We start from the raw sequence: 57,671 nt of genomic DNA, 5'->3' as shown, positions 1-57,671 counted from the left end.
ATGGTCTGGTCAATGTCGTCGGCGGCTGCTGCGGTTCCACGCCGGACCATATCCGCGCCATTGCCGAGGCCGTTGCAAAGCATCCGCCGCGCAAGCCCGCCAAGGTTGCGCCGCTGATGCGCCTGTCGGGCCTCGAACCCTTTACGCTGACTGAGGATATTCCCTTCGTCAATGTCGGCGAACGCACCAACGTGACCGGCTCCGCCCGCTTCCGCAAACTCATCAAGGCGGGCGATTTCGCGGCTGCGCTCGATGTCGCGCGCGATCAGGTTGCCAATGGCGCCCAGATCATCGACATCAATATGGATGAAGGCCTGATCGATTCCGAAAAGGCGATGGTCGAGTTTCTCAATCTGATCGCCGCCGAGCCGGATATTGCCCGCGTGCCGATCATGATCGACAGTTCCAAATGGGACGTCATCGAGGCTGGCCTGAAATGCGTTCAGGGCAAAGCGGTGGTCAACTCCATTTCGATGAAGGAAGGCGAGGAAGCCTTCATTCATCATGCAAAGCTCGTCCGCGCCTATGGGGCAGCGGTCGTGGTCATGGCGTTCGATGAAACCGGACAGGCCGATACCGAGGCGCGCAAGATCGAAATCTGTACCCGCGCCTACAATATCCTGACCGAGCAGGTCGGTTTCCCGCCGGAAGACATCATCTTCGATCCGAATATTTTCGCGGTGGCGACAGGTATCGAGGAACACAATAATTACGGGGTCGACTTCATCGAAGCGACCCGGCAGATCATCGCCACCCTGCCGCATGTCCATGTGTCGGGCGGCGTGTCGAACCTATCCTTCTCCTTCCGCGGCAATGAGCCTGTGCGCGAGGCGATGCATGCCGTGTTCCTCTACCACGCCATTCAGGCGGGCATGGATATGGGCATCGTCAATGCCGGTCAGCTGGCGGTTTACGATGCCATCGATCCGGAACTGCGCGAGGCCTGTGAGGACGTGGTGTTGAACCGCCGCTCCGACGCGACCGAGCGCCTGCTGGAAATCGCCGAGCGCTTCCGCGATTCCGGTTCCAGGGAAGCCAAAGCGCAGGATTTGACCTGGCGCGAATGGCCGGTGGAAAAGCGCCTCGAACATGCACTGGTCAACGGCATTACCGAATATATCGAAGCCGACACGGAAGAGGCGCGCCAGGCAGCCGAACGTCCGCTGCATGTTATCGAAGGTCCGCTGATGGCCGGCATGAATGTGGTGGGCGACCTGTTCGGCGCGGGCAAGATGTTCCTGCCGCAGGTGGTCAAATCCGCCCGCGTTATGAAGCAGGCGGTGGCGGTTCTCCTGCCATACATGGAAGAGGAAAAGCGCCGCAATGCGGAAAACGGCGTCGATGGCGGTGAACGCCAGAGCGCCGGCAAGGTGCTGATGGCGACCGTGAAGGGCGATGTGCACGATATCGGCAAGAATATCGTCGGCGTCGTGCTGGCCTGCAACAATTACGAAATCATCGATCTTGGCGTGATGGTGCCGTCGCAGAAAATCCTGCAGGTGGCGCGCGACGAAAAGGTGGATATCATCGGCCTTTCCGGCCTCATCACGCCCTCGCTCGACGAAATGGCGCATGTGGCGGCGGAAATGGAGCGCGAAGGTTTTGACATTCCGCTTCTGATCGGCGGTGCGACGACCAGCCGTGTCCATACGGCGGTGAAGATTCATCCGCGCTATGAACGTGGGCAGGCGGTCTATGTCATCGACGCCAGCCGTGCCGTCGGCGTGGTTTCCAACCTGCTGTCGCCGGAAGGCAAGCAGAGCTATATTGATGGGCTGCGCGGCGAATATGCCAAGGTTGCAGCCGCTCATGCGCGCAACGAAGCCGAAAAGCAGCGCCTGCCGATCGCGCGCGCCCGCGCCAATGCGCATAAGCTCGACTGGGACAACTTTGTTCCGGCAAAACCGACCTTCACCGGCACCAAGACCTTCGATGATTATGATCTGGCCGAAATCGCGCGCTATATCGACTGGACGCCATTCTTCCAGACCTGGGAGTTGAAGGGCCGTTATCCTGCCATCCTTGAAGACGAGAAGCAGGGCGAGGCAGCCCGGCAGCTTTGGGACGACGCGCAGGCGATGCTGAAAAAGATCATCGACGAAAAATGGTTCGCGCCGAAAGCAGTCGTCGGCTTCTGGCCGGCCAATGCGATCGGCGACGATATTCGTCTTTTCACCGATGAAAGCCGGAACGAGGAACTCGCCACTTTCTTCACACTGCGCCAGCAATTGAGCAAGCGCGATGGCCGCCCGAATGTAGCCATGTCCGATTTCGTAGCACCTGTCGAAAGCGGAAAGCAGGATTATGTCGGCGGTTTTGTCGTGACGGCGGGTATTGGTGAAGTGGCGATAGCCGAACGTTTCGAGCGCGCCAATGACGATTATTCGGCCATTCTTGTGAAGGCGCTCGCCGACCGTTTTGCGGAAGCTTTCGCAGAACTGATGCATGAGCGTGTCCGCAAGGAATTCTGGGCTTATGCGTCCAACGAAGCCTATACGCCTGAAGAATTGATCGGGGAGCCTTATAAGGGCATTCGTCCGGCGCCGGGCTATCCGGCTCAGCCCGACCATACCGAAAAGTCTACACTTTTCCGCCTTCTGGATGCGACCTCGAAGACGGGCGTGGAATTGACTGAAAGCTATGCGATGTGGCCCGGTTCTTCTGTATCGGGTCTCTATATCGGCCATCCGGAAAGCTATTATTTCGGCGTGGCCAAGGTTGAACGTGATCAGGTCGAGGATTACGCGAACCGCAAGGGAATGAGTGTCGAGGATGTGGAACGCTGGCTTACACCGATCCTCAACTACACGCCGGGTGCGGCTGCCGAAGAGGCTGCGGAATAATCAATGTCGTCGCTTGATTAACTGAATCTCAGACACTCGTATTTCTGACAGATGCGCCAGACGCGTTCGACTGGTTTGTAGTTGTTTATCAATTGCAAGCCGGCGGACGTGGCTGCGTCCTGCCGGCACTCCAAGTTTGGAAGGCTGATTGATTTGCCGTCAAGATTGGTGATGCCAATACAATAAGTAATTAATTATGAAAGTAGTTTATAATTTAGATATATGTATTTCTTATACAAAACAGATATTTATATCATCAAAAGGTGTATAGCGAAATTTAGATAAGCGTGTTAGTGATTTGTTGGCGTTTTATTTAAGTTCGCCGAATTTCAATAATCATCAATAGTTGTATTTTTGTTGGGAAGTCTGCAATGAAATGGGAACAAATTTATGAATCCATGCAATCTGCTGACAATGCCGGACAGCTCCTTGAATATATAGATACCTATGCCAGAAAGTGCGGTTTTGCACATACGGCATATGTCATGCGCGTTCCTTTGCTAAACGGCACTGTCAGGTGGCTTAGTTTCGGATCGTTGCCGCAGGAGTGGATAGATCACTATGCGGCCAGAAAATATGCGGATGTCGACCCATTGGTTCGCAAAGCATTGAATAGTATCGAGCCCTTGGTATGGTCGGCCAAGCTTTTTGCAGATGCGCCGCAGATATGGGCGGATGCCCAGCGCTTCAACCTCAAGGTAGGAATTTCCCAGCCGTGCTGGGCGGCGCAGGGCGTGTTCGGAATGCTGTCTTTCCTGAGAAATGGTCCGGCATTGTCTTCCGGTGAGATTTCAATGTTGCGGCGTCAGATGCAGATCGCTGCCAATCTGCTACATTTATCTATGTATGAACATCTCGATGTTCCGACGATGAATTGTGTCTCTGAAGTGAACCTGACGGCACGCGAGCGGGAAATCCTGCGCTGGACGAGTGAAGGAAAGACTGCCGAGATCATCGGCACGATCCTCAATATCTCGACACGTACGGTGAATTTCCACATCAGCAACGTGCTGACCAAGCTCATTGCGGTCAATAAAGTTCAGGCGGTCGCCAAAGCCCGTACCTTCGGACTTCTATAAATATCTTCCAGGTCCCTCGGCGGTTTGATCCGAAGGGCATTTTCAGCGGCTTTCCGGTTTGCGCTTTTTCTGAAACGGGCTACAAATTCATTATCTTTCCCGGAGGATCAATGAATGACTGCTCAGCCAAACTCTCTTGAAGCCCGCGATATCCGTTATCACCTCCATTCCTACACCGATGCTGTCCGCCTCGAAGCGGAAGGTCCGCTCGTCATCGAGCGTGGCGATGGGATCTACGTCGAGGACGTAACTGGCAAGCGCTACATTGAAGCGATGTCAGGTCTTTGGAGTGTCGGCGTGGGCTTTTCGGAGCCGCGTCTGGCCGAAGCAGCTGCACGGCAGATGAAGAAGCTGCCTTTCTATCATACATTTTCCTACCGCTCGCATGGCCCGGTCATCGATCTGGCCGAAAAGCTTGTCTCGATGGCCCCTGTGCCGATGAGCAAGGCTTACTTCACCAATTCGGGTTCCGAAGCCAACGATACGGTCATCAAGCTGATCTGGTATCGCTCCAATGCGCTGGGCGAACCGGAGCGCAAGAAAATCATCTCGCGCAAGCGCGGTTATCATGGCGTAACGATTGCCTCTGCGAGCCTGACGGGCCTGCCCAACAATCACCGTTCCTTCGACCTGCCGATCGACCGTATTCTCCATACGGGTTGCCCTCACCATTATCGCGATGCGCTGCCAGGCGAGAGCGAGGAACAATTCGCAACACGGCTGGCGGATGAGCTGGAGCAATTGATCCTCGCCGAAGGGCCTCACACCATTGCCGCTTTCATCGGAGAGCCGGTGATGGGCGCAGGCGGGGTGGTCGTGCCGCCGAAAACCTATTGGGAAAAGGTGCAGGCGGTCCTTAATCGCTACAATATTCTACTGGTCGCCGACGAAGTCATTTGCGGCTTCGGTCGTACCGGTAACCTGTTCGGCAGCCAGACTTTCGATATGAAGCCGGATATTCTGGTCATGTCGAAGCAGCTTTCGTCATCCTATCTGCCGATTTCGGCCTTCCTTATCAATGAGCGCGTTTACGCACCGATTGCAGAAGAAAGCCACAAGATCGGCACGCTTGGGACGGGCTTTACGGCATCCGGCCATCCGGTGGCGGCAGCGGTAGCGCTGGAAAACCTCGCGATCATCGAAGAACGCGATCTGGTCGCCAATGCACGCGACCGCGGCGCCTATATGCAGAAGCGCCTGCGCGAGCTGCAGGATCACCCGCTGGTTGGCGAAGTGCGCGGCGTCGGTCTCATTGCCGGTGTCGAGCTTGTCACCGATAAACAGGCCAAGACAGGCCTTGAGCAGGCGGGCGCTCTAGGTGCCCAGGCAAATGCTGTTCTTCAGGAGCGGAGCGTCATTTCCCGTGCGATGGGCGATACACTTGCCTTCTGTCCGCCGCTCATCATCAATGACGAGCAGATCGATACGATGGTATCGGCGCTGGAGGCGACGCTGAACGATGTTCAGGCGAGCCTCGCCCAAGTAATACTCGCCAAGTAATAATTTGCTCTGGAGCTGTCCGAATGACGGGCAGCTCCAAAGCGGAAATTTGTTTAATATCACAAAAATTGTATGATTTTCCGTGACTTGGCCGAAAATCAGCTTTTGTGAGCGCGCGCAAGTTTGTTCCGGCCCTGCTTGCAAATACGGTAAGTTTTTCGCGCAAGCCGGTCGCAATACGCGATAGGGTTCTTTCACTTTCCCGCATCATTTCACGACAATGCGCGCATCGCGGCTTTTGCCGCATCTGTGCCGGATGAAGGCATTTGCCATCCCTCCCGCCAGTATCGAGACCCCATCCGGTTGCCGGGAGTAACTAGTCGTGCATCATGCATCCCTGACCAAGAACCTGACGCATCTTCAGCGCCTTGAGGCGGAAGCTATCCATATTTTTCGCGAGGTCGCGGCAAGTTTTTCCAACCCGGTAATGCTTTATTCGGTCGGCAAGGATTCGTCGGTGATGCTGCATCTGGCGATGAAGGCATTCTATCCTGCTCCACCGCCATTTCCTTTCCTGCATGTTGATACGACATGGAAGTTTCGGGAGATGATCGAATTTCGCGATGCTCAGGCACGTGAAAAGGGTTTCGAGCTGCTCGTGCATATCAACGAGGACGGCGTGCGCGAGAATATTGGCCCCTTTAGCCACGGGTCGAATGTCCACACCCATGTGATGAAGACGGTCGCCTTGCGGCAGGCGCTCGACAAGTACAAGTTCGATGCCGCTTTTGGCGGCGCCCGTCGCGACGAGGAGAAATCGCGCGCCAAGGAGCGCATTTTTTCCTTCCGTAACGCACAGCATGGATGGGACCCCAAGAACCAGCGTCCGGAAATGTGGAAGATCTACAATACCCGCGTTTCCGCAGGGGAATCGATCCGCGTCTTTCCGTTGTCGAACTGGACTGAGCTCGATATCTGGCAATATATCCTGCAGGAGAATATCCCCATCGTGCCGCTTTATTTTGCGGCGCATCGTCCCGTGGTTGAGCGTGACGGCATGCTGATTATGGTCGACGATGACCGCATGAAATTGCGCCCGGACGAACGGGTGGAAAACCGGCTGGTGCGTTTCCGCACGCTTGGCTGCTATCCGCTGACCGGCGCAATTGAATCCAGTGCTGCGGACCTTTCCGATATTGTCGAAGAAATGCTGATTGCCCGTACATCCGAGCGGCAGGGCCGGGCCATTGATCGCGACGAAGCCGGTTCGATGGAGAAAAAGAAGCGCGAGGGCTATTTCTGATGAATGCGATAATCAAGCCTGTTGCGACCAATGCCGCAGTCAGCGACTTTCTGGCCGATCAGGAGCGCAAGACGCTGTTGCGCTTCCTCACTTGCGGGTCGGTGGACGACGGCAAATCGACGCTCATCGGGCGCCTGCTCTATGACACGAAACTGATCTTCGAGGACCAGCTCGCATCGTTGAAGAACGATAGCCGCAAGTTCGGCACCACGGATGACGACTTCGATTTCGCATTGCTGGTTGACGGTCTGGAGGCAGAGCGAGAGCAGGGCATCACCATTGATGTCGCCTATCGCTTCTTTTCGACGCCGCGCCGCAAGTTCATCGTCGCGGACACGCCGGGGCATGCGCAATATACGCGCAACATGGCAACAGGGGCCTCTACCGCTGATCTTGCCATCGTGCTGGTCGATGCGCGTCAGGGTGTGCTGACCCAGACACGGCGCCATTCCTTTATTGCTGCCGCACTTGGTATTCGTCACATCGTTTTGGCCGTGAACAAGATCGATCTGGTCGATTTTTCGCAAGAAGCCTTCGAGCGTATTGTCGCGGACTATATGAGCTTCGCCAAAGAGCTTGGCTTTGTCAGCGTGCAGCCGATCCCGCTCTCGGCGCGCTTCGGCGACAATGTCATGCTGCCGTCGCCCCGCATGGGCTGGTATCAAGGGCCGCATCTGCTCGAACATCTGGAAACCGTGCGCATCGATACGGAGGCGGCGGCAAAGCCCTTTCGTTTTCCGGTGCAATATGTGAACCGGCCCAATCTCGATTTTCGCGGTTTCTCCGGCACTGTGGCCTCCGGTTCGATCAGCGCCGGTGATGCCGTGGTGGTTGCCAAATCCGGCAAGACCTCCCGCGTGAAACGCATTGCCACCTATGACGGTGACCTGCCGCGGGCATCCGAAGGGCAGGCCGTCACGCTGGTGCTGGAGGACGAGATCGAGGTTTCGCGCGGCAATATGCTGGTAGGGAAGGAGGCCCGGCCCGAAGTGGCTGATCGCTTCGCCGCGAATATAGTCTGGTTCGGTGAGGAGGCGTTGCATCCCGGCCGATCCTATATCCTGCGCACCGAGACCGACCAGACGCCGGTAACGATCAACGAGATCGTATACAGAACCGATATCGATAGTTTCACCCGCCAGGGAGCTTCTCGTCTCGACCTCAACGAGATTGGACTTTGTCATCTCCAGACCGTGGATCAGATTGCATTCGATCCTTACGCCGACAATCGCGTAACCGGCGCGTTCGTGTTGATCGACCGGCTTACAAACGCGACTGTGGGTGCTGGGATGATCGATAGTGCGCTTCGTCAGGCGACGAATGTGCATCTGCAATCCTTCGATCTCGACAAGCAGACGCGCGCGGCGCAGAAGTTCCAGAAACCGGCAGTACTCTGGTTTACGGGTCTGTCCGGCTCCGGCAAATCCACCATTGCAAACAGGCTGGAGCAGCGGCTTCATGCGCTGGGCAAGCACACCTATCTGCTGGATGGCGACAATGTCCGCCATGGCCTCAACAGCGATCTGGGCTTCTCCGAGAAGGACAGGGCCGAAAATATTCGTCGTGTCGGAGAGGTCGCCCGTTTGATGACCGATGCGGGCCTGATCGTCCTGGTCTCCTTCATTTCGCCTTTCCGGGCCGAGCGGGATCGCGTTCGCACCCGCCTGCCGGAGGGCGAATTTGTCGAGATTTTCGTGGATACGCCGATAGAGGAATGTATGGCCCGCGATCCGAAGGGGCTTTATGCGCAGGCGTTGCGCGGCGAGATCAAGGCTTTCACCGGCATTGATTCTCCGTATGAAGCGCCCCTTTCGCCGGAACTCCGCCTGAATACGACGGGCCGTGACGTTGACGAACTCGTCGCGGAAGTGGAAAGATATCTTGCCGAACGTGGTATCATCGGCAGTTATGGCAGCGATTCCTGGTCGATCTGAACAATGAAGATTTCCGCCTCTCCGAAAGCCGGTCCGAACGGCGAAGCAATGCTCGTCGTCCTGCAGGAAGCTGCACTGGAGGCGGGGCGCGTCATCATGAAGCATTATGCCAATGGTTGCGCGGTTCAGAGCAAGAAGGATTCCTCACCCGTCACGGAGGCGGATCGCGATGCGGAGGCCATCATTCTTGCGGCAATTGCTTCCGTCGCTTCAGATATTCCCGTCGTGGCGGAAGAAGAAGTGGCGGCAGGGCGGCTTCCGTCACAGCTGGGGCGGCGGTTTCTACTGGTCGATCCGCTGGACGGGACACGTGAGTTTCTGCTGCGTAACGGCGATTTCACGGTGAATATCGGCCTGATCGAGGATGGTGTTCCGGTTCTCGGTATCGTTTATGCGCCGGTTCGCAATCGCTTGTTTATTGGAGATAGCAGCGGTGCTGAAGAAATAACGACGACCAAAGATCATGCAGTCCAAACACGGCGTGGGATAGCGGTGCGTGTTCACGGGGCGGAACAGATCGCTGTCTGCAGCCGGTCACACAACAATCCGGAAACGAAAAAGTTCTTGAGCGACAACAGGATCAGCAACTGCGTTTCTGTCGGTTCGTCGCTAAAATTCTGCTTGATTGCCAGCGGAGAGGCCGACATCTATCCGCGTTTCGGCCCAACAATGGAATGGGATACCGCGGCGGGCGATGCCGTGTTACGCGCTGCTGGCGGTCTTACCACCACTTTCGAGGGAGAGCCGCTCTCTTATGGCCAGCGCGCCAATGAAGGTGTTGCAGGTTTCGCCAATCCTGATTTTGTGGCTTTTGGCGGTGGCACGAAGCCCGTTTTTGCTGCGGTTTGATGCTTGCTGGAAAGATGTTTCCGACTTTTCAAGTCAGGCGTTTAAAAAAACGACAAGATGCTCTTGCGGCTTGAAATTTGGGGCGTTATAAGCCGCCTCAATGGTCACGGCCACATGGTCACGGAGTGTAGCGCAGCCTGGTAGCGCACCTCGTTCGGGACGAGGGGGTCGGAGGTTCGAATCCTCTCACTCCGACCATTTTTCCCGGAGGTTTCGCCTTATTCTGCTTTCCCGAAAACCGACATGCGCATGAACTCTCCATCATACTGGGCGAGGGCGACCACGCGTTTGCGATCCAGTATTTCCACACGATTTGACCGGAACAGGATCAGACCTTCTTCACGCAGGTCGCGCAGCATTCGATTGAGGTGGATCGGTGTCAATCCCAAGGCATCGGCAAGCTGATACTGCGTCAGCGGGCAATAGAAAGAATCCGGATCGCCCATCCCGCATGATTGCACACGATCAGAAAGCTCAAGAAACAGATGTGCGGTTCGGACGAAAGCGGCCCGACATCCGATATTGGTAAGATGCTCAATTAACATTGACCGCTGGCGCGCAAGAAGCTCGATGAGGATCAGGCTGAGGCGCGGCGCACTCTCAATCGAGGCTTCAAGCGAGGCAAGCGAAATTTCGAAAACCGACATAGGTGTGATCGCAGCTATGGTGTTGTAGCTGTATCCGTCGGCGGTTCGGAGGCCCAGAAAATCGCTTCGCATTGGGAAATCGATAATCTGCCGTTCACCGCTCGACAGATCGCGATAAACACACCCCCAGCCGGAGCGCACGAGATGGATACTTCTGACGCGCGCACCCTGTTCGATAATGGTGGCATCGGCGGTAAAATCGCTTTCAATAATGGTCAGCGAAGAAAGCGCGTCTGTTTCCCGCGCTTCAAGCTTGGCAAGAATTGGAGCTGACTCCAATAAACCAATCAGCGCTTCAATCGATGGGTCTGTGGTCTGCTTGCCACTGTGCATTTTCAACCCGTTGGAACCTATCTCGAAAGATGCGAAACTGTCCCTTTATGTCGATCAATTCAGTAAAATTGAAAACCAAATAAACGAAAGATATAGGCACTATATCCTCCCGCTCTGCAAGTCGTTCTTATGGGCGGTCATAAATTTCTGCATTGCTAACATAAGTTAATGACACGATTATTTCCCGGTAGCAATATTTACCATGAACCAGCCTACAGGTCTATCAAGGCAAACACAGGAAATCATTCGTCTCTGACGAAAGTAATAGTTGGATGCATAAACATAGAGCAACTTGAGTAGCGCCGGGAGTATCGCATGTTGGAGACGAGAGGGGATAGCCTCTGGGCTGCGTCGGAGAGCGTGGGCGACAGAGCTAACGCTGCGAGCATTGAGGCAGCGCGTGGACGGCGTATGCTGCTCGTATGCAGGAGCAATCTCGAGCGGCAGTGCCTTTATAATGGCCTTGTGCTGAATGGCCTCAAGCTTCCGGTGGAGACACAAGCGGCGATTGAGCTGGCGGATCCAGCAGACGATATTGCTGTTGTTCTTATCAATATAGGTTCGAAGCGGCTGGCGGATCCGTTCTTCTCGGAAAAATTGCAGGCTGTGATCGAACTCTGGCGTCCGGTTCCAGTCGTTTTTCTTGCTGAGCGTGAGGAATGGGCACAGGTCGCACGCGCCATGGAAATCGGAGCTCGTGGCTATATCCCCACTTCCGTCGATATAAAGGTCTGCGTCGAGGCCATTCATCTGGCTACTGCTGGCGGCATGTACGTGCCCGCTTCGATGGTTTTCCAGAGTGCACCGACGGATGTCGATGATGATGTTTTGGGTGAATTGCTCACGGCGCGGGAAATCGAAGTCGTCCACGCCATTCGTATTGGCAAGTCGAACAAGATCATTGCTTTTGAACTCGGTATGAGTGAAGGCACGGTCAAGGCGCATGTACATAATATCATGAAGAAGATCGGCGCCGCGAACCGCACGGAAGTGGCATGCAAGCTGCACAGAATGTACGGCGAGAAATTCGATCTCGACTAAAATGCCGGGTTTTTATGCATGTCTCCCGAAACCGGCTCCTCCTTTGACCAGGGTGAGACAGCCCATAGTCCTGCTTTGCGATTTCGCTTGAACTCGCAGCTCAACATTCGTTGGCGAAAAATCCCGGAAAGCGAATGCCATTCGCGGCCATGCGAACTGAAGTGGTTGCTTTCTATCAAAAAACCGCGAAATTACCCGAACGCAATCCGAAGAATTTTAGCTCTGGGATAAAAATGCAGCTTACCCCCCGTCACAACGCAATTCTTGAGCTCGCTCGCAAGCAGGGGCAGGTTCTGGTGGATGACCTTGCTGCGGCTTTCGAAGTGACGCCGCAGACGGTGCGAAAGGATTTGAACGACCTTTGCCGCGCCCGGATGTTGCGTCGCATTCATGGGGGGGCACTCTATCCGTCTGGCGTGGAGAACATGGAATATGAAGCGCGACGCCGCATCGCCGCGCACGAAAAGGAATCAATCGGGCGTGCCGCCGCTGAAATTATCCCGGACGGAGCTTCCTTGTTCATCAATATTGGCACTACGACCGAAGCCGTCGCCCAAGCGCTGGTCGACCACGACAATTTGATGGTCATTACCAATAATATTAACGTCGCGAACACGTTGCGCGTTCATCCCTCGATCGAGGTGGTGGTTGCAGGTGGTGTCGTGCGTCCGTCTGATGGGGGCATCGTCGGTGAAGCTGCGGTTGATTTCATCCGGCAGTTCAAGGTCGATTATGCGATTATCGGCGCTTCCGCCATGGACGAGGACGGAGCTCTTCTCGATTTCGATTTCCGCGAAGTGAAAGTGGCGCAAGCCATCATCGCCAATGCCCGGCACGTCATTCTCGTGACTGACTCCACGAAACTGGAACGGACCGCTCCGGTGCGCATCGGTCATATATCGCAAATCGACACCTTCATCACGGACCATTGTCCGTCGAACCAGTTGCGAGAATTATGCCGGGAAAGCGAGGTCGATCTCATCGAAACCCTTGGAGAAAGCCAGACGGAAGAAAAACGGGCGTAGGTTCGTTTCATTTTCGGTTTGCTTTCGTATTAAATGAATTATATTCGCTTTGGTTTTCGGAGACTGGTCTTCGGGGTTCGCCATGGCGCAAGAGAAACTATTCGACATTTTTGTAATCGGCGGCGGCATTAACGGCTGCGGTATCGCGCGTGATGCGGTTGGCCGGGGATTTTCAGTTGGCCTTGCTGAAATGAATGATCTGGCAAGCGGCACCTCCTCGCGGGCAACCAAACTCATTCACGGCGGTTTGCGCTATTTGGAGCACTACGAATTTCGTCTGGTGCGCGAGGCGCTGATGGAGCGCGAGGTGCTGTGGGCCAATGCACCGCACATCATTCATCCGATGCGGTTCGTGTTGCCTTATCATAAAGGCGGAATGCGCCCTGCATGGTTGTTGAGGCTCGGATTGTTTCTCTATGACCATTTGGGCGGGCGTAAAAAGCTCCCCGCGACGCGTACGCTCGATATGCGCTCCGACCCGGCAGCGCAGCCCCTGAAGCCCCTTTTTACGAAGGCCTTTGAATACTCCGATTGCTGGGTGGACGACGCGCGTTTCGTTGCTTTGACCGCCCGTGATGCCGCGGATCGTGGCGCGATGATCAAAACCCGAACCAAAGTCGTGGCGGCTCGTCGTGACAGCGAATACTGGACCATTACGCTGGAAGATACCGGTACATATGAGCGCGAGGAAGTTCGCGCTCGCCTACTGGTCAATGCTGCTGGTCCCTGGGCCGACAAGGTATTGCAGGGTGTCGAGGGAGACCGACAGCTGCACAATGTCCGGCTGGTTCAGGGCAGCCATATCGTGGTGCGCAAGAAATTCTCCGGTCCCCGTTCCTATTTCTTCCAGAACAATGACGGGCGCATCATCTTTGCCATTCCCTATGAGGACGACTTTACCCTGATCGGCACGACCGATCAGGATTATCAGGGTGATCCGGCCAAGGTTGCGATCACCGATGGCGAGACTGACTATCTTTGCGCGGCAGCCAGCGAATATTTCAAGGATCCGGTCAATCGTTCGGATATCGTCTGGACTTATTCCGGTGTGCGCCCGCTTTATGATGACGGCGCGAGCAAGGCACAGGAAGCAACACGCGATTATGTGTTGAAAGAGGATGCGCCGGATGGGCTTGCTCCTCTGATCAATGTGTTCGGGGGCAAGTTGACCACGGCGCGGCGACTTGCCGAACATATGCTGGAGAAGATCGAGCATCGGCTGGGGCAAAAAGGTGCGCCGTGGACCCATGCAGCACCCTTGCCCGGCGGTGATTTCGTGGATATCGAGTTTGAGCGTGAGCTGCAAAAGGTGACTGCCGCCTATCCTTTCCTGACGCCCACTCATGCGCGGCGTCTGTTCCGGCAATATGGAACGCGTATTCATGTTCTGCTTGGAGAAGCCGTTTCACTTGCCGACCTCGGACAGCATTTCGGTGCCGATCTTTATGAAGCCGAAGTGCGGTATCTGCTTGAGAATGAATGGGCAGTGAGCGCCGAGGATATTTTGTGGCGGCGTACGAAACTTGGTCTTCGCCTCAATGCGGCGGATGTTTCCTCACTTGAGGAGTATCTGAAGCCAGCACGCGTCGCCTAAGCTCTCTCAATCTTTAGCCGCACTTGCCAGTTATGCCGTGAGCCGTCATTATCCTCCCATAAAGCGGGTTCCAGCCTTCCTGGGAGGAAAAGATGGGCACGCCGCAAGACCGAACACATGCTGATCGGATTCAGTCTGCAATCATGACGGCGAGTGGGGCTGCCAGATCCGCTCTGGTCGCCTCATGGCGGCGCTCGGCGGAACTGCATGGGCTTGATCCTGCCGAGCTGGGTTCGGTGCGCACCCTTTCCGACGGTGAGTTCAGAACCGCACATCAGCGTATCGAGCGCCTCGTGAGTATTGCGCAAGCCAGTATGGACCGCCTTTATCTGGCCGTTGGCGGGGTCGGTTGTTGCGTGCTTCTGGCCGATAGCGAGGGCGTGCCGGTCGAACGTCGCGGCGCACCCGGCGACGATGATACCTTTTATCGCTGGGGGCTTTGGACCGGCGCTGTCTGGAGCGAGCAAAGCGAAGGCACGAACGGGATCGGCACCTGCATTGTTGAACAGCGCCCGCTGACAATTCATCGCGACCAGCATTTTCATACCCGTAATATCGGGCTTTCCTGTACGGTCGCCCCGATCCATGATCATCAAGGGCGCCTGATGGCAGCACTTGATGTTTCGTCATGCCGCGCCGATCTGACGGAGGCTTTTGCGCAGCTTATATCTGTCGCCGTGATCGATGCTGCACGGCGCATCGAGGCTGAAAATTTCCGTCAGGCTTTTCCCGAGGCTCGTATCATGCTGGCGCCAAGCCCCGACAGAACCGGCGGCGCACTGATCGCGGTCGACAAGGATGATCTGGTTATCGGCGCCACACGTGCGGCGCGTCTGGCCATGGGGCTTGACGATGCCGCTCTTGCGGTTCCGTTGCCTGCAGCCGATCTTCTCGGCTGGCATGCCGATCCACGTGAAGATATGGCGGAATCGGAGCGGAGCGTAATTCTGCGCGCTCTTGCGCGTGCAGAAGGGAATATCTCGGCTGCTGCCGGGCTGTTGGGCATCAGTCGCGCCACGCTTCATCGCAAGCTCAACCGGCTGAAGATCATTCGTCCGCACTAATCAGAAATAAGCGGACACAACTGTCTCAATATTGCGACACATAACCTTGCAAGCTTGAATGTGCGGGATGACTCTTTCCCACGGTCGCGCGATCCTCACGCATGAAACGCTGTAGGAGCAGCGTGGTGTTGGGAGGAATGTCATGAACAAGGTTGAATTCAGCCGGACCGTGAAGCCGGCTTTCGCAAAACGCTACGGAAATTTCATCGGGGGCAAATGGGTCGAGCCTAAGTCGGGCCGCTATTTCGAAAACACTTCGCCAGTCAACGGTCAGGTGCTTTGCGAAGTAGCCCGTTCGGATGCCGCCGATGTTGAAGCGGCTCTCGATGCAGCGCATGCCGCCAAGGATGCCTGGGGCAAGACGAGCGCGGCTGAACGCGCGCTCATCCTCAATCGCATTGCTGACCGGATTGAGGAAAATCTGCCTGCGCTCGCTGCTGCAGAAACTTGGGACAACGGCAAGCCAATCCGCGAAACCACCGCTGCCGATCTGCCTCTGGCCATTGACCATTTCCGCTATTTCGCAGGTGTCATCCGTGCGCAGGAAGGCGGCATTTCCGAAATCGACCACGACACGGTCGCCTATCATTTCCATGAACCGCTCGGCGTTGTCGGCCAGATCATTCCGTGGAACTTTCCACTGCTCATGGCAACGTGGAAGCTCGCTCCGGCCCTTGCGGCAGGCAATTGCGTCGTCCTGAAACCGGCTGAACAGACCCCGGCGTCGATCCTCGTGCTTATGGATCTGATCGGCGACCTTCTGCCGCCCGGTGTAATCAATGTCGTCAACGGGTTTGGCCTTGAGGCCGGAAAACCGTTGGCATCGAGCCCGCGCATCGCCAAGATCGCCTTTACCGGCGAAACGACGACCGGTCGACTGATCATGCAATATGCCAGCCAGAACCTCATCCCGGTTACGCTCGAACTTGGCGGCAAATCGCCGAACATCTTCTTCAAGGATGTTGCTGCGGAAGACGACGACTTCCTCGACAAGGCCATCGAAGGCTTTGTGATGTTTGCGCTCAATCAGGGCGAGGTGTGCACCTGTCCGAGCCGCGCTCTCATTCATGAATCGATCTATGACAAGTTCATGGAAAAGGCGCTGAAGCGTGTGGATGCGATCGTGCAGGGCGATCCGCTTGATCCTGCCACGATGATCGGCGCGCAGGCCTCCAGCGAACAGCTTGAAAAAATCCTGAGCTATCTCGACATCGGCCGTCAGGAAGGTGCTGAAGTGCTGGCAGGTGGCGAGCGCAATATCCTGCCGGGCGATCTGGCTGGCGGCTACTATGTCAAGCCGACCGTATTCAAGGGCACCAACAAGATGCGTATTTTCCAGGAGGAAATCTTCGGACCGGTCGTGTCTGTTGCTACCTTCAAGGACGATGCGGAGGCGCTATCGATTGCCAACGATACGCTTTACGGTCTGGGTGCCGGTATATGGACCCGTGACGGGACACGTGCCTATCGCTTCGGGCGTGCCATTCAGGCCGGTCGTGTCTGGACCAATTGCTACCATGCCTATCCGGCCCATGCGGCATTCGGCGGTTATAAGCAGTCGGGTATCGGTCGCGAAAACCATCTGAAAATGCTGGACCATTATCAGAACACCAAGAATATGCTGGTGAGCTACAGCCCGAAGAAACTGGGTTTCTTCTAACCAAAGTTGAACCCGCAACCGCAATACGGAGAAAAATCTTCGTATTGCGCTCAATCAAGGGGCAGAGCCGTTCTTCATGCCAGTATTGCATCGAGCATAACGGCTTCCAATACCCTCCCAAGGGGGCCTGGGCGGAAACGCCCGGGTGACCTTTTTCTGGAGCACATCCCGAAAAGTGTGAAACGGATTTCGGACGAGATGCGCTCTAATGTCTCCGTAAAGCATTCATTTCTTCCGTCTTCCAGGAAGCCAGCGCAGTTCGACAACGAAGGAGAAACTTCATGGCAAAGACAATGAAAGCCGCCGTGGTGCGGGCATTCGGAAAGCCGCTGACGATCGATGAAGTGCCAGTACCTGAGCCCGGTCCGGGGCAGATACAGGTTGCCATCCATGCGTCCGGCGTTTGCCATACCGATCTGCATGCAGCCGAAGGCGACTGGCCCGTGAAGCCCAATCCGCCATTCATTCCGGGGCATGAAGGCGTCGGTTATGTGTCGGCTGTGGGGCGTGGTGTCAAACACGTAAAAGAGGGGGATCGCGTCGGCGTTCCATGGCTTTACACTGCGTGCGGACACTGTCGTCATTGTCTGGGCGGATGGGAAACGCTCTGCGAAGAACAGCTTAATACAGGCTATTCGGTCAATGGCGGCTTTGCCGAATATGTCGTGGCCGACCCGAACTTTGTCGGACATCTGCCGAAGAATATCGATTTTAACGAAATCGCGCCGGTTCTCTGTGCTGGCGTGACGGTCTATAAGGGCCTTAAGGTAACCGACACCAAACCGGGCGACTGGGTGGTGATTTCAGGTGTCGGCGGGCTTGGCCATATGGCCGTGCAATATGCCAGGGCCATGGGACTGAATGTTGCCGCCGTCGATATCGATGACCGCAAGCTCGATCTCGCGCGGAAACTTGGTGCGACGGTAACCGTCAACGCCAAGACGCATAACGATCCGGCGGCCTATATCAAAAAAGAAACCGATGGCGGCGCACAAGGCGTGCTGGTTACGGCTGTTTCGCCGATTGCATTCGAACAGGCCCTGGGTATGGTATCGCGGGGTGGGACTGTATCGCTGAACGGTCTGCCACCTGGCGATTTCCCGCTCTCTATCTTCAACATGGTGCTGAACGGCGTAACCGTGCGCGGCTCAATCGTCGGTACGCGGCTCGATTTGCAGGAGTCGCTGGATTTTGCAGCCGACGGCAAGGTCAAGGCCACCATCCATACCAGCAAGCTGGAAGACATCAACGCCATCTTCGACGATATGCGCCAAGGCAATATTGAAGGCCGCATCGTGATGGACCTGACTCAATAGGCGGCTTGAGTTAATATGCGAATGGGCGGTGGAATTCCGCCCTTTCGTATCATGGAGGAGGATATGGTTGAGCAAGCTTCCGGCGGCAAGGGGCAGGTGAGCGCTACCTCGGCTGCGCTCGATCTCATCCGCGAACTGCAGGCCGAATATGGGCCGATCATGTTCCATCAGTCCGGCGGTTGCTGCGACGGTTCATCGCCCATGTGCTATCCGCAGGGCGAATTCATCGTCGGCGATACGGACGTGAAGCTCGGTGAGATCGGCGGCGCGCCGGTCTATATCAGCGGCCCGCAATATGAGGCATGGAAACATACCGAACTCATCATCGATGTCGTGCCGGGGCGCGGCGGCATGTTCTCGCTCGACAATGGGCGCGAGGTTCGGTTTCTGACGCGCTCGCGTGTCTGTTCGGTTCCCTGATTTTCCTTTTCGTTTCCCGGCAAAGCGGTTAGTTAGGGCGGAGAGGGAGGGAGACGATCCGATATGACCGCAGCTGGAAAACGAGCAACCATTCATGATGTGGCACGCCTTGCCGGGGTGTCGATCAAGACAGTTTCACGCGTTTATAATGACGAACCGAATGTTCGCGACGCCATTCGCGAAAAGGTCAGGCAGGCGGGGAGTGAGCTGCGTTATCGTCCCAATGCCGCCGCCCGCAATCTCGTTGAGCGGCGTTCTCATCTGATCGGGCTGTTTTTCGAGAATCCGAGCGCCAGCTATGTCACCGAACTGCAGATGGGTGCGCTGGAACGATTGCGTGACACGCGATACCGGCTGCTGATCTTCCCTGTCGAAAATCGCGACGATATCCGCGGGGCGCTGATCGAAACGGCGCATGCTTCCGGCCTTGATGGCATCATCGTGACGCCGCCCATGTCGGACGATCCTGAAATTCTGGCCGAATTGATCGCGTCTGCCATGCCCTTTGCCCGTGTCGCCGGCGATGTGAACGTACACCCGACCGACAGCGTTACCATCGATGATGAAACGGCGGCTGTCGATCTGATGAACTATCTCCTCCAGCTCGGGCATCGTCGGATTGCTATCGTGATCGGTGATCCGACGCACCGTTCGGCAGAGCTGCGTCTTGCAGGCTATCGGCGCGCGCTGGAAGAGGCGAGGATCGAGCGCAATCCGGATTATGAGGTGCAGGGCGGATTCAGTTTTGCGAGTGGCCTCGCTGCCGGAAAGAAGCTGCTCTCGCTTGAGGAACCACCGACAGCCGTGTTTGCGTCCAATGACGATATGGCCGCTGCCGTCATGCAGATTGCCTATGACCGTAACATCGCGATACCGGATCAGCTGACAGTGGTCGGCTTCGATGACAGTGCGATCGCCAGCATGGTTTCGCCGCAGATCACCACCGTCCGCCAGCCGATTTTCGAGATGGCCCGCGATGCCGCTGATATGCTTCTGAACCAGATTGACACGGGCCATTTATCGGCTTCCCGGCGGATTGAGTATAAACTCATCGTCCGCCAGTCATCAGGCAAGGTTCCCGCCTGATGCGACAGGTCAGCTTTGCGATTGCGGGCCGGGGAAGAAACGCTCGCGGGCGAAATTGCTGCCGAAGATCATGTCATATTGCAGCATCTGATAGTCACGCAGGAGCGGCGGGAATGGCGGCCTCTGTTGCCAGCCTTCCTCGGCATTTTCCGACCGGTCGAAAATCGCATGATTATCGACGACGCGGTATTGCTCGTGCAACTGACGCAGGAAGCCTGTGTAATAGGGATGCTGCATCCCTGCCATATCCAGAATGTGCAGCGGCAGGAAGGCGGGGCTGATCGTGCCTGTTCCCCGCTCGGCGCCCCGCTTGTTCGACCAGAGCACCAGAGGCGTTTCGTGCTGCAGCATCATATCGGCAGCAGGCGCCGTACGGCTTGCGACCCGACTTGTCATAAATCCGGTCTCGACATAGGCGGGGCCGAGCGGCGGCAGATGGTCGCCGAAGAAGACGAGAATGGTTTCGCGGTCGCGCCTGGACGCCCATTTCATCAATCGCTCAAGGCTTGCATCGGCATCCATGGCACCTTGCGAATAGGAACGGACCGACTGGCGTGTGTGTTCGCTGGCGTCGGTCTGCACCTCAAGCTTGGAATCCGGGTAGCGATTGGCTTGGTAAGGGCCATGTCCCTGAAGGGAAACCGCGAAGAAGAAGAAGGGTGCATCCATGGAATCTGCTTCGCGGATGATTTCATCGGTCAGGGCCGCGTCGGAGGCCAATGAGCCGCGCTTTTCCAGCGGCGGCATGTTTTCTTCCGACATGAACTTGTCGAAGCCCATGTTTTCATAGACGGGACCACGGTTCCAGAACCATTGACGGTAGGGATGAATGGCGCGCGTCGCGTAACCCTGTTCCTTGAAAAAGCTTGCAAGCGAGGGAAGAGGACGGCGGATATATTGTTGATACGGGATACTGCCGGACGGCAGGAAGGCCTTGGAAAATCCGGTCAGAGCCTCGAACTCGACATTGGCGGTCATGCCGCCAAATTCCGGCGAGAAGACATGGCCGGATTGTTCCGCGCGCACCGTCGGAATGGGGTCCGCACTGAAAGCCACACCCGGAAGGCGCGTCGGGTCCCAGAAGGATTCGCTCATCACCATGATGACGTCGGGTTTTCTGGCATCGAACGCGGCAGGGATCAGCTGCGCAGGCGGTTCGATAGCGGCAATTGCTTCTGGAGAATAGCCTTCCGGCGCGAAGACGGTCGCCATCGGCACATTCAGGATGAAGGCCATGGTAAAGCCGTTATGGGCGTAGTTTTCCTTCTGGTCCCACATGATCGGCAGAATACGCAGACGGTCACGTGCCAGCGAAAAGCTGGCATAGTCGGAAATGACTGCGAACCAGGCGAGCAGCGGCAGCGCGAAGGCGAGACGCAGCATTCGCCCCTTCCACGGAATTGGATCGAAGCGCCTCCACCAGAACAGTGTCACGGTAATCATCAATGCTGCGGAAGCAATGAGAAGCAAGGCTATGCCGACAGCACTCCACGGACGGTCACGCACCAAGAGCGGCAAAAGATCGACGATCTGACGGGCGTAGAGAAAATCGCTCGGATAAAGCGGGTCGCCGAGATAAAGGCTCTTTTCGCGCGCGGTCGTTGCCGCAATCAGCGCCAGCGGGCCGACAACAAAGAAGCCATAGTGAATCCGTCCGAAAATAGCGTCGCTTGCCGTTAGTACGACGACGAAGAGCGCAACCGTCGTCCATGCAGGCTTATGCGGCGTGCGGAAGAACTGCATCGTATCGGTGAACGAACCGCGTACGATCCATTCGATGGCGAAAACCAGAAGGGTGGACAGCACGATGGAAGCAAGCGCAATCACTGCGAGGCGCAGCGGCCAGGCAATACGGGCAGGCCCGAAAATCGCGGCATCGCTCCAGCGACGCGCTGCGGTATTTTCCATCACACCCGGCATGTTTTACTCATCAACTCCCAAACTTTTACAAAAATCCTGTCACATTTCTGTCATGGAAATGTCAACTCACGTTTGAAGCACGCTTGGGCGGCGAGTGATACGCACCGTGATCTGAATGGATGATGAATGGAGCATTTAAAATGAGAACAGGGCCGGAATTGATCCGGCCCTGTCCATGGCTATATAGCGGATTGGATTACGAAAAGACGTCTTCCAGTCCCTTGGTCAGTTCCAGCGCCTGCCGCTCGAACAGGCGGCGATAGATGCCGCCCGGCTTGCGGATAAGCGCGTCGTGATCGCCTTCTTCAAGGATCTTGCCCTTGTCGAAGACCAGCAGCCGGTCAAGTGCACGAACCGTCGAAAGCCGGTGCGCAATGACAAGCGTTGTACGACCCACCATCAGCCGTTCCATTGCCTGCTGGATCAGCACTTCCGATTCTGAATCGAGGCTCGATGTGGCCTCATCCAGAATAAGGATTGGTGCATCTGCCAGAAATGCACGGGCAATCGCGACACGCTGACGCTCGCCGCCCGAAAGCTTCACGCCGCGTTCACCGACAAGCGTTGCATAGCCCTTTGGCAGGCGGCTGATGAAGTCGTGCGCGCTTGCAAGCTTCGCAGCTTCTTCGATCTCCGCCTGTGTCGCGCCGGGGCGTGCATAGGCGATGTTCTCGGCCAGCGTCCGGTGAAACAGGATCGGCTCCTGCTGCACGATAGCGATCTGCGATCTGAGCGATGCCTGCGTAACATCGGCAATGTTCTGCCCGTCGATCAGGATGGCACCGCCACTGACATCGTAGAGACGTTGGATGAGCTTGACGAATGTCGTCTTGCCCGAACCCGAATGACCGACCAGACCAACCCGTTCGCCAGCTTCGATCTTGACCGAAAAGTCGCGATAGAGAGCGGCTTCGTGGTTGCCATAGTGGAAAGTGACGTGATCGAAAGTGATCTCGCCGTTTCCGATCTTGATCGCCGGTGCACCTGGCTTGTCGGCAATGCCGTAAGGCTGCGCCTCAATGTCGACCAGTTCCTCCATGTCGTTGACCGAACGCTGCAGGTTGCGGATGTGCATGCCGACGTCGCGCAGATAGCCTTGCAGCATGAAGAAGGCTGTCAGGACGAAGGTGATATCGCCCGCCGTTGCCTTGCCCTGGCTCCACAGATAGAGCGCAAAGGCAATGACCACACCGCGCATTACCAGCAGGTTGGCGCCTTGAATGAAACCGTTCAGCGTACCGATCAGCCATGTGCGACGAGTACGGCCGCGCCACTTGGTAACGACCTTTGCCAGACGCACATCTTCGCGGCTTTCCGCACCGAATGCCTTGACAACGGCATTGCACGAAATGGCATCGGCCAGAGCGCCGCCCATACGTGTGTCCCAGCTATTGGCAAGCGTTGCCGCTGGCGCGACAAAGCCAAGCGAAATCACAATCGTGCAGACGATGAAAAGCACCGAACCGATTGCGACCAGCAGTCCCATCAGTGGCCAATACCACGATAGAAGTACCACCGAACCAACCAGCATCAGGATCGATGGTAACAGTGCCACGATCAGCGTATCGTTAAGCAGGTCGAGCGCCCACATGGCACGCGAGACCTTGCGGACCGTCGATCCGGCAAAGGCATTGGCGTGCCAGTCGGTCGAAAAGCGCTGCAGCTTGCGGAACGAACTTGCTGCCATGTCGCTCATGATCTTCAAGGTGAAGTCCGTGATGACATAGAAGGTCAGCTGGCGCGTAACCAAGGCGAGCGCACCAAGCGCAAGCAGGATGATCAAAGCGTGAATGGCAGCATCCCACGCACCTTCGTTACCTAATGAAAGCGCGTCGACCAATCGACCGGAATAGAGCGGTGTCAGAACATCTGCGGCTGTTGCGAGCAGCATGCCGATTATCATCAGCGTCAGCCGCAAGGGCTGACTTCGCCAGTGGCCGAATGTGTAGCCGAGGACATTGCGGAAGGCAGGTCCCCGGAAATCTATGCGAAACCGAGTCATATCTACAATACCAGGCCGCGTTTGGGCGGATTCTGGTTCCTTTAAAAGCATTTTCAGCAAAAGTGCGAAGCGGTTTGGCGTCGGACAATGCGTGAAAACAAAGACGAAACAAGCAGCCGGTGAGGGCTGCGGCAAATTTGGAAATGTTGGAATCTGCCCTTTTAGGGAGGGCGTTCAGGCCTCAGCCTGCAATGCGGGCCGAAGACTTAAAGCTTGGAAGCGCCCGCGTTAACACTGGGCACCATCGGGAATGGGTCATAGACACGCATCTCATACCTCTTGCCAGTGTTGCAGATGCGTGCACAATAAATGAGCAGAAAGTTTTGCCAAGGCGCAAAATGACGAATTTTCTATCCAATCATTTGACTGTGACAAATTTGCAAGCCTTGCTTTAAAGCGCGTCGATATAGCTTTCAGACCTGTGTCTGGCGCGTATTTCACTTTTTTCGTTATAAGGCGGCTCCGGCCTTGCAATTCCGTCGCTCATGGGTGAAGGGTCATCCTGAGATATATCAGTGCGGTGCACAGGGAGAGTTTCATGACAATTCATCAAAATCTGATTGCGGGCGAATGGGTCGGCGGCGACGCGAGCGCCAACATCAATCCTTCGGACACCAATGATGTCGTGGGAACCTATGCGCGGGCAACTGCCGAGGACACCAAGGCTGCGATTGCTGCTGCGAAAGCCGCTTTCCCGGCCTGGTCGCGTTCCGGCATTCTGGAGCGCCATGCCATCCTGCGCAAAACCGCCGACGAAATTCTGGCGCGCAAGGACGAGCTTGGCCGTCTTCTGTCGCGCGAAGAAGGCAAGACGCTGGCCGAAGGCATTGGTGAAACCATCCGCGCCAGCCAGATTTTCGATTTCTTCGCAGGCGAGTGCCTCCGCCTCGCTGGCGAGGTTCTGCCTTCTGCCCGTCCGGGCATCGGCGTCGAGATCACCCGCGAGCCGGTCGGCGTGGTCGGCATCATCACGCCGTGGAATTTCCCGATTGCCATCCCGGCCTGGAAGATCGCTCCGGCACTTTGCTACGGCAACACGATTGTGTTCAAACCGGCTGATCTCGTGCCCGGCTGCTCCTGGGCGATTGTCGATATCCTGCACCGCGCGGGTCTTCCGAAGGGCGTTCTCAACCTCGTCATGGGCAAGGGCTCGGTTGTCGGCCAGACCATTCTGGACAGTGCGGACGTCAACGCCGTCACCTTCACCGGCTCGACCGGTACGGGCAAGCGCGTTGCCGCCGCCTCCATCGAGCATAACCGCCGTTTCCAGCTTGAAATGGGCGGCAAGAACCCGGTAGTTGTTCTGGACGATGCCGATCTCAATGTCGCGGTCGAATCCGTGGTCAATTCGGCCTTCTTCTCGACCGGCCAGCGCTGCACCGCGTCTTCGCGCATCATCGTGACGGAAGGCATCCACGACAAGTTCGTCGCCGCGGCAATCGAAAAGCTCAAGACCGTCGTGGTCGACAATGCCCTGAAGCAGGGCACGCATATCGGCCCGGTCGTGGATGAAAGCCAGCTCAAGCAGGACATGGATTATATCGAGATCGGCCGCAAGGAAGGCGCGAAGCTTGCCTTTGGCGGCGAGCGTCTCAACCGCGAAACACCGGGCTTCTATCTCCAGCCAGCGCTCTTCACCGAAGCCACCAACCAGATGCGCATCAGCCGCGAGGAAATTTTTGGGCCCGTCGCTTCGGTCATCCGCGTCAAGGATTATGAGGAAGCGCTTGCCACGGCCAATGATACGAGCTTCGGCCTGTCATCGGGCATCTGCACGACGAGCCTGAAATATGCCACGCATTTCAAGCGCAATTCGGAAGCGGGCATGGTGATGGTCAATCTGCCGACCGCCGGCGTCGATTTCCACGTGCCGTTCGGCGGGCGCAAGGGTTCGAGCTACGGTCCGCGCGAGCAGGGCCGTTATGCAGCCGAGTTCTACACCACCGTCAAGACGGCCTATACGCTGGCCTGATAAAGCATGTCTCCCGAAAGTGGGAACCGGTTTCGGGATAAAGACATGCGTAAAAACAAAAGCTTAAAGCGTGTCGCGTGAATATGATTGAACGCGACACGCTTTAGCGGTCTGAGTGGATGCAAAAACCGGCGGGAAACCGCCGGTTTTTTATGCGGCTTTTTTCGGCCAGGCGGCAAGCTTGCGGGCGAAATGCGATACCGTGCCGTGCAGCAGCATGGTGAAAGCCGCCAGAACAAACAGGCAGGCGAACATCAGATCCACCTTGGCACGCCCATTGGCGAGCAGCATCAGATAGCCGAGCCCCTTGGATGCACCGACCCATTCGCCGACCACCGCCCCGATGGGCGCATAGACGGCGGCGAGGCTCAGACCCGACGCCAGCGAAGGAAAGGCGGAGGGGATGCGGATGCGAAACAGGATCGCCATGCGTCCGGCTCCGAGAATTTCCGCCGCGTCGATCAGGCTCGTTTCGGTGCGCCGCATCCCGTCGAAGAAGGTTGAAACGACGGGAAAGAAGATCATCAGCACGGTGACTGCAATCTTGGAAGCCGGTCCATAACCAAGCCAGAGGGTCAGGATGGGGGCGAGCGCGAAGATCGGAATCGCTTGGCTGAACACCATCACCGGCATGACAAGTCGCTGCGCAAGCGGCGACATCATCAGTCCGATGGCGGTGGCGATGCCGACCGCAGAGCCGAGCACCAGACCGCCCAGAACTTCGCCGATGGTGGCAGCGGCATTCTCCGCGATCAGTCCCGCATTGGTCACGAGCGCCTGCACGACATCGAGCGGTCCCGGCAGGATGAAGCGCGGCATCTGACCGATGCTCACCACCGCCTGCCATATGGCGAGTGCCGCCGCCGCCGACAGCAATCCATCGGCGACGCGCTTTATTCGACTTCGGTTCTGGAGTGCTTCGTTCACTATCCGGCTTTCAAACCCATGGACCAGAAATCGGCTTCGAGCCTACTTGCCGTGGCGAAAATCTGGCAGAGTCTTGGCCAGCGCGGGCTTTTTTCGAAGTCGTCGCCGATGCGGTCTTTGGCAGCCTGATCGAAAAGCCTGCCCACCGTGTGGCACATGTCCTGATATTCAGCCCCGGCATAGGTATCGATCCATTCCTGATAGGGCGTGCCGGGCAAGGCGGTCGCGGCGAGATTGAGGCCGATCTCGCCATAGCCATGCGCGCAGGGCACAAGCGCCGTCAGCAGGTCGAGGAAATCGCCTGCCTGTCCGCAATCGAGCACATAGCGCGTATAGGCAAGGTTTTCCGGCTCCTCCTTCGTTGCGTAAAGCTCGTCTTCGTTGATCCCTTCGCGGGCGCAGATGCCGATATGAAGCGGCAGCTCCGTCACTGTCAGACCATGCATAATCTGGGCGCAAAGCCTTGTTTCCTGCAAGGTGTTGGCCTTGACGACGCCGAGCGCGAAGGCGCGGGCGTAATGATGCAGATAGACATAATCCTGACGGAGATAATGCAGGAAAGCAGCCTTCGGCAGCGTGCCGTCACCCAGCCCGCGCACGAAGTCGTGCTCGATATAAGGCTTCCAGTCACCAAGTGTTGCGGCGCGAAGGCGCGTGAACAGTTCGGATGAATAATGCGGCTGCGGCTGGCTCATGATTTGCTCCCTTCGGCATTGACATCGATGGCGAATTTTTCGACCGGCAGGATGGAGGGCACCAGATTGTGCTCCTTGAGATAGGCCTCATAACGCTGCCAGCGTCCATAATCGAGGCTTGCAGGCGCGCGCGAGAAGCGGGCAACCGTGTCTTTCCACGCGCGCTGGTTCAATTCGTCCTTCAGTTCCGTGCTGTAGGAGGCAAAGACCTCGTAACTCTTCTCGGGGTGATTGACGATATATTGCGCGGCCTTCTCGGTGGCGGCGAGGAAGCGCGAAATCTTGTCCTTTTCCGCCGCATCCAGTTTGTTCGTGGCGGCGACATAGACCAGTTCGTCATAGACCGGCACGCCTTCCTCCTCGACGAAAAAGCATTTGCCGGGAACGCCTTCGACAGCCATCTGGTTCAATTCGACATTGCGATAAGCGCCCATCACGGCATCGACCTGCTTCGACATCAGCGATGGCGCCAGCGAGAAATTCACATTGATGAGTTCGACATCGGAGAGTTTGACGCCGTGCTGGCCAAGAATGGTGCCAAGCAAAGTTTCCTCGGTTCCGGCGACCGAATAACCGATCTTCTTGCCCTTGAGGTCGGCAATTGCATTCACCGATCCGTCGTCGCGGGTCATCAGGCAGTTGAGCGGCGAGTCGATCAGCGTGCCGACGCGAACAAGCGGCAGGCCTTCATGCACCTGAAGATGTACCTGCTGCTGATAGGAAATGGCGAGATCGGCCTGTCCCGCCGCCACCATCTTGGTTGGTGTCGAAGCATCGGCAGGCGCGACGATATCCACATCCAGCCCGGCATCCTTGAAGTAGCCGAGCTTGTCGGCAACGATGATCGGCCCGTGATCGGGGTTCACATACCAGTCGAGGATGAGCTTCAGCCTGTCGCCCGCCTGGGCGGCCTGAGCCGAAATCAGGGCAAACGAAGCCGTGGCGCTGAAGAGCGCTGCAAAAACCAGTTTTTTCAATGTTTCCTCCAGAAACTAGAGCATTTCCAGCAAAAGTGCGAAGCGGTTTTGCGTAAGATAATGCGACAAAACAGATAGTTAGAGCGGTTCCAGCGATTCCGTTTAACCGGAACCGCTCTAAGTTACATAGGGCCGTGTAATTTCGATCCATTCCCGCGCGCGGGCCTCCGGATCGGGGTTAAGGGTAATGTCGGTGACGACGGAAACGATATCGGCGCCCGCATCGAAAACGCCTGGCGCGCGTTCAACGCTCATGCCACCGATGCCGACGAGCGGAATGTTGCCGATCCGCGCCTTCCATTCCCCAAGGCGGGGGAGGCCCTGTTCGTGCCATTTCATCTTTTTCAAAATGGTCGGGTAGATGGGGCCGAGCGCGATATAGTCTGGCTTTACCGACAAAGCGCGATCGAGTTCGGCCTCGTCATGGCTTGAAACGCCGAGCTTCAAACCACCGGCGCGAATGGCGTCGAGATCGGCATCGTCAAGGTCTTCCTGTCCGAGATGGATGAAGTCGCAACCTTCCTCCAGCGCGAGCTTCCAGTAGTCGTTGACGATCAGCTGGCAGTCATGTGCAAGGCAGATTTCCCGTGCGGCGCGGATTTCACTGCGCAGTTCGGGCTCGGTCTTGTCCTTGACGCGCAACTGCACCAGCCTGACGCCGAGCGGCACCATGCGCTCCAGCCACTTGGCGCTGTCGAAGATAGGGTAGAACGGATCAAGGGCCATTACAGAAATGCCTTTCCGAGAAGGGGAGTGGAGGGGGCCGCCATGTCGCGCGCTTCGATGGCGTCGGCCTCGAAAGCGAGCCGCCCGGCTTCGACCGCAAGCGCGAAACCGCGCGCCATGGCGACGGGATCGCCTGCCTTGGCGACAGCGGTGTTGATGAGCACGGCGTCATAGCCCAGCTCCATCGCCTCTGCCGCATGGGATGGCACGCCGATGCCAGCATCCACGACGAGCGGAATATCGGGGAAATGCGCCCGCATGGTCTTCAGCGCGTAAGGATTGTTGAGGCCACGGCCCGAGCCGATGGGCGCGCCCCAGGGCATCAGCACCTTGCAACCAGCTTCAATGAGCTTTTCCGCGACGACCAGATCGTCATTCATATAGGGAAAGACCTCAAAACCGTCGTCGCAGAGCGTGCGCGCTGCTTCCACAAGGCCGAACGGATCGGGCTGCAGCGTGTCGTGATCGCCGATCACTTCCAGCTTGATCCAGCTGGTGCCGAAGATTTCACGCGCCATCTTGGCCGTGGTCACGGCTTCACGCGGCGTGTGACAGCCTGCCGTATTGGGCAGAATAGCCACGCCCAGTTTCCGGATCAGCGCCCAGAAGTCCTGCCCGGCGCGGGCCTCGCCGCTTTCGCGACGCAGCGACACGGTCACGATCCCCGCCCGCGATGCGCGCACCGCATCGGCAAGAATAGCGGGCGATGGATATTGCGCCGTGCCGAGCAGCAGGCGGCTTTCAAATTTTTGACCATAGAATTCGAGCATCTCAGCCTCCCTGCATCGGGGCGAGAACCTCAATGCGATCACCAGCCGACAGGATCGCGGCGGCGCGCTCGTCGCTTGCCACGAATTCGCCGTTCAGCGCGGTTGCGACCACGGCTTCGTCCAGTTCGATCTCGGCGAGCAGCGCCGCCAGATTGGTCGCTGCCGTGGTGATGACTTCACCGTTCAGCACGATTGTCATGCATAATCCTCCACAAATTCGGGCATAGTTTCGGGCATGGTCGCAGCTGCGACCGCCATGCGCGCTATCGCCGGCGAAAGCAGGAAGCCGTGGCGGTAAAGCCCGTTGACATAGATGGTTTTGCCGCGCCGTTTTACGCGGGGCAGATTGTCGGGAAAGGCCGGGCGCGCATCGACGCCGGTTTCTAGAATTTCCGCCTCGCCGAATGCCGGATGCAAGGCGTAAGCCGCGCTCAAAAGTTCCAGTGTCGAGCGCACGCTTATGCCGTGGCGGTCGTCGCTTTCGATCATCGTCGCGCCGATCATGTGCACACCGTCGCCGCGTGGTACGATGTAGAGGGGAATGCGCGGATGCAGGAGGCGGACGGGCCGCCTGAGATTGATGTCGCGTGAGCGGACAATGAGCATCTCGCCCTTGACGCCGCGTAGATCCTGCAGCTGATCACGCGCTGCAAGGCCACGTGCATCGACGGTTATATCGGCCTCGACTTTTATGTTTTTCGCATCCTGCCCCAGATGAAAGACCACGCCTTTCTTCTGCAGTTTTTCGGCAAGCTCAATCAATGTTTTGCGTGGGTTGAGATGGCCTTCTGCCGCGAAGAAAAGTCCCTGCCGAAAACGGCCTGCAAGGTCTGGTTCGAGCGTATCGATCTGCTCATGATCAATGGTGTCAAATGCCTCTGTCCTGCGGGCAAAGCGACGAAGTTCGGTCGCATCGCGTGTGTGCGAGAGTACAAGCGTGCCCTTGCGATGGACTGTCGAAACGTGCTGTTCCCACCAGCCGATTGCTTCCTGTCCCAAGCGAACGACCGGCTCTTCTGCGCTCTCACCCTCACACCAGGGTGCCAGCATTCCACCCGCAAACCACGAGCAGCTGTCCGAGCCAATCTCGCTGCTCTTGGCGATGACGGTGACGGCATGGCCCTGATCGGTGAACTCGGCGGCGGTGGCAAGCCCGGCGACGCCCGCTCCGATGACAGTGACGCGCATCATGCAATCTCCTCCGTTCGGATTGTCCAGAGATCGTGGAAATGATGCACAGGCCCATGGCCGTGTCCGATCTTCAACGTATCGGCGGCGCGGATTGCCCCTTGCAGATAGGCATGAGCGCTCAGCACTGCTTTTTCGAGCGGCAGGTTCTTGGCAAGCTCCGCAGCAATGGCCGAAGAAAGCGTGCAGCCTGTGCCATGGGTATTGCCGGTCCGGATACGCGGCGCTTCGACACGCAGCGTCGGCTGATCGCGGCGCACCAGCAGGTCGACGCAGATTTCGCCTTCCGCATGGCCGCCTTTCATCAGAACCGCCTTCGCGCCGAGTTCGAGCAATGCGTGGCCCTGTTGTTCGGCGTCTGCATCATCCAGCGCCAGACCACAGCCGAGCAGGCAGGCCGCTTCGGGCCGGTTGGGGGTCAAAAGCGTGGCGAGCGGAATGAGTTTCTGTCGCAGAAGCGCAATGGAGTTTTCGCTCAAAAGCCGGTCACCCGACTTTGCCACCATCACCGGATCGACGACGACGGGGCCGGAAAAATGGGCAAGGCCGCGCGCGATGGCTTCAATGGTTTCAGGCACGGAAACCATGCCGATCTTCACCGCCGCCACGTCGAGATCGCTGAAAACCGCATCGATCTGCCCCGCGACGATGGCGGGCGGGATGTCGTGCACCGCGCTCACCGTGCAGGTGTTCTGTACGGTCACGGCAGCAATGACGCTCGCGCCATAGGCGCCAAGCGCCGAAAACGTCTTGAGGTCGGCCTGAATCCCGGCGCCGCCGCCGCTGTCGGAACCGGCAATGGTCACACAGATGGGAGGTACGCAGGTGGGCACAGACCGTGTCTGGCCATTATGGTTTTGGGTTCGGGAGAAACTGTGTTTTTGGTCCATTCTATCGTCTCTCATTCCGAACGGAAAGATGAGACGTCATGAACCTGTAGGGAGCGTAAGCTCCGAGTGGGATAAATCCCGTCCGCGACGCATCAAACTCCGTTCCCTACGCAGGTATTACCCGGATCAGGTTCAATGGGTTAACGCGAGAACGCGCCTCTCAGCCTCTTGCGAGGCACCCCAACGAATTTTGCATCTATAGGCATAGGCCGGAAGTTGAAGCCGGTCAAGCGATGGAAAAATGCAGTTTTAAAGAAAATCCTTAAATCGACCCTCAATTTGTATATGGTTTATTAAAATTCTCAGCTTTAATCTATGGTCGGGGTGCATCTTCCACGTGTTGCTCATAGTGCTATGAAACGAGACGGTCTGCTCATGAAGCAGGTCGGAATTGTCCTTTAGGATCAGTCGGATGAGGGGTTTAGGATGAGGAAGGGAAGGGGCGCTTCGGCTTCGGCTGAAGACACGATGGCGCGCACGTCCGAACCGGACTTCCGTATCCTTTTCACGACACACCCGACACCTATGTGGGTTTATGACCCGGAAACACTGCGTTTCATCGTTATGAATGATGCTGCGTACACGCTCTACGGCTATACCGCAGACGAAATTCCAGGCATGACAGTGCTCGATATTCGGCCACAAACCGAACGGGATAGAATGCTGACTGCAATTCGGGACCGCAGCGATCTTGAGCGGCCCGAGCGCTGGCAGCATCTGCGCGCCAATGGTGAAACCATCGATGTTCTGACTTACGGGCGCCAGGTGATATTCGACGGCAAGGAAGCGATTCTGGCTATTGTCCAGGATAGGACAGAGTTGGCAGAGGCCAATCGTCAGGCAAACCACGCCCAAACCTTGCTGGACAGTCTCGTCAACAATCTGCCGCTCGGTGTTTTCGTCAAGGATATGCACGACGATGGCCGTTATGTGCTTTACAATCAGGCTGCATCAACTGCGAGCGGGCAGGCGATAGATCAAGCTATCGGATCGACAGACCTTGAACTATTTCCCGAGCGCGAGGCCATTGCCTTCGGCCAGCAAGATCGCATGGCAATGCGACGCCGGGATGTGTTAAGCGTCGAACGCGAGGTCGAGCGCAAGGACGGAACGTCGAGAACGATGCGGATCATCAAATGTTCGATCCCGCCCGTCGAAGGCAATGAACCCCGCTATTTGATCGGCCTCGTTGAGGATATAACTGAACGGCGCGAGATTGAGGAACGTATGGCACATATTGCCATGCATGACAGTCTAACCGGCCTGCCGAACCGTGCCTATTTTGCCCACCATGTCGAGAGCCTGTTGAAAAAGGGCGGGGATTCAGAACCCTTCGCATTGTTTTATCTCGATATCGATCATTTCAAGAACATCAATGACAGTATCGGTCATCAGGCGGGTGACCAACTTTTGCAGGAAGTGGCGCATCGTCTGAAGCAAATCACGACTTCGGATGAATTCATCGCGCGGTTGGGCGGCGATGAATTCGCCATCGTTTATCGCAGTGGAACGCTGGGGCAAATCGCGATGTTTGCTGACCGGATCCTTTCGGCTTTTCAGGATGCGTTCAAGCTGGTGGGCAATTCTGAATTTGTCACCTGCAGCATGGGTATTGCCCAGGCGCCGTTGCATGGCGACAATCCCGATGGGCTGATGCGCAATGCCGATCTTGCGCTTTATGCCTCAAAATCCGGTGGACGCCGCACATTTCGTTTCTATCAGCACTCCTTGCGCCTGGCCGCGGAGAAGCGCCACGTTATGACGGGCGAACTTCGCCAGGCCCTGCTGGAGGAACAGTTCGAGCTTCATTATCAACCGATATTCAATCTTGAAAGCGGCAGGATTTCGGGTTTTGAGGCGCTGATTCGCTGGCGTCATCCTGACCGTGGCATGGTTTCACCGGCAGAATTTATTCCATTGGCGGAAGAAACCGGATTGATCGGGCCGATCGGAGACTGGGTTCTGGGAATGGCGTGTCGGGAAGCTGCGCTGTGGCCGGAGGACATAAAGGTTTCGGTCAATCTTTCACCGGTCCAGTTCAATCAGACGACGCTCTTGCGCTCAGTCACGGATGCCCTTGAAGCGGCAGGCCTGCCCCCGGACAGGCTCGAGCTTGAAATCACCGAGTCGGTTTTTCTTTCGAACAGCAAGAACAATATCGAGCTCCTGTTCGAACTTCGCCGACTGGGTGTTCGCATTGCGATGGATGATTTTGGAACCGGTTACTCTTCGCTCAGCTATCTGCGATCATTTCCGTTCGATAAAATAAAGATCGATCGCAGTTTCGTTTCCGGGATCGAGGTGGATACGCGCGATCTGGCCATCATCCAGGCCGTGGCAACGCTTGGCGCAGGCTTCAATATTGTTACCACGGCTGAAGGTGTAGAAACGGCACAGCAGCTGGAACGTTTGAGAACCGAGCGTTTTGGCGAGGTTCAGGGCTTCCTGACCGGTCGGCCAATGCCCGCCGGGGACGTGCATTCCTTCATCCAGAATCGCAGCAATACTGGTCTGAAAATACCTGCCGCGCACAACAGATTGCCGATTTAGGATATCGTTATCGCCCGATAAAAGCTTGAAAAAAAAGCGCGGTCTGAGCCGCGCTTTTTACTTCAGTGCGTTCCGACAGCCTTGCCGTAAGTGCGCACGACGTTGCGGACGGCTTCCACCATCAGGGCATGCGGTGTTGCTTCAACTGCACCCGATGCGACCGCCGGATAAAGCGTGCCGAGATACTGGCTGATCAGCGTTTCCGGTATCTTGCGGCCTTCCAGACGTTTCAAAAGCGCATCGACGGCAGCGGTTGCGACCGGATGTGGCCAGTAATAGCGAATGCGGTCGCTATAGGAGAAATGGCGTTGCAGGCGCAGTTCCTCCGCGTCGCCGTGATAGTATTTTTCCCAATTCTTCGGTTCGGCCAGAAGCAGCGCTTCCATCTTGCCGCGCAGGGTTTCTTCTTCCGGCAGCTTGTCGAGAAAAGCCGCAATCTGGTCGAGACCGTAAAGCGCCTCGCGCAGCGCGAAAGTCAGGCCGGGGCCGACTTTCAAAATGGCAAAGCCGTCATGCACCAGATCGGAGAGCGCTTCCACCGGCTGATAATCGGTCGAATGCGCTTCAAAAACGAATTGCGGCATTTCGCTCAGAACACCGCTCAGTGCGGTCGCCTTCTCGCTGTTGTAGAAGACCACATTTTCGTTGCCGAATTCGACGCCCGGCTGCACCACGACGCCGATGGCGCGGGCGAAGGCATCTTCCAGTCCCAGCGCCGCGAAAGCCTTGCGGTGAATGGCAACGGTTTCGACTGCCGCGCCCGGCTTGGTCAGCTCCAGCTCTTCAATTTCTTCCATCGCACCGCCGGGAATCGGTACTTCGGTGCCGATGATATAGACCGGCAGGTCATATCCGGCTTCACGGGCCGCCGTTTCGGAAACCTTGGCCAGACGCGCGGCGCGCTCGGCGGTCACGGCATCAGGCAGTGCAACCGGTTCGCCAGCGCAACCCATCGACGTGTCGAGATGGATCTTGGTGAAGCCCGCGCGCACGAAGGCATCGATCATCACATCCGACTTCGCAAGGGCTTCTTCGGCGGGCAGATGCTTCCAGGGGTTGGGGCCGAGATGGTCGCCGCCCAGAATAAGCCGCTTGGTGTCGAAGCCGACGCGGGCCGCGATGTCTTCCACAAAGCGGCGGAAGTCGGCAGGCGTCATGCCCGTATAGCCGCCATCCTGATTGACCTGATTGCAGGTAGCCTCGATCAGCACGTCCGTATTGGTCGCAACGCCTTCCAGAAGGGCGGCTTCGATCACCAGAGGATGCGCAGAGCAGATCGACGTGATGCCGCCGCGAACTCCGCTGGCGTAACGTGCGGGAAGTGCGCTCAGAACTTTCGTGCTGCTCATGCTGGAACTCCGTTTTTCTGAAGGAATGCTTCAATTTCGGCCATGGTCGAGGTGCCTTCCATCGGCCCCTTGACGCCGACGGCGCGCGCGCCAGTGGCGTTGGCGATGACAAGAGCGTCCTTCGGCGCCATGTCGCGCAGCCAGCAGGTGACGAATGCCGCGCCAAAACTGTCGCCTGCTCCGGTAGGGTCGATTTCCTCCACCTTGAAAGCAGGTGCGAAAACTTCGCCGGACTGGTCGAAATAGCTTGCGCCTTCCGCGCCGCGCTTGACCACAACGGCTTTGACACCGCGCGCCAGCAGTTCTTCCACGGCGGCCTTTTCTTCGGTCGCCTTGGTGAAGAGGAAGATTTCCGGGCCGCTCGGCATGAACAGGTCGGTGTTCTCCAGCGCATGGGCCAATGCCTGACGCATGCCCGGCAATTCCAGCATTTCCTTGCGGATATTCGGGTCGAAGGACACGGTGCCGCCCTTCGCCTTGATGCGGATCGTCGCCTCGTGGATCGCCGAAACAATGCCGTCGGAGAACAGCGCCGAACCCATGATATGCAGATGATCGGCAGTCTCGATCAGCTTTTCGGCTTCCGGCGTCAGGCCGATGGCGCTGCATGCGCTGTGCTTGATGTTGAAGATGAAATCGCGATTGCCATCCGGGCGATAGCGCACAAAGGCGCTGCCGGTGGCGGCTGTCGGATGCACGCCGATGGCCGATACATCCACGCCGTCTTTTTGCAGGCGCTCGACATTGAGCGCGCCGAAATCGTCATTGCCGACCGCGCTGACCATGCCGCAAGGCTGGCCCATCTTGGCCGCCTGATCGATGAAGATCGCAGGCGCGCCGGAAGCGAACGGACCGATCAACGGGATGGCGGTCTTGAAACCGTTGCCGGTTTCCACGGCCATGATCTCGACGACGATTTCGCCGATGGTGATGATCTTTTTCATGTGAGTACCGCGATTACGTCCGTACGGATTTAGAGCGCACGTCGAGCCAGACCGCGACCAGAATGACCATGCCCTTGACGATGAGCTGATAGAAGTAAGGCACCGACAGCATGTTCATGCCGTTATTGATGACGCCGATGATGAGCGCACCGAGAATGGTGCCGACCATCGTGCCGACGCCGCCAGCAAGTGAGGTGCCGCCCAGCACCACCGCCGCAATGGCGTCGAGTTCATAGCCCATGCCCGCATTGGTCTGCGCGGAGGACAGGCGCGACGAGAGCAGAATGCCGCTGATCGCTGCCATGATGCCGGAAAGCATGAAGACAATGATCTTGATGCGGTCGACGCGGATACCCGAATAGATCGCCGCTTCCTTGTTGCCGCCCGACAGATAGATGCGGCGACCGAAAACGGTCTTCGACAGCAGGATATAGTTGAAGATGAACAGGACGCCGACAATCCAGATGATGATCGGCAGGCCGAGCCAGTTTTCCGAGCCGATGGCGAGCCAGGTGTCGTTCTCGATGATTTCAGGCGCGCCATTGGTTGGCAGGCTGACCATGCCGCGATAGATGCCCATGGTCGCCACCGTCACGATGAAGGATGGCAGCATCAGCTTTGCCGAAAGCACGCCGTTCAGCCCGCCCATGATGGCGCCCGCCGCAAGGGTGAAAACCACGGTCGGCACAAAGCCGAAGCCCATGGAGAAGGCTTGCGCCGCCACCATGCCGGAAACCGCGATGATGGAGCCGATGGAAAGATCGATTTCACCGAGCAGGATCACATAGGTCATGCCATAGGCGGCAACGGCAATCACCGCCACCTGCTGCATGATGTTCATGAAATTGTTGAAGGCGAGAAAGCGCGGATTCAACACCGCGAAGACCACGCAGAGCACGGCCAGAGAGATGATGATGCCGCCATATTGACGGATCAGCGGGGAGCTGAAAAGCGAACGGCGGACTTCCGCGTCCACGGCTTTCTTCTGAATATCTGCATTGCTCATTGATGCATTCCTGCTGCGTAGCTCATGACGGTTTCGGGCGTAAGGCCATCGGCATCGACAATGGCGGCGACATGCTTGTTATGCATGATCGCCACGCGGTCGCTGAGACCCAGCACTTCCGGCAGTTCGGAGGAAACCATCAGGATCGCCGCGCCATTGGCGGCAAGTTCACGGATGATGCGATAGATTTCAAATTTCGCGCCAACATCGACGCCGCGTGTCGGCTCATCGAGAATGAGGATGCGCGGCTTTGTCTGCAGCCACTTTGCCAGCACGATCTTCTGCTGGTTGCCGCCGCTGAGCGACCCGGCAATCGTGTCGAGCGACGCGGTCTTGATCGCGAGGCGCAGCACTTCCGCTTTCGCCGAAGCGCGCTCTGCTGATGAACGCATGAGGCCGAAAGGCCCTGCAAGCTGGCCGAGCCCTACCATGTTGATATTGCGTTCAACGCTGTGCGGAAGAACGAGACCTTCTTCCTTGCGGTTCTCGGTCACGAAAGCAATGCCGTTGCGAATGGCATCGGTCGGCGAGGCAAGGGTGATGGCTTCGCCGTCGAGCCTGATTTCGCCCGTGGGCCGCAGCATCCCGAACAGTGCCTTCATCACGTCCGAACGGCCAGAACCGACCAACCCGAAAAGCCCAAGGACTTCGCCGGGTTTCACATCGATGGAGACGTCGTGAAATTTGCCCGCAACCGAGAGGTTCTTCGTTTCAAGTATGGGCGGCACGCTTGCCGATGGTCTCGGCGCTTCACGCGGCGGGTAAATGTCGTTCATCTCGCGACCGACCATCAGCGCGATCAATCGCTCGATTGTGGTCTCACTCTTTTCCGTGGTCGTTACATATTCGCCATCGCGAACGACCGTAATGTCGTCGGAAAGCCGCATGATTTCTTCCATGCGATGCGAAATATAAATAACGGCTGTGCCCCTGGCTTTCAGGCGCTCGATAATCGAAAACAGGATTTCCGCTTCGCTGTCGGAAAGCGATGAGGTCGGCTCATCCAGAATGACGACGTCAGCAGGCTGGCTCAATCCCTTGGCGATTTCGACGAGCTGGCGCTGGGCAATCGAAAGATCACCGACTTTCGCGCGCGCATCGACCGGCAGGCCGAGATCGGCCACCAGCTTCATCGCTTCCGCATTCAGCGTGCGCTCGCGGATGAAACCGAAGCGGCTTGGCTCATGATTGGCGAAGATATTTTCGGCCACAGTGAGATTGCGCGACAGGCTCAGTTCCTGAAAGACAATGGCAATGCCGCTGGCGCGCGCATCGCGCGGGTTTTTCGGCGCATAGGGCGCGCCTTTGAGCAGGATGGTGCCGGAGGTGGGCTTGAACACGCCGGCCAGAATCTTCATCAGCGTGGATTTGCCCGCACCGTTTTCGCCGAGCAGCGTATGCACGCGGCCACGGCGCACGGTCAGGTTCATGCGCTTCAGCGCGATAACCGGGCCGAAGGATTTCGCTACATCGCGAATTTCAAGAACCATATCCGGCATGGCGTTTCGTTCGGATTTGGTGGCTGTCTCGGTGTCTGTCACTTTGGGGGCCTCCACTCTCCGTTATTCAGTTCCGCAGACGGATTTTAAGATTGATTCCGAGCAAAGTCTGCAATTCAAAAGGGTTGCGGCGGCGGCAAGGCGCGTGGTGTTCGCCGGGCCGCCGCACGCAGAATGGAAACAGCGACTGGGAGGAGCGTCGCTGTTTCACGCGGTGTTACTTGGTTTCGCCGTCCTTGGTGACGACGCCCGGAACGATCGGCTGCTTGGCGGGCACTTCCTCACCCTTGATGACCTTGGCCGCGGTTTCAACTGCAACCTTGCCCATCTGATCCGGATACTGTGCGATGACGCCGACCATGACCGGATCATTTTTCACGGCATTGCGGGCTTCTTCCATGCCGTCGAAACCGATCACCTTGACCTGGCTTTCAAGCTTGGCCGACTTTACTGCCGAGGCGGCGGCAAGTGCTGCATCGTCACCGAAGCCGAAAATGCCGACGATATCAGGATTGGCCTGAAGGATGTTCTGTGCAGCCGAAAGCGCTTCCGGACGTGTGATGCCCGGCTGGATCGCCACGATCTTGACGTCCGGATATTTGGCGATGCCCTTCTTGAAGCCTTCAACGCGGTCGACGACCGACTGAACGGTCGGGTAGTCGATAATCGCGACATTGCCCTTCTCACCGATGGACTTCGCCATCAGTTCGGCGGCCTTTTCGCCGCCCGCGAAGTTGTCCGTGCCCACAAAGGAGGTCACATCGACATTGTTGGCCGGTACATCGACGGTGATGACCTTGATGCCAGCCTTTTCAGCCTTGTTGATGGCCGAGCGAACGCCCTTGCTGTCAACCGGCGAGATGATGATGACGTCGACGCCCTTGGTGATGAAATCTTCCACATCGGCGAGCTGCTTGCTCAGGTCCTGATTGGCGATGGAGACTTCCAGCGGCACATTCTCTGCCTGCGCTTCCTTCTTCATCGCATCTGCGAGCGAGATGTAGAAAGGATGCTGCTGGGTGAGAAGCGATGCGCCGATGCCTTCGGCAGATGCAGCACCTGCCATCATTGCCAGAGCTACGCCGGAAAAGAGAATACGGCTGAGCGATTTGCGAAACATGATTTCCTCCGAATGACCGGCGCTCGCCGGGACGTCCTTCTATGGGACATGAACAACGGTTTTCCTGCTGGTTCATCGGTTGTCGCCAACTTCAAACCTCCCGAAGGGCAGGGCCTCCAGCTCATGATTGAGCATCCTCTAGACATGCTGGAGCTTGTTCATCGTGTCAATATAAAATTTTTCACGTGTAAAAATTATAACGATTAAATCTCGTTTTGAACCACCTGCATGAGCGGGGAATTGCGGAGGAAACACGCATCGCCGACCGGAGAAGCATGAAAGTGGCTTGCTTCTGTGTGAAAATAAATTTACGCATGAAAAGAAAAATGGATGGCGTTGAAAAATCGCCTCGATACCCGCGATGGGAAAACAAGGCATGGCCGAACATAAGATCAGGACGATGGAAGAGTTTGCAGCGGCAAGCGGATTGTCCCGTCCGACGGTCTCGAAATATTTTGACAATCCTGAAAATGTAAAGCCTTCCACACGCGCCCGTATCGAGAAGGCGCTGAAAGACTATAATTATCAGCCGAATATCTTTGCGATCAGTCTCAATCGCAAGAAGCCGAAGAACATCGGCGTTATCGTCCCGCACATTTCCGATCCATTCTATGCGGAGATCATCCGCCAGATCGAAATGCGCTGTCTGGCGGAGGGCTACTGGACCATCGTGCTCTCCTCCCATGGCGAACGAAAACTTGAGGCGAGGGCAATGCGAACCCTGATGTCCCTCAAGATCGCCGGTGTCCTGATGGCTCCGCTCGGCTTCGACACGGATGTGAAACTGCTTTCCAGCCTGTCGGATTCGATACCTGCCGTTTTTCTGGACAGCCGTATCGGCGACGACCAGCCTTTTGTCGGCACTGATAACCGCCAGAGCATCGGCAACATCACCGAATATCTTTATCGAACCGGGGAGCATCCCTGCTTTCTGGAAATGCCTCTCGTCAACCAGAACGCGGTGGAACGGCGCGCCGCCTATATTGAAACGATGGAAAGGCTCGGTGTCGAGCCGATAGTCCTGCCCATTGCCGCCAGAAGCTGGAATTTCGAGGAACTGGGTTATCAGGAGGCTGGCCGCATTTTCGATCGCGGCGGATTTCCGACGCGCACCGTTCTATGTGCCAATGATCGTCTCGCCTTCGGCGTGATCTCAGCCGCTTTCGAGCGCAAGCTGCGGGTCGGGCGCGAGGAAGGCTGCGATCTGCGCGTTGCAGGCCATGACGATCATCCCTTGAGCCGCTTCACCTGTCCGGCACTGACCACCGTTGCGCAGGATTACCGGCAGATTGCGCAGCTTGGTCTTGATATGCTCTTTTCCCGTATCAATGGCCGGGAAAATACCCCGTCCGGACAGTCGGAAATTCGCCATCTGGATAGCCAGCTTTTCATGCGCAGCTCGGCCTGACGCCGCCAAAAAGCCACGATTTCACCATGCGTTCGCCGCAATTGATGAGCGGCAATACGCCTGTTTGCGCATCGTTTCACGTCTTTTGACAGCCTAAAACCCCGTTGCCTTCACTTTGCCTTAATTAAGGGCGGGCGCCTCCTTTCGCTCCGTCCGGCAAAAGAAACATTCTGCTGCCGCCTAGATTTTTTCCGTGACCGCCTATGTCAACCATTAGGCAGCATATGATCGGTTCTGACGGACATGTCCGGAGGAACAGTGACACGATCTGAAAGGGGACCCTGTCGTGCTTATCTGGTTGACATCCATCGTTCTGCTCCTCATCGGACTTGCACTTGGTGCAGGAGGCATCTGGCTCGCTGCACTTGGCGGCAGCTGGTACTATATTGTCACGGCGATCGGCTTCCTGCTGACCGCCGTTCTGCTTTTCAAACGTAGCGCCGCAGCGCTATGGATTTATGCTCTTGTCATTCTCGGTTCGCTCGGCTGGGCCTATTACGAGGTCGGTTTCGACTGGTGGCAGCTTGGCGCACGCGGCGGCCTTATCGTCTTGATCGGGCTGTGGATGCTGACACCCTGGATCAGACGACCGCTGAACAACGGAGCGGGCGGCGGCAGTCTGCCGCTTGCCGTCGCCTCGCTGGTCGCCTTGGTCGTTGCCGTCTATTCGATGACGCAGGACCCCTACGATATCGCAGGCAATCTGCCGACGGAAAAGGTCGCGGCAACGCCGGATATGGGCGGCAATGTTCCCGACGGCGAATGGCATCAATATGGGCGCACGCCCTACGGCCAGCGCTATTCGCCGCTGGCGCAGATCACGCCGGAAAATGTTTCCAAGCTTCAGGTCGCCTGGCAATATCAGACGGGCGATGTGAAGCAGCCGCAGGATGTGGGCGAAACGACCTATCAGGTTACGCCGCTTAAGATTGGCGATTCCCTTTATCTGTGCACGCCGCATAACTGGGCCATCGCGCTGGATGCGGCCACCGGCAAGGAAAAGTGGAAATTCGATCCCAAGGTCGGCTTCAACACGGACCGCCAGCACCAGACCTGCCGTGGCGTGAGCTATTGGAAGGATGCGTCGGCCACCGCTGGCGCAAAGTGCGCGGAGCGCGTTTATCTGCCGACGTCCGATGCACGCCTGATCGCGCTCGACACGGCCACCGGAGAAATCTGCACGGATTTCGCCAATGGCGGCACGCTCGATCTCAGCCATGGCATGAAATACAATCCGGCAGGGTATTATTACTCCACCTCACCGCCGGTGGTGGTCGATGACAAGATCATCGTCGGCGGTGCGGTGAACGACAATTATTCGACCGAAGAACAGTCGGGCGTCATCCGCGCATTCGATATCCGCACCGGCCAGCTCCTGTGGAACTGGGATTCCGGCAATCCGGACGTGACCACGCCGCTGCCGGAGGGCGAGCATTACACGACCAACTCACCCAACAGCTGGTCCGTTTCCAGCGTCGATGAAAAGCTTGGTCTGATCTTTGTGCCGCTTGGCAACAAGGTACCTGACCAGCTTGGCATGGACCGCAGCGAGAGCGTGGAGAAATTCTCTTCATCCATCGTGGCGCTCGATGTGAACACCGGACAGGTCCGCTGGGTACGCCAGACCGTCCACCACGACCTTTGGGATATGGATGTTCCCGCCCAGCCGGTGCTTCTCGACATCAATGGCGTTCCGGCGCTGGTCGGCCCGACCAAACAGGGCGATCTCTACGTTCTGGATCGGCGCACCGGCGAGCCGATTATTCCGGTCAGGGAAATTCCTGCTCCGACGGGTGCAATTCCAGAGGACCATACCGCTCCGACACAGCCTATCTCCGACCTTACTTTCAGCCCGCCGCCCTTGCGCGAAAGCGACATGTGGGGCGTGACCATGTTCGATCAGCTTGCCTGTCGCATCAAGTTCCACCAGCTCTTCTATGAGGGGCGCTACACGCCGCCTTCATTGCGCGGAACGATCGTCTATCCCGGCAATTTCGGTGTGTTCAACTGGGGCAGCGTGGCGGTCGATCCGGTGCGGCAAGTCATGTTTGGTATGCCGACCTACCTTGCCTTCACATCACGTCTGGTTCCACGCGCGGACATTCCGCCGAAAGGACAGGATGAAAAGGGAAGCGAGCAGGGCTTGAACCGCAACGATGGCGCCCCCTATGGCGTTTTCATGGGACCGTTCCTCGGCCCGCTCGGCATTCCCTGCCAGACGCCGCCATGGGGGTATGTTGCTGGCGTCGACTTGCGTACCGGCAAGATTGCCTACAAGCATCGCAACGGCACCATCGAGGATATGTCACCGGTTCCCGTTCCGCTGAAAGTCGGCGTTCCCGGCATTGGCGGGCCGATGATAACGGCTGGCGGCGTTGCCTTCCTCGGCGCGGCTGTTGACGACTATCTGCGTGCTTATGATCTGACTTCGGGCAAGCAGCTCTGGCAGGCGCGGCTTCCCGCAGGCGGGCAGTCCACGCCGATGACCTATACGGTCGGCGACCAGCAATTCGTATTGATGGTTGCCGGTGGCCATGGCTCGGTCGGCACCAAGCCCGGCGATTATGTGATCGCCTATACCCTGCCGAAAGGCTGAGCCAGCCGTCTTAAAACCAGAATGCCGGGATCGCTCCCGGCATTCTTGTGTGACAATTTTAGATTTTACTGTGCAGCAGCGCGCCTTTGCGAGACGCGGGACGTTTACGGCTTTCGTCGTTGCTTTCGGCAAGCTGATGAATGATCGGGCAGTCAGGGCGATTATCACCATGACAATTCCTGGCCAGATGGCGCAGCGTATCGGCCATTTCCTGCAACTGGCGCATCTTGGCTTCAAGTTCCTCGACATGACCGAGGGCCACTTTCTTGACGTCAGCGGATGCACGGTTGCGATCGCGCCAGAGCGCCAGCAATTCCTTGATTTGTTCGACCTGAAAACCGAGATCGCGGCTGCGACGGATGAAACGCAGGGTCTCGACATCTTTCTGCGTATAGACGCGATAGCCCGAAACAGTTCTTTCGGCAGCTTCGATAAGTCCGATTGTCTCATAATGGCGGATCATCTTCGCCGATATGCCAGATGATGCGGCTGTCTGCCCGATGTTCATCCCGTTCCTCGCTGGCTGGTCATTTGCAAGGATATAGGAATGCCGGGGCGCCTTTCAAAGAGGTCTGATGCTTTCAGATAGCTCTTCCGGAACGTTTCATGAGATAATGCTCAAATGCTTGAAACCCGTCAAAGATGAGTATAGCGAGCGCCGCAACAACGAGCCCCCCTTGCAGGACGAAAGCAAGATTGTTGGAAATGAGCCCCGCTATGATGACCTCGCCGAGCGTTCTGGCGGCGACGGTTGAGCCGATGGTAGCCGTTGCAAGGCCAATCACGGCGGAAAGTCTGATACCTGCCAGAATGACCGGCATGGCGAGCGGAACTTCGACTTTGACGAGCCGTTGCGCGCTGGTCATCCCCATGCCGCGCGCCGCTTCGATGACGGGGGCCGGGAGCGTCGTCAGTCCCGTCAACGTATTCTCAAAAATCGGGAGCAGACCATAGAGGAAGAGGGCGATCAAGGTAGGCTTGTCTCCGAAACCGAAGACTGGCACTGCGAGCGCCAGCACCGCGACCGGGGGAAAGGTCTGGCCGATATTCACGAGGCTGCGTGACAGCGGCAGAAATTCTGCACCCTGCTTTCTGGTGACAAAGATCGCCATCGAGACGGCAACCATCGTGGACGCAAGTGTTGCGAGACCAACCAGTCCGAGATGCTGCAAGGTCAATGTCACGAAGCTGGCGCGATCATAAATGACCGGGACGCCTTCATCGACGAGCGGTCGAAACAAGGGCTCGAAAAGATGAGGCCGCAACAGAAATAACAGCAATACGCCCAGAAGCAGCGCGCGCGGAACAAGGGACAAGAACAATCTCATTCCGGACGCTCTGCCTGATACAGAAGTCTGTCCAGAGTGACTTGCCCAAGTGGTCTCCCGTCATGGTCAAGAACGGGAAGCGCTTTTCGCCCTGACCATAAGAGTTCTGCAAGTGCGTCACGTTGCGACGCTGTTACGGGTAATGGGTCGCCACTTGCGTCACCGGGCTGAAGCACCGTTTTCAGATCCATGAGGGACAGGAGGCGGAAGGGGCGCTCGCCCGTTCCGACAAGACGCTCGACGAATTCGGTTGCCGGATGAGCAAGAATTTCGGCCGGCGGACCATATTGCAGCAGATTTCCATCATCCATGACGGCGATACGGTCACCCAGCGATATCGCTTCCTCCATATCGTGCGTGACAAGGAGTATGGTCGTACCGAGCCGCTTCTGGATCGATTTCAGGTCTTCCTGCGCCTTGGCCCGGATAACCGGATCGAGCGCTCCGAACGGCTCATCCATCAGGAGAATGTTCGGCCCTGCAGCGAGTGCGCGTGCCACACCGACGCGTTGCTGTTGCCCTCCGGAAAGTTCGTGCGGATAACGGTCGCGAAAGTCCGCTGGTTCCATTTGAAACAGGTCAAGCAGTTCATCGACGCGGATATCGATGCGCTGTTTTTGCCAGCCGAGCAGGAGAGGCACCGTCGCGATATTTTCTGCGACAGTGCGATGCGGAAACAGCCCGTTCTGCTGAATGACATAACCAATTCGCCGTCGCAGCCCATGCGCCGGTTCGTTCAGGATGCTTTGACCATCGATGCGGATTTCTCCGTCGGTCGGCTCGACCAGCCGGTTGACCATTCGCAGCAAGGTCGTCTTGCCTGAACCCGATGTTCCAACGATTGCAGCAATACTGTGAGGTTCGATGGCAAAACTCACCGCATCGACAGCTGCGCGCCCATTATAGCGCTTTGTGATATGGTCGAACTCGATCATAAGGTTTTGCCTTTCTCGGTGATTTCTATCGCCGCATCGAGAATGACGGCCGCACCGAAGGCGAGGAGAACGGTTGGCAGGGCGCCCAGCAATACAAGATCCATCGCCGTCTGCCCGATACCCTGAAAAACAAAAGTCCCGAAGCCACCGCCGCCAATCAGTGCAGCAATGGTCGTCAGGCCGATATTTTGCACCATGACGATCCGTATGCCGGTGAGAATAACCGGGAAAGCCAGCGGAAATTCTGTCTTGAAGAGACGCTGCAGGCGGGTCATGCCCATGCCCCGGGCTGCATCCGTCACCGGTTCGGGAACCTGCGCCAGCCCGGCTACGGTATTTGCCACGATCGGTAGCAGCGAATAGAGAAAAAGCGCAACGAATGCCGGTGCAGCACCGATACCGTGAATACCGAGGGCGCTTGCCCAGGGAAACTGTGTGGCAAGCCAGCCGAGCGGTGCAATCAAAATGCCGAACAGCGCCATTGACGGAATAGTCTGCACGATGTTGAGGCTGTTTAATATGAAAACGCGCAGTTTCGGCACACGATGGCTGACAAGCCCAAGCGGAATGCCCACTGCCGCAGCCGCTGCAAGTGACCCTAATGCCAGGGCAATATGCCGTTCCGCTTCGTTCCAGAAGCTGTCCGCGCGGCTTCGATATTCCTTCATGAATGAAATGCTGTCCCACAGCCCTGAAGAAAGCAGCGCAGCAAGGAGCAATCCGGCAATTACCAGCAGTCCGACGCGTAAAAGCGGACCGGCGCGCAGCCGGACCAGACCATCGGCGACATAAAGAGCGCTCGCGAAGAACAGAAGCCAGAAGCCGGAAGCTGGAGAGATTCGGGCATAATTGTTTCCTTCAGGCGACAGGTAGGACGCGGCCAGTCCGATTGCCACCATGACGGATGCGAGACAGAACAGAGCTGCCAGAAGCCGCAACAAGCTGCGGTTAAGGACAAGGCCGATCAGCAGCCCTGCTGCTAGGATAGCCGCAAGCGATAGCGCCAGTTCGGTCGGTAGAGCATCAAAAAGATAACGAGGCTCGCCTTGAACGATGCGGTTTGCCCGAAAGGTTGCGAATGGCAAGAGCAATCCCGATAAGCCGATTGCTGCAATGACCAATCCAAGCTTGTCGATATATGCAAACAAGCTCTTCGCGCCATTTGCCTGGATCGTCTGGTGTGTTGCATGCATGCCCGGCAAATATCCGCTACCCGCTCTATTTCAAAAAACCGTTGGTCTTCAGAAAATCCTCGGCGACCGCCTTGGCCGGTTCACCGCCAAGCTGCACGCGACCGTTGAGTTCCTGAAGGGTTGTGAGATCAAGCTTTTCGAAAACCGGCTTCAGCAGCTCTTCGATTTTCGGGTTCTTCTTCAAAACCTCCTCACGGATGATCGGGGCTGGCTGGTAGACGGGCTGTACATGCTTGTCGTCATCGAGCACGACGAGCCCTGAAGGGGCGATGCCGCCATCGGTGCCGTAAACCATAGCCGCATTGGCGCCATTGGTCTGGTTGGCCGCAGCAGCGATAGTCGCTGCAGTGTCGCCACCTGAAAGCGTGATGAGCTGGTCGGGTTTCAGGGTGAAGCCATAGGCAGTCTGAAAGGCAGGCAGGGCCGCCGCCGAATTTACGAATTCCGACGATGCCGCCAGAATGACCTTTCCGCCTCCCGAAATGTATTTTCCGAACTCGCTCAGGTTCGTAAGCTTGTTTTCATCGGCGACATCCTTGCGGATGGCAATTCCCCAGGTGTTGTTCGCGGGGGAGGGCGTCAGCCAGACGATCTTGTTGGCATCGTAGTCGAGCTGTTTTGCCGTCTCAAATGCCTTGGCGGGGTCTTTCCAGAGCGGATCGTCCGCCTTGTTGAAGAAGAAGGCGGCATTGCCCGTATATTCGGGATAGATGTCGATTTCGCCGGCGGTGATCGCCTTGCGAACGACCGGCGTCGCGCCGAGCTGGATGCGATCCGTGGTCTTGATACCATTGGCATTGAGAATGGCCAGAATGATGTTGCCGAGAACACCGCCTTCGGTGTCGATCTTGGAAGACACGACGACCTGTGCCTGCGCTAGGCTGGAAAATTGAATTGCGCCCGCAAAGAGGGCAAGTGCGACAGCACTTCCCTTGAATAGATTTCCGTACGACATGCTCTTCATCCCATCGCGCTGGTTTTCCCTTGTGAAGGTAAACTATAGCGCAGGCGGGAAAAGGAAACCGCCGTTCGACACCCCTCCTGACAGAAGGCTGGCAGGAGGGGTAATGTCAGAAGGCTGGATCAGGCAGCAAAATCGTTTTGCGTGCCGTGTGCTTCAATGGCCTGTGCAAGACGCTGCAGCGCATGAACATAAGCTGCCGAGCGGAGCGTTACATTATGCTGCTTGGCATGGTTCCAGATCGCACGGCCCTCGCGTTCCATAATGGTTTTCAGGCGCTCATGAATTTCTTCAAGCGTCCAGTAATAGCCCTGGCGGTTCTGCACCCACTCGAAGTAGGAAACCGTCACGCCGCCGGCATTGGCCAGAATGTCCGGCAGCACGACGACGCCGTTTTCCTGCAGGATCTTGTCGGCTTCCGGTGTGACAGGACCATTCGCAAGTTCGACAATCAGCTTGGCCTTGATGGATGCGGCGTTGTCTGCATGGATCATGTTTTCCATGGCGCTTGGCACGAGAACATCGCAATCGGCTGCAACCAGCTCGTCCGGCGTGATCGCTTCATGACCGTTTTTGCCAGCGGTTGAAACAACCGACTTGTTCTGTGCTTTCGCTTCCACAAGCGCGTCCAGATTAAGGCCGTTGGCGCAATAAACAGCGCCGGACGAATCCGATACGGCAACGATCTTGTGACCGTCGCTTGCCATCAGCCTGGCCATGAACTGACCTGCATTGCCGAAGCCTTGAACCGTGACGCGAAGCTGCGAAGCAAGGCCCAGATCGTGCGACAGATGGCGCACCAGATAAAAGCCGCCGCGTGCCGTGGCATCATTGCGTCCGAGCGAACCGCCCAGCGCCAGCGGCTTGCCGGTGATGACGGCAGGCGAGGACTGTCCGACGATCTGGGAATATTCGTCTGCCATCCAGCCCATGATCATGGAATTGGTGTAGACATCCGGTGCCGGAATGTCGCGATCCGGTCCGATAATGCCGGAGAAAGCCTGAATGTAGGCACGCGAAAGGCGTTCCAGTTCAGCCTTGGAAAGCTGGCGTGGGTCGACCTGGATAGCACCCTTTCCGCCGCCATAAGGCAGGTTCATCACTGCGCATTTGAACGTCATCCAGAAGGCCAGCGTTTCAACTTCTTCCGCAGTCGATTCCGGATGATAGCGGATGCCGCCCTTCGTCGGGCCGCGCGTATCGTCATAACGGCAACGCCATGCAAGAAAGGATTTTCGCGAGCCGTCATCCATGCGAATCATCAGACGCACTTTCATGGTCTCACGCGCATATTTCAGCTTCTCGATGACATCCGCATCGATGTTGATGTGGCTTGCCGCTTCGTCCAGACGAACGAGTGCGCTTTCGAGTAGATTCTCCTTAGTCACGGAATCACCTTTCTTGCGTTTCTTTTATTTTGGGCGCGATTTTACGAAAGAATGCCTAGACCTTTGCGCAATAAAAGAAAAGAGAAAAGGACAATAATGTTGTCCTATTTTACAGGGGCGATTTTTGAAACTGCTTTATCGTCCGGTTGCAGGCGCGGGCACAATTGCATGGAACGGACGAGATGTCGCGAAATGGTGGGCATGTCGTATTTGTGGCGTCTTTTGACGCAAGCCTGCTGTCGGGTTTGAAACGGAAACAATAGAAATATCATCAAAGGCTTCGCTTGTGTCGTCAGGGCGCTTGCGGTCGCGAAACTGGTGGTTGTTCATGTCCCATTTTTCTGCAGCTTCTATTATTAAAAATGCGCTTTCCGGCAACAAGAACTGGAAGCCGCAATGGCCGAATGCCGAACCCAAGGCCGAATATGATGTGATTATCGTCGGCGCGGGCGGGCATGGCCTGGGTGCCGCCTATTATCTGGCCAAGGAACATGGCATCACCAATGTTGCCGTCATCGAAAAAGGCTGGCTTGGCGGCGGCAATACCGGGCGCAACACCACGATTATCCGCTCCAACTACCTCTATGATGAGAGCGCGCATCTTTACGAACATGCGATGAAGCTGTGGGAAGGTCTCAGCCAGGACCTCAACTACAATGTCATGTTCTCGCAGCGCGGCGTGATGATGCTGGCGCATACGGTGCATGATGTGCAGAGCTTCAAGCGTCACATCCATGCCAACCGCCTCAACGGCATCGACAATGAATGGCTGACCAGGGAGCAGGCGAAGGAATATTGCCCGCCGCTCGATATTTCAGCCAATGCGCGTTATCCGGTTGTCGGCGCCACCTTGCAGCGGCGCGGCGGCGTGGCCCGCCACGATGCGGTTGCATGGGGCTATGCGCGCGGTGCGACGGAGCGCGGCGTTGATATCATCCAGAATTGCCCGGTCACGGCCATTCGTCGTGACGCATCGGGTCGCGTGACCGGCGTTGATACGCCACGCGGTTTCATCAAGGCGAAGAAAGTGGCGGTTTCCGCTGCTGGCAGCACATCGATTGTCATGGATACGGCAGGCGTGCGTATGCCGCTTGAAAGCTTCCCGCTGCAGGCGCTGGTGTCCGAGCCGGTCAAGCCGATCTTCCCCTGCGTGGTCATGTCCAACACGGTCCATGCCTATATCAGCCAGTCCGACAAGGGCGAGCTGGTGATCGGTTCGGGTACCGACCAATATGTGTCCTACAGCCAGCGCGGCGGCCTGCCGTTGATTGAGCACACGCTTGCGGCCATCTGCGAGGTCTTCCCGATCTTCACCCGTATGCGGATGCTGCGCAAATGGGGCGGCATCGTTGATGTCACGCCGGATCGTTCGCCGATCATCGGCAAGACGCCGGTTCCGGGCCTGTTTGTCAATTGCGGCTGGGGTACGGGCGGCTTCAAGGCGACGCCGGGTTCGGCGCATGTCTTCGCCCACACGATCGCGCGCGACGAGCCGCACTGGATCAACGCACCCTTCACGCTTGAACGCTTCACCACCGGTCGCCTGATCGACGAAGCCGCTGCCGCCGCTGTTGCGCACTAAAAGCATTTCCAGGAAAAGTGGAAACCGGTTTTCCGTTCGGAAATGCGTTGAAAAAATAAGAGAAACACAAATGCTTCTTATCCGTTGCCCTTATTGCGAGATGGAACGCCCGGAACTGGAATTTGCCTATGCGGGCGAAGCGCATATCGCGCGTCCAGCCGACCCATCGACGCTTTCCGACGATGAATGGCGCGATTTCCTGTTCACGCGCTCCAATCCGCGCGGCACCCATTATGAGCGCTGGCGGCATATCAATGGCTGCGGTCGCTTCTTCAATGCGGTGCGCGATACGGTGAGCGACAAGTTCGTCGTGACCTACAAGGCCGGTGAACCCCGTCCTGCTTTGGCAGAAACTCCGGCTGCGGAGACGAAATAATGACCGATATGCGCATTCATAACAAAGGCCGTGTCAACAAGGCCAAGTCCGTGCGGTTCACCTTCAACGGCAAGTCCTATTCCGGTTTCGAGGGCGATACGCTGGCTTCCGCCATGCTTGCCAATGGCGAGCATCTGGCCGGTCGTTCGTTCAAATATCACCGCCCGCGCGGCATTCTTTCCGCCGGTTCCGAAGAGCCGAATGCGCTGATGGGCGTTTCACGCGGGCCGGGCCGTTTCGAGCCGAACACCCGCGCAACGGTGCTGGAACTCTATGACGGGCTGAAGGCTGAAACCCAGAACCATTGGCCGTCGCTGAAGCACGATGTCGGCGCGATCAATGACGCGTTCTTCCCGTTCTTCTCGGCGGGTTTTTACTACAAGACCTTCATGTGGCCGAAGAGCTTCTGGAACAAGGTCTATGAGCCTTTCATCCGTGGCGCTGCTGGCCTCGGAAAATCGCCATCCGAACCGGACCCGGACACCTATGCCAGCCGCTATGCCTATTGCGATGTGCTGATTGCCGGTGGCGGGCCTGCCGGTCTTGCCGCAGCTTTAGAGGCCGCAAAGAGCGGTGCGAAGGTTATTCTCGTTGACGAACAGGCCGAATTTGGCGGCTCGCTTCTGTCGGAACCGGAGCCGGTCATCAATGGTCGCGCAAGCTGGGACTGGCTGAATGAGACCATCGCTGCACTCAAGGCCAATCCGAATGTCACGCTTTTGCCGCGCACGACGGCCATTGGCTATTACCATCAGAACATGCTGGGCCTTTGTGAGCGCCTGACCGATCACCTGCCGAACCCGCCATCCAATGCGCCGCGTGAACGCATGTGGCGCGTGCGCGCAAAGCAGGTCGTGCTGGCGCAGGGCGCGATTGAAAAGCCGCTGGTCTTTGCCGGCAATGACCGTCCGGGCGTGATGCTGGCATCGAGCGCACGCACCTATCTCAATCGCTATGGCGTCAAGGTCGGCAATCAGGCTGTCGTTGTCACCTCGCATGACAGCGCATGGCTTGCCGCTTTCGATCTCGCCGTGGCGGGCGTCAAGGTTCCGGCCATCATCGATGTGCGTTCAAGCGTTGCCGACAGCCTCGTCAACCGAGCAAAGATGCTCGGCATCGAGACGCTGACCGGCTGGACTGTGACGGATACCGGCGGACGCCATCGCGTGTCGTCCGTGCGGGCTAATCCGGTTTCCAATGGTTCGGTCGGTGCCGCACGCACGATTGCCTGCGATGTGCTGCTGATGTCTGGCGGCTGGAATCCGAGCGTGCACCTGTTCTCGCACACAAAGGGCTCGCTCGTCTGGGATGAGGCACGTCAGATCTATCTTCCGGGCGAACGCACTGAGGAAAGCCGCTGTGCCGGTGCAGGCAATGGCAATTTCGATTTGCAGGCCGCATTGCGTGAGGGTGCGGAAGCGGGTGCTGCCGCAGCCAATGATGCAGGCCATAAAGCCAAGGCATCTGAATATGCGGTTGCGGGTGATTTCATCTGCGATGGTGTCAGCTGTCGCGAATTGCCGACGGATCGCGATCCGGGTAAAGCCAAGGCTTTCATCGATTTCCAGAACGATGTGACCGCCAAGGATATTCGTCTGGCGGTGCGCGAGGGTTTCCATTCCATCGAGCACGTCAAGCGTTATACCACCAATGGCATGGCGACCGATCAGGGCAAAACCTCGAACATCAACGGTCTGGCTGTAGCAGCCGATGCCCTCAAGCGCCCGACGCCGCAGGTGGGGCTTACCACGTTCCGCCCGCCCTATACGCCGACGACCTTTGGCGCCTTCTGCGGCTACAATCGCGGCAAGCTGTTCGATGTGACGCGAAAGACGCCAATCGATAGCTGGGCCGAACAGCATGGCGCGGCTTTCGAGCCGGTCTCGCTGTGGCGTCGCGCATGGTACTTCCCGAAAACCGGCGAAGACATGCATCAGGCCGTGGCGCGTGAATGCAAGGCAACCCGCCAGTCGCTCGGCATGTTCGACGCATCGACGCTTGGCAAGATCGAAGTGGTCGGCCCGGATGCAGCGGAATTCATGAACCGCATGTACACCAACCCATGGACGAAACTTGGCGTCGGGCGCTGCCGTTATGGTCTGCTGCTTAGTGAAGATGGCTTCATCCGCGATGACGGTGTTGTCGGTCGTCTGACGCAGGATCGCTTCCATGTGACGACCACGACCGGCGGTGCCGCGCGTGTTCTCAACATGATGGAAGATTATCTCCAGACCGAATGGCCGGACCTGAAAGTGCAGCTTACCTCGACCACCGAACAGTGGGCAGTTGTTGCAATCAACGGTCCGAATGCGCGCAAGCTCATTGAGCCGATGGTCGAAGGTCTGGATATTTCCGATGAAGCCTTCCCGCATATGTCGGTGGCGGAATGCAAGTTCCTCGGCGTGCCAGCGCGTCTGTTCCGCATGAGCTTCACCGGCGAGCTGGGCTTCGAGATCAACGTGCCGTCCCGCTATGGTCTTGCGCTGTGGAAGGCGCTTTATGAGGCGGGCCAGCAATATGACATCACGCCTTACGGCACCGAAACCATGCACGTTCTGCGTGCTGAAAAGGGCTATATCATTGTCGGTCAGGATACCGACGGCACGCTCACACCGGACGATGCAAGCCTTGGCTGGGCGATCGGCAAGCAGAAGCCGGATTTCGTCGGCAAGCGGTCGCTGTCGCGCCCCGACATGCTGAAAAAGGACCGCAAGCATCTGGTCGGGCTTCTGACCAAGGACCCAAAGCTGGTGCTGGAGGAGGGCGCGCAGATTGTCGCCGATCCAAAACAGGCGCTGCCGATGACCATGCTTGGCCATGTCACTTCATCCTATTGGAGCGAGGCGCTTGGCCGGTCTATCGCCATGGCCGTGGTATCAGGCGGCAAGGATCGTATGGGCGAAACGCTTTATATGCCGATGCCTGATGGCAGCGTACACGAGGCCACTGTTTCGGGCATGGTCTTCTATGACCCCGAAGGAAAGAAACTGAACGGATAACACTACAGCTGCATTCTTCGTGATGCCGGGCTGTAAAAAGCAATTTGTCTGCGTTCCGGTGCTCACGTACCTTTAAGTACGCTCCGCTCCGGTACTCGAAAATCACTTTTTTCGCCACGGCCTGACGAATTTGCAACTGTAGTGATAAGGATTGAACCATGCTTGTTGAGACAAAACCTTATTCGAACCGCAAGGTCGTCATTCCCGGTCGTCTGGAAATCCATGCAGCCGATGATGCTGCCCGCTTCATCCTGCGCATTGCTCCCGCAAAACTCGCCTTGGCTGAAAAGGCGCTGGGTGCAAAGTTCCCGGCCAAGATCGGTGATCTCACGCGCAGCGGCGATATTGCGGTAGCCTGCATCGGACCGGATGAATGGTATATCTGGGCCGAGGAAGCCAGGGGCGCGGCCATCACGCAGGCTTTTGCCAAGCTTTATGAGACCGAACCGCATAGCCTTACTGAGGTCAGCCATCGCGAAACAGGTATCGACATTTCCGGCCCACAGGCCGAATGGCTGCTGAATGCCGCTTCGCCGCTTGACCTTTCGCAGATGAAGGCTCCGGGTGCTGCCCGCACGGTCTTCGACCATGCCCAGATCATTTTGTTGAAGTGGGATGCCGATCATTATCGTATCGAAGTGTGGAACTCATTCGCGGATCACGTCTGGACCTTGCTGGAGCTGGCCAGCAATGAAGTCGAATTGACACTCTGATTGATCCCTTATTGCCCTGAAAACGCCGCCCACCGGGCGGCGTTTTTGCATTGCAGAGCCTGGAGCGCCGGCTTCTCCTTCCCTCATCCTGAGGAGCCGTTGAAAACGGCGTCTCGAAGGATCGAAGGGCTGAGGGAAATGCACCCAGCGTCCCCTCGTCCTTCGACATGGTGCTTCGCACCGGCTCAGGATGAGGGGGGAGCGTTCGAAACCTGTTCTGGTCCCAATTTCAGCCTTGCCTTCCGTAAATCCATATGTGAAGATTATATTCACATAAGAAATTCATGAGGAGGGAATTTCCCTATGCCGGAAAGCGAACTGCCGCTGAGCGGGCTTGTTGTTGTCGATATGAGCCAGTTTCTGTCGGGGCCTTATTGCTCGTTGCGCCTGATGGACCTCGGTGCACGTGTGATAAAGATTGAACGGCCCGATGGCGGCGATCTCTCGCGCAGGCTTTATCTGAGCGACACGGAAATCGGCGGCGATTCCACGATTTTTCATGCCATTAATCGCGGCAAGGACAGCCTTGCCATTGACCTCAAAAACCCTGACGATCTGGCGGCGTTGAAGAAGCTTCTCACACAGGCCGATGTGCTGATCCAGAACTTCCGCCCCGGTGTCATCAAGCGTCTTGGTCTCGATTACGAGGCAGCCAAAGAAATCAATCCGCGTCTCGTCTATGCATCAATCAGCGGCTATGGCGAAGAAGGGCCATGGGTCGGGCGGCCCGGGCAGGATTTGCTGGCGCAGGCGCGCTCGGGCCTCATGTGGCTCAATGGTGATGAAGGCCAAGGACCGGTGCCATTCGGTCTTGCTGTTGCCGATATGCTGGCAGGTGCCGCCGCGGCACAAGGTATTCTCGCCGCGTTGGTTCGCCGCGGCATCACCAACAAGGGCTCGCATGTCGAAACCAGCCTTCTCGAAGCGCTGGTCGATTTCCAGTTTGAAGTGCTGACGACCCATCTGAACGATGGTCGCCGCCTGCCAAAGCGTTCCGAATTTCGCAGCGCCCATGCCTATCTTGCAGCACCCTATGGTGTCTATCCGGCAGCCGACGGTTATCTCGCAATCGCGATGATGCCCATTCCAAAACTGGCGGCGCTGCTTGAAACCGACACGCTGGCACCCTTTGCGGACGATCCAAAGATCGCCTTCAACAAGCGCGATGAGATCAAGCGCCTGATTGCCGACCGCATTGCCGAGAAGACCGTCGATGAGTGGCTCGCCATTCTGGAACCGGCTGATATCTGGTGCGCCCGCGTTCTCAACTGGGAAGAGCTTCTCGCAAGCGAAGGTTTTGGCGTTCTCGACATGCTCCAGACGGTAACGCGTGAAGATGATGTTTCCATCACCACAACGCGTTCCCCACTGCGCATCAATGGACAGCGCCCGAAGGTGGCACGCGCCGCGCCGCGCATTGGCGAGAATAGCCAGCAGATTCGCGAGGAGTTCGGTCTATGAGCACGATCAAGCTGAAAGGCATGACCTGGAGCCACCCGCGCGGCTACGATCCGATGGTTGCGGGTGCCGAACACTGGCTCGCAGACAAGGGCGTTGAAATCGAGTGGGAAAAGCGGTCGCTACAGGATTTCGAGACCTTTCCGGTCGAGGAACTGGCGCGCAACTTCGATATGATCGTGATCGACCATCCGCATGTGGGCCAGATTACCAAGGAAAGCTGTCTGCTGCCGCTTGATGTGCCGGGTCGAGAAACCGAGTTGAAGGCGCTTGCCGATGGTTCTGTAGGCCGGTCTTTCCCGAGCTATAACTGGCAGGGGCGGCAATGGGCGTTTCCGCTGGATGCGGCAACACAGGTTCAGGCGTGGCGTCCCGATCTCATGGACAAGCCAGCTATCTCATGGGGCGAGGTGCTGCGTCTTGCCCGCGCCGGGAAAGTTCTGCTGCCACTGCGCTCGCCGCATTCGCTGATGTGCTTTTATACATTCGCCGCCAATAACGGTACGCCGTGCTCTGTGGAAGGCGAGCTGGTCTCCGTTGCGGACGGCTCACAAGCTTTCGAGCA

Annotated in this window: 46 protein-coding genes, 1 tRNA gene and 1 riboswitch (2 of these 48 cut by a window edge); of the genes, 25 read left to right on the top strand and 22 right to left on the bottom strand. The window is 57.2% G+C overall.

What is annotated here, in order from left to right; translation table 11 throughout:
- From metH to JNC70_RS02370, 7 genes are all read left to right on the top strand, one after another.
- Positions 1 to 2,843, top strand: the 3' portion of a protein-coding gene (gene metH / locus JNC70_RS02400) for a methionine synthase (RefSeq protein ID WP_104757052.1). The gene continues 949 nt to the left of window position 1, outside the view; the window shows 2,843 of its 3,792 coding nt (coding positions 950-3,792); its start codon lies off the left edge, out of view; it ends in the stop codon at positions 2,841 to 2,843.
- 371 nt (positions 2,844 to 3,214) lie between these two features.
- Positions 3,215 to 3,922: a LuxR family transcriptional regulator gene (locus JNC70_RS02395; RefSeq protein WP_104757051.1), complete on the top strand. Its 708-nt coding sequence runs from the start codon at positions 3,215 to 3,217 to the stop codon at positions 3,920 to 3,922.
- Positions 3,923 to 4,036: 114 nt separating this feature from the next.
- Entirely contained in the window at positions 4,037 to 5,422 is a 1,386-nt protein-coding gene (locus tag JNC70_RS02390; protein ID WP_104757050.1) for an aspartate aminotransferase family protein, read from the top strand.
- A 322-nt stretch (positions 5,423 to 5,744) separates the two neighbouring features.
- A complete protein-coding gene (cysD, locus tag JNC70_RS02385; protein WP_167394093.1) occupies positions 5,745 to 6,665 on the top strand; it encodes a sulfate adenylyltransferase subunit CysD in 921 nt (306 codons plus the stop codon).
- Positions 6,665 to 8,599: a sulfate adenylyltransferase subunit CysN gene (cysN, locus tag JNC70_RS02380; RefSeq protein ID WP_104757049.1), complete on the top strand. Its 1,935-nt coding sequence runs from the start codon at positions 6,665 to 6,667 to the stop codon at positions 8,597 to 8,599. Before cysD ends, cysN begins: the two co-directional genes overlap by 1 nt.
- Positions 8,600 to 8,602: 3 nt before the next feature.
- Positions 8,603 to 9,448 (top strand): 3'(2'),5'-bisphosphate nucleotidase CysQ, encoded by an 846-nt coding sequence (cysQ, locus tag JNC70_RS02375; RefSeq protein ID WP_104757048.1) that lies wholly within the window; start codon positions 8,603 to 8,605, stop codon positions 9,446 to 9,448.
- A 121-nt stretch (positions 9,449 to 9,569) separates the two neighbouring features.
- Positions 9,570 to 9,646: transfer RNA gene (locus JNC70_RS02370), tRNA-Pro, on the top strand.
- 20 nt (positions 9,647 to 9,666) lie between these two features.
- Here the strand turns inward: JNC70_RS02370 and JNC70_RS02365 are convergent.
- Positions 9,667 to 10,428, bottom strand: a complete 762-nt coding sequence (locus JNC70_RS02365) for a Crp/Fnr family transcriptional regulator (protein ID WP_104754700.1) — start codon at positions 10,426 to 10,428, stop codon at positions 9,667 to 9,669.
- 315 nt (positions 10,429 to 10,743) lie between these two features.
- Here JNC70_RS02365 and JNC70_RS02360 point away from each other — a divergent pair, with 315 nt between their 5' ends.
- The 8 genes from JNC70_RS02360 to JNC70_RS02325 all read left to right on the top strand — a co-directional run bounded on the left by JNC70_RS02360 (position 10,744) and on the right by JNC70_RS02325 (position 19,634).
- Positions 10,744 to 11,469 carry a response regulator transcription factor gene (locus JNC70_RS02360; RefSeq protein WP_104754699.1) on the top strand — a complete coding sequence of 242 codons (726 nt, stop codon included), beginning with the start codon at positions 10,744 to 10,746 and terminating at the stop codon, positions 11,467 to 11,469.
- A 233-nt stretch (positions 11,470 to 11,702) separates the two neighbouring features.
- The gene (locus JNC70_RS02355; protein WP_104754709.1) at positions 11,703 to 12,494 is read left to right on the top strand and encodes a DeoR/GlpR family DNA-binding transcription regulator; all 792 of its coding nucleotides are present in this window, start codon (positions 11,703 to 11,705) and stop codon (positions 12,492 to 12,494) included.
- An 82-nt stretch (positions 12,495 to 12,576) separates the two neighbouring features.
- A complete protein-coding gene (gene glpD, locus JNC70_RS02350) occupies positions 12,577 to 14,088 on the top strand; it encodes a glycerol-3-phosphate dehydrogenase (protein ID WP_104754698.1) in 1,512 nt (503 codons plus the stop codon).
- Between the two features lie 92 nt (positions 14,089 to 14,180).
- Complete coding sequence (locus JNC70_RS02345; RefSeq protein ID WP_104754697.1) at positions 14,181 to 15,152, top strand: GAF domain-containing protein; 972 nt, start codon at positions 14,181 to 14,183, stop codon at positions 15,150 to 15,152.
- Between the two features lie 142 nt (positions 15,153 to 15,294).
- Positions 15,295 to 16,812, top strand: a complete 1,518-nt coding sequence (adh, locus tag JNC70_RS02340; RefSeq protein ID WP_104754696.1) for an aldehyde dehydrogenase — start codon at positions 15,295 to 15,297, stop codon at positions 16,810 to 16,812.
- A 281-nt stretch (positions 16,813 to 17,093) separates the two neighbouring features.
- A complete protein-coding gene (adhP, locus tag JNC70_RS02335) occupies positions 17,094 to 18,128 on the top strand; it encodes an alcohol dehydrogenase AdhP (RefSeq protein ID WP_104754695.1) in 1,035 nt (344 codons plus the stop codon).
- A 63-nt stretch (positions 18,129 to 18,191) separates the two neighbouring features.
- Positions 18,192 to 18,548 (top strand): DUF779 domain-containing protein, encoded by a 357-nt coding sequence (locus tag JNC70_RS02330; RefSeq protein WP_104754708.1) that lies wholly within the window; start codon positions 18,192 to 18,194, stop codon positions 18,546 to 18,548.
- A gap of 63 nt (positions 18,549 to 18,611) precedes the next feature.
- Complete coding sequence (locus JNC70_RS02325; protein WP_104754694.1) at positions 18,612 to 19,634, top strand: LacI family DNA-binding transcriptional regulator; 1,023 nt, start codon at positions 18,612 to 18,614, stop codon at positions 19,632 to 19,634.
- 9 nt (positions 19,635 to 19,643) lie between these two features.
- Here the strand turns inward: JNC70_RS02325 and JNC70_RS02320 are convergent, their stop codons facing one another.
- Together JNC70_RS02320 and JNC70_RS02315 are read right to left on the bottom strand one after the other, a co-directional pair.
- Entirely contained in the window at positions 19,644 to 21,554 is a 1,911-nt protein-coding gene (locus JNC70_RS02320; RefSeq protein WP_104754693.1) for an LTA synthase family protein, read from the bottom strand.
- A gap of 196 nt (positions 21,555 to 21,750) precedes the next feature.
- A complete protein-coding gene (locus tag JNC70_RS02315) occupies positions 21,751 to 23,556 on the bottom strand; it encodes an ABC transporter ATP-binding protein (protein WP_208623433.1) in 1,806 nt (601 codons plus the stop codon).
- Positions 23,557 to 24,094: 538 nt separating this feature from the next.
- Between JNC70_RS02315 and JNC70_RS02310 the strand changes: the two genes are divergently transcribed.
- Positions 24,095 to 25,528, top strand: a complete 1,434-nt coding sequence (locus tag JNC70_RS02310; RefSeq protein ID WP_104754691.1) for an aldehyde dehydrogenase family protein — start codon at positions 24,095 to 24,097, stop codon at positions 25,526 to 25,528.
- Between the two features lie 150 nt (positions 25,529 to 25,678).
- Here the strand turns inward: JNC70_RS02310 and JNC70_RS02305 are convergent, their stop codons facing one another.
- The 8 genes from JNC70_RS02305 to thiD form a co-directional block, all read right to left on the bottom strand.
- Positions 25,679 to 26,455: an ABC transporter permease gene (locus JNC70_RS02305; protein WP_104754690.1), complete on the bottom strand. Its 777-nt coding sequence runs from the start codon at positions 26,453 to 26,455 to the stop codon at positions 25,679 to 25,681.
- Positions 26,455 to 27,150 (bottom strand): thiaminase II, encoded by a 696-nt coding sequence (gene tenA, locus JNC70_RS02300; protein ID WP_104754689.1) that lies wholly within the window; start codon positions 27,148 to 27,150, stop codon positions 26,455 to 26,457. Before tenA ends, JNC70_RS02305 begins: the two co-directional genes overlap by 1 nt.
- Complete coding sequence (locus JNC70_RS02295; RefSeq protein WP_104754688.1) at positions 27,147 to 28,127, bottom strand: ABC transporter substrate-binding protein; 981 nt, start codon at positions 28,125 to 28,127, stop codon at positions 27,147 to 27,149. Before JNC70_RS02295 ends, tenA begins: the two co-directional genes overlap by 4 nt.
- A gap of 117 nt (positions 28,128 to 28,244) precedes the next feature.
- A complete protein-coding gene (locus tag JNC70_RS02290; protein WP_104754687.1) occupies positions 28,245 to 28,853 on the bottom strand; it encodes a thiamine phosphate synthase in 609 nt (202 codons plus the stop codon).
- Positions 28,853 to 29,623: a thiazole synthase gene (locus JNC70_RS02285; protein WP_104754686.1), complete on the bottom strand. Its 771-nt coding sequence runs from the start codon at positions 29,621 to 29,623 to the stop codon at positions 28,853 to 28,855. The genes JNC70_RS02290 and JNC70_RS02285 overlap by 1 nt, the downstream gene beginning before the upstream one ends.
- A 1-nt stretch (position 29,624) precedes the next feature.
- Positions 29,625 to 29,822: a sulfur carrier protein ThiS gene (thiS, locus tag JNC70_RS02280; protein WP_104754685.1), complete on the bottom strand. Its 198-nt coding sequence runs from the start codon at positions 29,820 to 29,822 to the stop codon at positions 29,625 to 29,627.
- Positions 29,819 to 30,811: a glycine oxidase ThiO gene (gene thiO, locus JNC70_RS02275; protein WP_104754707.1), complete on the bottom strand. Its 993-nt coding sequence runs from the start codon at positions 30,809 to 30,811 to the stop codon at positions 29,819 to 29,821. The genes thiS and thiO overlap by 4 nt, the downstream gene beginning before the upstream one ends.
- Positions 30,811 to 31,701, bottom strand: a complete 891-nt coding sequence (gene thiD / locus JNC70_RS02270) for a bifunctional hydroxymethylpyrimidine kinase/phosphomethylpyrimidine kinase (RefSeq protein ID WP_104754684.1) — start codon at positions 31,699 to 31,701, stop codon at positions 30,811 to 30,813. Before thiD ends, thiO begins: the two co-directional genes overlap by 1 nt.
- 86 nt (positions 31,702 to 31,787) lie before the next feature.
- A riboswitch (TPP riboswitch) is annotated at positions 31,788 to 31,894 on the bottom strand.
- A gap of 233 nt (positions 31,895 to 32,127) precedes the next feature.
- Here thiD and JNC70_RS02265 point away from each other — a divergent pair.
- On the top strand, positions 32,128 to 34,251 hold the full coding sequence (locus JNC70_RS02265; RefSeq protein ID WP_104754683.1) for a putative bifunctional diguanylate cyclase/phosphodiesterase: 2,124 nt from the start codon (positions 32,128 to 32,130) through the stop codon (positions 34,249 to 34,251).
- A gap of 62 nt (positions 34,252 to 34,313) precedes the next feature.
- Here the strand turns inward: JNC70_RS02265 and JNC70_RS02260 are convergent, their stop codons facing one another.
- The 5 genes from JNC70_RS02260 to JNC70_RS02240 form a co-directional block, all read right to left on the bottom strand.
- Entirely contained in the window at positions 34,314 to 35,600 is a 1,287-nt protein-coding gene (locus tag JNC70_RS02260) for a D-tagatose-bisphosphate aldolase, class II, non-catalytic subunit (RefSeq protein WP_104754682.1), read from the bottom strand.
- Positions 35,597 to 36,544, bottom strand: a complete 948-nt coding sequence (locus JNC70_RS02255; RefSeq protein ID WP_104754681.1) for a tagatose kinase — start codon at positions 36,542 to 36,544, stop codon at positions 35,597 to 35,599. Before JNC70_RS02255 ends, JNC70_RS02260 begins: the two co-directional genes overlap by 4 nt.
- 13 nt (positions 36,545 to 36,557) lie before the next feature.
- Entirely contained in the window at positions 36,558 to 37,550 is a 993-nt protein-coding gene (locus tag JNC70_RS02250; protein ID WP_374788540.1) for an ABC transporter permease, read from the bottom strand.
- Positions 37,547 to 39,049 (bottom strand): sugar ABC transporter ATP-binding protein, encoded by a 1,503-nt coding sequence (locus JNC70_RS02245; protein WP_167394029.1) that lies wholly within the window; start codon positions 39,047 to 39,049, stop codon positions 37,547 to 37,549. The genes JNC70_RS02250 and JNC70_RS02245 overlap by 4 nt, the downstream gene beginning before the upstream one ends.
- A gap of 217 nt (positions 39,050 to 39,266) precedes the next feature.
- Positions 39,267 to 40,169, bottom strand: coding sequence for a substrate-binding domain-containing protein (locus JNC70_RS02240; RefSeq protein WP_104754679.1), 903 nt, complete (start codon positions 40,167 to 40,169; stop codon positions 39,267 to 39,269).
- A 376-nt stretch (positions 40,170 to 40,545) separates the two neighbouring features.
- On the opposite strand from JNC70_RS02240, the gene JNC70_RS02235 reads away from it, so the two are divergent.
- Both JNC70_RS02235 and JNC70_RS02230 read left to right on the top strand, forming a co-directional pair.
- Positions 40,546 to 41,577 (top strand): LacI family DNA-binding transcriptional regulator, encoded by a 1,032-nt coding sequence (locus tag JNC70_RS02235; protein ID WP_104754677.1) that lies wholly within the window; start codon positions 40,546 to 40,548, stop codon positions 41,575 to 41,577.
- A 286-nt stretch (positions 41,578 to 41,863) separates the two neighbouring features.
- Complete coding sequence (locus JNC70_RS02230) at positions 41,864 to 44,173, top strand: glucose/quinate/shikimate family membrane-bound PQQ-dependent dehydrogenase (RefSeq protein WP_104754676.1); 2,310 nt, start codon at positions 41,864 to 41,866, stop codon at positions 44,171 to 44,173.
- A 58-nt stretch (positions 44,174 to 44,231) separates the two neighbouring features.
- Here the strand turns inward: JNC70_RS02230 and cueR are convergent, their stop codons facing one another.
- From cueR to JNC70_RS02200, 6 genes are all read right to left on the bottom strand, one after another.
- Entirely contained in the window at positions 44,232 to 44,681 is a 450-nt protein-coding gene (gene cueR, locus JNC70_RS02225; RefSeq protein ID WP_104754675.1) for a Cu(I)-responsive transcriptional regulator, read from the bottom strand.
- Between the two features lie 73 nt (positions 44,682 to 44,754).
- Complete coding sequence (locus JNC70_RS02220) at positions 44,755 to 45,501, bottom strand: ABC transporter permease (protein WP_104754674.1); 747 nt, start codon at positions 45,499 to 45,501, stop codon at positions 44,755 to 44,757.
- Positions 45,498 to 46,436, bottom strand: coding sequence for an ABC transporter ATP-binding protein (locus JNC70_RS02215; RefSeq protein ID WP_104754673.1), 939 nt, complete (start codon positions 46,434 to 46,436; stop codon positions 45,498 to 45,500). The genes JNC70_RS02220 and JNC70_RS02215 overlap by 4 nt, the downstream gene beginning before the upstream one ends.
- Positions 46,433 to 47,629: an ABC transporter permease gene (locus tag JNC70_RS02210; protein WP_104754672.1), complete on the bottom strand. Its 1,197-nt coding sequence runs from the start codon at positions 47,627 to 47,629 to the stop codon at positions 46,433 to 46,435. The genes JNC70_RS02215 and JNC70_RS02210 overlap by 4 nt, the downstream gene beginning before the upstream one ends.
- 25 nt (positions 47,630 to 47,654) lie before the next feature.
- The gene (gene osmF / locus JNC70_RS02205; RefSeq protein WP_104754705.1) at positions 47,655 to 48,584 is read right to left on the bottom strand and encodes a glycine betaine ABC transporter substrate-binding protein OsmF; all 930 of its coding nucleotides are present in this window, start codon (positions 48,582 to 48,584) and stop codon (positions 47,655 to 47,657) included.
- 128 nt (positions 48,585 to 48,712) lie between these two features.
- Positions 48,713 to 49,978 carry a Glu/Leu/Phe/Val family dehydrogenase gene (locus JNC70_RS02200; protein WP_104754671.1) on the bottom strand — a complete coding sequence of 422 codons (1,266 nt, stop codon included), beginning with the start codon at positions 49,976 to 49,978 and terminating at the stop codon, positions 48,713 to 48,715.
- Positions 49,979 to 50,306: 328 nt separating this feature from the next.
- On the opposite strand from JNC70_RS02200, the gene JNC70_RS02195 reads away from it, so the two are divergent.
- The 6 genes from JNC70_RS02195 to JNC70_RS02170 form a co-directional block, all read left to right on the top strand.
- Positions 50,307 to 51,560: a sarcosine oxidase subunit beta family protein gene (locus tag JNC70_RS02195; RefSeq protein WP_104754670.1), complete on the top strand. Its 1,254-nt coding sequence runs from the start codon at positions 50,307 to 50,309 to the stop codon at positions 51,558 to 51,560.
- A gap of 70 nt (positions 51,561 to 51,630) precedes the next feature.
- The gene (locus JNC70_RS02190; protein WP_104754669.1) at positions 51,631 to 51,936 is read left to right on the top strand and encodes a sarcosine oxidase subunit delta; all 306 of its coding nucleotides are present in this window, start codon (positions 51,631 to 51,633) and stop codon (positions 51,934 to 51,936) included.
- Positions 51,936 to 54,935 (top strand): sarcosine oxidase subunit alpha, encoded by a 3,000-nt coding sequence (locus tag JNC70_RS02185; protein ID WP_374788539.1) that lies wholly within the window; start codon positions 51,936 to 51,938, stop codon positions 54,933 to 54,935. Before JNC70_RS02190 ends, JNC70_RS02185 begins: the two co-directional genes overlap by 1 nt.
- A 158-nt stretch (positions 54,936 to 55,093) precedes the next feature.
- Positions 55,094 to 55,648, top strand: a complete 555-nt coding sequence (locus JNC70_RS02180; RefSeq protein ID WP_104754667.1) for a sarcosine oxidase subunit gamma — start codon at positions 55,094 to 55,096, stop codon at positions 55,646 to 55,648.
- A 303-nt stretch (positions 55,649 to 55,951) separates the two neighbouring features.
- Positions 55,952 to 57,109 carry a CaiB/BaiF CoA transferase family protein gene (locus JNC70_RS02175; RefSeq protein ID WP_104754666.1) on the top strand — a complete coding sequence of 386 codons (1,158 nt, stop codon included), beginning with the start codon at positions 55,952 to 55,954 and terminating at the stop codon, positions 57,107 to 57,109.
- On the top strand, positions 57,106 to 57,671 hold the 5' portion of the coding sequence (locus tag JNC70_RS02170; RefSeq protein ID WP_104754665.1) for an extracellular solute-binding protein. 553 nt of this gene lie beyond the right edge of the window; the window shows 566 of its 1,119 coding nt (coding positions 1-566); it begins with the start codon at positions 57,106 to 57,108; its stop codon lies off the right edge, out of view. Before JNC70_RS02175 ends, JNC70_RS02170 begins: the two co-directional genes overlap by 4 nt.

Origin of the sequence: Brucella oryzae (assembly GCF_041929965.1) — a bacterium.
GTDB classification, from domain to species: Bacteria; Pseudomonadota; Alphaproteobacteria; order Rhizobiales; family Rhizobiaceae; genus Brucella; species Brucella oryzae.
This window is presented reverse-complemented; position numbering and strand designations above follow the sequence as displayed.

Coding starts and splice junctions, on each gene's coding strand:
- JNC70_RS02395 (WP_104757051.1), top strand. CDS start 3,215: ATGAAATGGGAACAAATTTATGAATCCATGCAATCTGCTGACAATGCC.
- JNC70_RS02390 (WP_104757050.1), top strand. CDS start 4,037: ATGACTGCTCAGCCAAACTCTCTTGAAGCCCGCGATATCCGTTATCAC.
- cysN (WP_104757049.1), top strand. CDS start 6,665: ATGAATGCGATAATCAAGCCTGTTGCGACCAATGCCGCAGTCAGCGAC.
- cysQ (WP_104757048.1), top strand. CDS start 8,603: ATGAAGATTTCCGCCTCTCCGAAAGCCGGTCCGAACGGCGAAGCAATG.
- JNC70_RS02365 (WP_104754700.1), bottom strand. CDS start 10,428: ATGCACAGTGGCAAGCAGACCACAGACCCATCGATTGAAGCGCTGATT.
- JNC70_RS02360 (WP_104754699.1), top strand. CDS start 10,744: ATGTTGGAGACGAGAGGGGATAGCCTCTGGGCTGCGTCGGAGAGCGTG.
- JNC70_RS02355 (WP_104754709.1), top strand. CDS start 11,703: ATGCAGCTTACCCCCCGTCACAACGCAATTCTTGAGCTCGCTCGCAAG.
- glpD (WP_104754698.1), top strand. CDS start 12,577: ATGGCGCAAGAGAAACTATTCGACATTTTTGTAATCGGCGGCGGCATT.
- JNC70_RS02345 (WP_104754697.1), top strand. CDS start 14,181: ATGGGCACGCCGCAAGACCGAACACATGCTGATCGGATTCAGTCTGCA.
- adh (WP_104754696.1), top strand. CDS start 15,295: ATGAACAAGGTTGAATTCAGCCGGACCGTGAAGCCGGCTTTCGCAAAA.
- adhP (WP_104754695.1), top strand. CDS start 17,094: ATGGCAAAGACAATGAAAGCCGCCGTGGTGCGGGCATTCGGAAAGCCG.
- JNC70_RS02330 (WP_104754708.1), top strand. CDS start 18,192: ATGGTTGAGCAAGCTTCCGGCGGCAAGGGGCAGGTGAGCGCTACCTCG.
- JNC70_RS02325 (WP_104754694.1), top strand. CDS start 18,612: ATGACCGCAGCTGGAAAACGAGCAACCATTCATGATGTGGCACGCCTT.
- JNC70_RS02320 (WP_104754693.1), bottom strand. CDS start 21,554: ATGCCGGGTGTGATGGAAAATACCGCAGCGCGTCGCTGGAGCGATGCC.
- JNC70_RS02315 (WP_208623433.1), bottom strand. CDS start 23,556: ATGACTCGGTTTCGCATAGATTTCCGGGGACCTGCCTTCCGCAATGTC.
- JNC70_RS02310 (WP_104754691.1), top strand. CDS start 24,095: ATGACAATTCATCAAAATCTGATTGCGGGCGAATGGGTCGGCGGCGAC.
- tenA (WP_104754689.1), bottom strand. CDS start 27,150: ATGAGCCAGCCGCAGCCGCATTATTCATCCGAACTGTTCACGCGCCTT.
- JNC70_RS02290 (WP_104754687.1), bottom strand. CDS start 28,853: ATGGCCCTTGATCCGTTCTACCCTATCTTCGACAGCGCCAAGTGGCTG.
- JNC70_RS02285 (WP_104754686.1), bottom strand. CDS start 29,623: ATGCTCGAATTCTATGGTCAAAAATTTGAAAGCCGCCTGCTGCTCGGC.
- thiS (WP_104754685.1), bottom strand. CDS start 29,822: ATGACAATCGTGCTGAACGGTGAAGTCATCACCACGGCAGCGACCAAT.
- thiO (WP_104754707.1), bottom strand. CDS start 30,811: ATGCGCGTCACTGTCATCGGAGCGGGCGTCGCCGGGCTTGCCACCGCC.
- thiD (WP_104754684.1), bottom strand. CDS start 31,701: ATGGACCAAAAACACAGTTTCTCCCGAACCCAAAACCATAATGGCCAG.
- JNC70_RS02265 (WP_104754683.1), top strand. CDS start 32,128: ATGAGGAAGGGAAGGGGCGCTTCGGCTTCGGCTGAAGACACGATGGCG.
- JNC70_RS02260 (WP_104754682.1), bottom strand. CDS start 35,600: ATGAGCAGCACGAAAGTTCTGAGCGCACTTCCCGCACGTTACGCCAGC.
- JNC70_RS02255 (WP_104754681.1), bottom strand. CDS start 36,544: ATGAAAAAGATCATCACCATCGGCGAAATCGTCGTCGAGATCATGGCC.
- JNC70_RS02250 (WP_374788540.1), bottom strand. CDS start 37,550: ATGAGCAATGCAGATATTCAGAAGAAAGCCGTGGACGCGGAAGTCCGC.
- JNC70_RS02245 (WP_167394029.1), bottom strand. CDS start 39,049: ATGCCGGATATGGTTCTTGAAATTCGCGATGTAGCGAAATCCTTCGGC.
- JNC70_RS02240 (WP_104754679.1), bottom strand. CDS start 40,169: ATGTTTCGCAAATCGCTCAGCCGTATTCTCTTTTCCGGCGTAGCTCTG.
- JNC70_RS02235 (WP_104754677.1), top strand. CDS start 40,546: ATGGCCGAACATAAGATCAGGACGATGGAAGAGTTTGCAGCGGCAAGC.
- cueR (WP_104754675.1), bottom strand. CDS start 44,681: ATGAACATCGGGCAGACAGCCGCATCATCTGGCATATCGGCGAAGATG.
- JNC70_RS02220 (WP_104754674.1), bottom strand. CDS start 45,501: ATGAGATTGTTCTTGTCCCTTGTTCCGCGCGCGCTGCTTCTGGGCGTA.
- JNC70_RS02215 (WP_104754673.1), bottom strand. CDS start 46,436: ATGATCGAGTTCGACCATATCACAAAGCGCTATAATGGGCGCGCAGCT.
- JNC70_RS02210 (WP_104754672.1), bottom strand. CDS start 47,629: ATGCATGCAACACACCAGACGATCCAGGCAAATGGCGCGAAGAGCTTG.
- osmF (WP_104754705.1), bottom strand. CDS start 48,584: ATGTCGTACGGAAATCTATTCAAGGGAAGTGCTGTCGCACTTGCCCTC.
- JNC70_RS02195 (WP_104754670.1), top strand. CDS start 50,307: ATGTCCCATTTTTCTGCAGCTTCTATTATTAAAAATGCGCTTTCCGGC.
- JNC70_RS02190 (WP_104754669.1), top strand. CDS start 51,631: ATGCTTCTTATCCGTTGCCCTTATTGCGAGATGGAACGCCCGGAACTG.
- JNC70_RS02185 (WP_374788539.1), top strand. CDS start 51,936: ATGACCGATATGCGCATTCATAACAAAGGCCGTGTCAACAAGGCCAAG.
- JNC70_RS02180 (WP_104754667.1), top strand. CDS start 55,094: ATGCTTGTTGAGACAAAACCTTATTCGAACCGCAAGGTCGTCATTCCC.
- JNC70_RS02175 (WP_104754666.1), top strand. CDS start 55,952: ATGCCGGAAAGCGAACTGCCGCTGAGCGGGCTTGTTGTTGTCGATATG.